The following is a 57,671-nucleotide window of genomic DNA, read 5'->3' as shown; positions in this document are numbered from 1 at the left end:
AGTATAAGAAACTGCTCTCAGAAGCGCTGTCGATTCGTATTTACTTCTAATTCCAACCATAACGAATCCAAGCTTTCTTTTTTCAAACAGGCTTATTTTCTGACTAGAGTCATCTTCAATAGAATCGTTATTATCATTATTTTGACCGATGTTCCCTTTTTAAAGAATCATGTATGATCGTTAAAGAATGCACTTTCAAAGGAGGGTATCGTATGAAACGAGTGTTGTTGCTTCTTGTCACTATATTGTTTATGAGTTTGTCTGCAGTCACTTCTACTGCCTCGGCTCAAACAGGTGGATCGTTTTTTGACCCTTATAACAGCTATAACTCCGGATTATGGCAAAAAGCAAATGGTTATTCTAATGGAAATATGTTTAACTGTACTTGGCGTGCGAATAACATATCAATGACGTCATTAGGTGAAATGCGTTTGGCGCTAACAAGTCCATCTTATAATAAGTTTGACTGCGGAGAAAACCGCTCTGTTCAAACATATCACTATGGACTTTATGAAGTCAGAATGAAACCAGCTAAAAACATAGGCATCGTTTCATCGTTCTTCACTTATACAGGTCCAACGGATGGAACTCCTTGGGATGAGATTGATATCGAATTTTTAGGAAAAGACACAACAAAGGTTCAATTTAACTATTATACAAATGGTGTAGGAAACCATGAGAAGATTGTGGATCTCGGATTTGATGCAGCCAATACCTATCATACGTATGCGTTCGATTGGCAGCCAAACTCTATTAAATGGTATGTCGATGGGCAATTAAAACATACTGCTACAAGCCAAATTCCGACAACACCAGGAAAAATCATGATGAACTTGTGGAATGGTACGGGTGTAGATGAATGGCTCGGTTCCTACAATGGTGTAACACCGCTATACACTCATTACGACTGGGTGCGTTATACAAAAAAATAATGTCAGATGTTAAGAGCCTGCTACCCCCGATATAGCCTGGCTCTTATGATTGTAATGTGAAGTTGTTGGCATTCCCTATAGTAAAACTGAAGAGCAAATTAAAGAAACAATTCTATTTTTAAATTTATTGAATTGGTTTCTTAACTAAATAATAACAAAAAACGATTATATTTTTAGTCGCTTTTTGTTATGACTTATTTTCACCAGTAAGGCCAGCTCTATATATTGCCGTCCCTGCAGGCGTATAAAAAGCAGCCCTTAATATCGCCTTTGAACCGTACTTATTTCTCATCCCGCCCATTACAAATCTAAGCTTTCTCTTTTTTTCATTGTCTTTTTCATACAGGCTTAACTGCTGATTAACATCCTCCTCAATATTGGATAAAGTAACTGAAATACTTCTCGCTGTTTTGTCTGTATAGAACTTATCAAACAGTATCAAGTAAAGTAATATTGATAAATATCCCAGATTCAGACACACCATCAAAGCCATTTAAAATAGGCATTATAAATCTTTCTATAGCCGAAGTTGATATTCTGTAATTCAGCCAAATGACGATGCATAATCACTTGACTCTAATAAGCAGGATGACGTTCACGCTGTTGTACTCAATATGAGCTCTAAAGATGTACCGTTTAATCCTAATCGGGCTGTTATTATTACAGATACAAAGGAACATCTAGTATCACAAATGTGAAACTAGGCCGGAGACTTTTTGGGAAAGGTTAATAGATTTTCTGGTTACTTAAATACAGCAAATATTAGTAGCATTCAGGTGATCATCCCCACCTTCTCGCTAAATTAAGGATTGAGAAAAGATTTGATCTAAAAATAATGAGTTTGAGTTTTAATAAAACTAAGAAAAAATACATGTACTAACCCAGGCTCTCTTCGGGCTTTCCTATTCACTAAAAACAGAACTTACATTGTATTTTCGTCATTTAAGATATCTCATCCAAATAAAAAAATCAGTAGTAGCAGTGTAAGGACAAAAGCTGTAACAGTAATTTGAAATCCCTTTGAAGCTTTCTTTTTATTTTTCAGATTGTTTGTCATATAGTAAATATATTAGCATCTCTTCAATTTCTTTCTCTAGATCATTGTTCTTTACATCAAATAATGTTCCCCTACCGGTTCCTTTAAATCCACCGTAGTAATACCATAAATCAATTGTAAAAGTGTCTAAATCTTCATCATAGGCTGTCACAGTTCCATAATTAATTGTTATTTGGGAACGGTATTCTTTTTCCAAGCACCTCTCAGCTGTTAAATCACTTAACACATCTCCATCTATGTCTCTACAAATTTTGATGCTTAGGTTACGTTTGCCCTGACTTCCAAAAACATCTGTGTATTTACGTTGCAGTTTTTCTGCTACTACTTCTCCTAAGCCTTCCAAGGCATATATGTTTTGTTTTAATTCTAGATTTATATCCTTCTCTAGAATATGCAAATAGCCATCAGCGATTGGTCTTTGATTTTTCTGTTTCTTGAATATAAGTCTTAAAGCTTTCCACACATGTTGTCCTCCTTACAGTTTAAAGCGAAACTAAACGCCAGAAAGAATGAACTCTCTGTCCTATGCTGGCTGTTATACCAACTATGTTATGTACAGGATATTTTATATTCGGGATGTATTCAAAACTGATTAGAAAGCGAGTTTTCAGGAATGCCAATACATAAAATCATTTTATGAAGATTAGGCTGGCATTGCTGACCAATCGATTGTTAAAATTGATTTTTTAACGAGTGTATTCCTGGTATCTCAGAGAAGGGCGACTTCTAAGATGCCTACATGGAAGCATCTTAGAACATTGCTACAAACATAAGTTTATTGTTGGAACAAAAGAGAATATTAGAAATTAATTCTGTATTAGTTTTTTCAATATGTTAATTTTACTTTGGTCTTTATGATTCTTCTTTGTTCTTCTATAGCCATCTAAAAAAGACTTATTATAAACCTTGAGGTAATCCTCAATAGTTAACAAATGATATTTCGCTCCACCATCTTCAAAAACCTCTAGGCTATTATAGTCTACATCTGCAAATGGTTTTAAATCCTCTATATAAGCTATGCCTAACTTAGTATTCGCTTTCCTAAATTCATGCTCGTGTAAATTAACCATTTTGTATCCTTGCAGTTCCATAAGTTTTTTTAGTTTTTCCCACTTTTCCCCTAAAAAGATTAAAGGAATAAGGATATCAATATCTTCTGGGGAAAAGTCCAAGCCAGTTACCTTTTCCAGACCTAAAGATCCATATAACAATGGAATAATGTCTAACTCTTTATTAAGAGTTTTAGCTATATTTATAAATTCATTATACAATTTCATTTTTGACATCCCCCATTATTGGTCAATAATGATTTAAGAATCAACTGCTCCTTGACGTTTCTTAATTTCTCAAATTCACCTTATAGTAAATATACCCCTACCCCTTTTTTCAATTATAATACGAATTGGAATTTAGAGGGTAGTTGTTTATTTAATAAGGGGAAGATGTTATGATGCTCATTTTACTTAAATTCAATTGCTGTCATTGCCTTGTCGAGAAAAACTGAGTCCCGGACCCAAAAGATTAAAGCAAACGAAATGCCAAATAAGTAAATTTCATATCCCATTACAAAGTTTAAGGTGTTCTTTGGAACAATAATTACAGCGAAGAATAGTCATACGAGTAACTGAACAGATGCAAAGGCCGTACTGATACGTTCATGTCACTATGACCAAGAAAGCTAGTTATATTTAAAACCCATCTATTTATATCTTCGTTCAATTTATACCTACTGGACTTTATCATCTATCTAACATTAATTCTTCCATTTAAATTTGTCTTCATTGTGTGTAAAATGGTTGTTTTTTAGATGACTAAGATGCCTCATCAAAAAAGCGCGCTGCTTTTTGCTACAGGTGCGCATTTTGGATGAGGGTATAGGTATTTATGACGAATTGAATGATTTATTAAACTATTTTCTATTTTCTTTGTCAGTTAAGCTTCTTAAGAATGGACAATTAGGTAGTTCAGTATCACTATCTCTTAGAAAATACTGTTTCCATTCGTGATTATCTACATTCCCGTAACTGTTTAAAGCAGGATGAATGGAAATGGTATCATATTTATTAATTCTTTTTCTTACTTGTTCTTTAATCTTTTTAGCGTATTTTTCGTTCTTATTAAATTCTTGAAGAACCCGACGTGAGGCTATCGTATGACAAACTTAATTAAAGGAATTGAAGCAGCTGCCCAAGCATGTCTTTTACCTTGGCAAAAGGATGCACTGAATGCTTTTAGTAACAAAATGAAAGATAAAGAACATCTTTTTCCATGTATTCCAGCTACTCAATCTTTTTCACTTGGGCACCTCAGGTATGGATTTGTAGATGTTAATCAGCAGTTGAGTTTATTTGAAGTGGATAATGAAAAGAGAAGGAAACTCGGATTTGTGATGGATGGGATTAGAAGTAAATATGGATCAAAAGCGATTCTGAGAGCAGTTTCTTATACATCTGCTGGTACTGCGCTTCACAGAAGTGTTACGGAACAGTGCCTAATTATTAACAGGACAAACACCTATACAACACTTTTGCGATAGTCTAATGATGCAAGTCCTCAATATTTGATAACGTGACTGAAATACTTCTCACAGTCTTACCCGAGTAATTAAAAAGCATCAAACAGCATCTATAAATATCCATCGTGATATTTGTAGGAAGATCAATTGTTTTGGATCGATAAAATCCGCCACCAAGCTCATCAACCAATTCCCAGGTTGATTGTCCGACCAAGTTGATATCCCCATTCGTTTCAGGTTTCTTTCCATCCTCCATCCTATCCCCCACATTTTAGACAAAGGGTAAATCTTCCAGAGTTTATTTGACACATCTTCATATCTCCAACGTGCAATACACTTTTCGTTATCTTACTCTCCAGGTCAAGTGCAAGCTTACTTAACAACATATTGTCTCCAATACCTACTGTGCACATCAAACCAAACTCTCTCCACATGCTGCTTTGAATTGCTTTGGACATTTCTTCAGGATTTTCTTTTCCTGCATCTAAAAAAGATTCATCAATTGAATACGTATGAATACATTTTCCAGGAACAAATCTGTAAAACAGCTTTGTAATCTCAGTTGAAACTCTGATGAAAAGTTTTGCGGATTTACAATGTGTATTCGTGGATCTTCAGGTATCTCGAATAGTCCCGACCCTGTTTTGATTCCAAAATCTTTTTTAAGTGCAGGAGATGCAGCTAACACTACACTTCCCTGTCTCTCCGTATTCCCTACAACAGCAAGATAGCATGTTAAAGGATTAAGCCCCATTGTTACAGCTGATACAGAAGCATAAAAGGATTTCATATCGACACAAAGTATATTCTTACGTGGAAATTGTGAGTAATCAATCATTGTATGTAACTTCTATTATGTTATTCATGTTGATATAAACTGTATTGTCATTCTGGTCTTTTACGTGAAGCTTTTGTTGTTCAAAATTAATGTAATGGACTCTGCCGGCGATATTTTTCACGAATTCATTGTTAAAGAGTTTGGATTGTTGCGGCCGAGAGGACTTGAATCTCACGTTATACACCCACTAAGCCCTCAACATTGTAGATGTGTATCATAATTATGAAAGACATTAATAAATAGGTACCATATGGTACCTATTTATTAACTTTATTTTGAATTTCTCGTGAATTTTGGCAGACCGAATATAATTGCTATGATGCCGCAGATCCCGATTAAAACAGGATAGTAAGAGTAATGGACGATGCTGACAGGTGATACTTGTCCAAACTTCCCTGCCGATAACATCTGCGCGCCATAAGGAATTAAGCCTTGTATTACGCAGGAAAAGATATCTAAGATACTTGCTGACTTTCTATTGTCGATTTTAAATTCATCAGAGATATTTTTGGCAATTGGCCCAGCTGCTATAATAGCAATTGTATTATTGGCAGTAGCTAGGTTAGTAACGCTGACCAATCCGGCAATACCAGCTTCAGCACCCTTTTTCGAATGGATTCTTTTGGAAATGAATCCCATTAAAAAGTCAATCCCTCCGTTATGTTTCATGACGCCGACCATTCCGCCAATTAACATTGAAAGGATGATAAGCTCAGACATTCCTGCAATCCCATCCGTAATTGCTTTAAAATAAGAATCAAGCGTCAAGCTGCCGCTTGCAAACCCTATTATTCCTGTTAAGATCAATCCGCAGAAAATGACAGCCACTACATTAAATCCAATTAACGCAAAGACTAACACGGCAACATAAGGAAGTACTTTAAACCAGCTATAAGATTCAGCTCCGGTATGTCCTACGTGTCCTGTCGGTATTAAAAATAATAAAATGACAGTTATGATAGCAGCGGGCAAAACAATCAAAAAATTTGTTTTAAATTTATCTATCATTTGTGTTTTTTGTGACCGTACTGCCGCGATGGTGGTGTCCGAAATAAAAGAAAGATTATCTCCAAACATAGCTCCGCCCACAACAGCTGCAATAGTAATTGCAGTGGGCAAGCCAATTTCTCCGCTCAAACTGGCGCTAATTGGAGTAACTGCCGCGATAGTTCCCGTTGATGTTCCCATCGAAACAGAAATAAAACAAGAAATGATAAAAAGCCCTGGCAGTATAAACTGATGCGGAATAATGCTCAAAGCAAGGTTGACGGTTGAATTTACCGCTCCCATCGCCTCAGCTGCAGAAGCAAAAGCCCCTGCTATTATAAAAATGATAACCATAATAATAATATCAGGTTGTCCCGCACCGGAAGCAAACCATTCTATTTTCTGATTGAGCGATTGCTTTTGGTTAAATAAAAGCGCGAAAGCTGATGCTATAATAGCCGCAATCAGTATCGGCAATTTATAGAAATCTCCAGTCATTACACCAGAGCCGACAAAAAGACCTACAAATAAAAATAGCGGCAATAGCGCCCAGGGATTTCCATTTTGTTTCATCTAAGTAGCCACCTCTAATTTCAGTATCAAAGTCGTTAAACATAGTCTAAGCAACATTCCATACTTTAAAAGGCTACAGTAAAAAAGTCAAGCGGAAAAAATAGTCTAGTAATTATTAAATTAATAACAGAAAAGAAAGAAGAATTTTTCAAGGAGAGAAAAAATACTCTCATTATTTGGAAGGTTACATATTCAAATAACACTTTCACAGTGAAATTTCAGAGAAATGAGAAGTATTTACAAAAAACACCTTTCAAATGCTAGTTTCACATTCTATCAAATCAAAAAATCCCTTGACACCAATAGTGACAAGGGATTGAAAGATTAATACTGAGACATATACTGTTCGCGTTCCCAAGGATGTACTTGCGTGCGGAACATATCCCATTCGATTTCTTTTGCTTCGATGAAGTGTTCGAATAGGTGCTCGCCTAGCGCTTTGACCATGACTTCGTTTGATTTGAATTCTTCTAGCGCTTCCGCAAGTGTTGCTGGAAGGTCAACGATTCCGTTTTCCATGCGCTCTTCTTTGCTCATGACGTAGATGTTGCGGTCGATTGGAGCTGGCGCTTCTAGTTTGTTTTTGATTCCGTCTAAGCCTGCAGCAAGCAATACGCTAAGTGCAAGGTACGGGTTAGCAGCTGGATCTACGCTCCGTACTTCAACACGTGTGCTGATGCCGCGGGAAGCCGGGATACGGATAAGCGGGCTTCTGTTTTGCGCACTCCATGCTACGTAGCAAGGTGCTTCATAGCCTGGAACAAGACGTTTGTAAGAGTTTACTGTCGGGTTTGTTACTGCTGTAAAGCTTGTTGCGTGTTTCACGATACCTGCAATGAAATGCTTCGCTGTTTCACTTAACTGAAGATCTGCGTTTTGGTCATAGAATGAGTTAACGCCATCTTTGAAGAGTGATAGATTGCAGTGCATACCGGAACCGTTCACACCGAACAACGGTTTTGGCATAAATGTCGCATGCAGACCGTGTTTGCGGGCAATTGTTTTGACAACCAGTTTAAACGTTTGGATGTCGTCACAAGAGCGGACCGCGCCAGCATATTTAAAGTCGATTTCGTGCTGGCCAGGCGCTACTTCGTGGTGAGACGCTTCGATTTCAAAGCCCATCTCTTCAAGCTCAAGAACGATATCACGGCGGCAGTTTTCTCCCAAGTCAGTTGGAGCTAAGTCGAAATATCCGCCTTTGTCGTTTAGTTCAAGCGTCGGCTCGCCTTTTTCGTCTAATTTGAATAAGAAGAATTCAGGCTCAGGCCCAAGGTTGAAATCACTGAAGCCGAGGTCTTCCATTTCTTTCAGAATCCGTTTTAAGTTGTTTCGCGGGTCACCTTCGAAAGGTGTGCCATCCGGATTGTAGATATCACAGATGAAACGTGCTACTTTACCTTTTTCAGCTGTCCATGGGAAGATAACAAATGTATTCAGATCTGGATACAGGTACATGTCTGACTCTTCGATGCGAACGAATCCTTCAATAGAAGAACCGTCAAACATGACTTTATTATCAAGCGCTTTTTCAAGCTGGCTTACAGGAATTTCAACATTCTTGATTGTTCCAAGAATGTCGGTAAATTGAAGACGGATATACTTCACGTTTTCTTCTTTTACTAATTTTACGATATCTTCTCTAGTGTACTTTGCCATTTCGTAAAACTCCTCCTCTAAAAGGTAAATGTATATAGCAAAACAGTTGCTAACGGATTAATGAAAGAAGCGGGACATATCGCCTTGACGGAATGTATTCCCTCTTTGAAAACGGCCGGCTTGCATGAGCTCGTTTTTCAGGAGCTGTCTCAGTTCGTCATCGGACAGATCATGTTTCATTGGTTTTTTCGTCTTCTCGTTTTGTTTTTGCTCCGGCTCGGCTTCCGCTTTCGCCAGAATTTGTTTAATTCCTGCCATGTTTACACCTTGTTCTATCAGGTGCTTGATTTCTAACAGTTTATCTACATCATGAAATGAAAATAATCGTCTATTCCCTTCGCTTCTGGCTGGAAATATCAGTCCATTCTCCTCATAATATCGAATTTGTCTTGCTGATAACTCAGTTAACTGCATGACAATTCCTATTGGAAATAAAGGCATTGAGCGGCGAATATTATCACTCATCTCAATTTCCTCCTTTTCTTAACTTAGTTTCATTATAGGTGATGTTATATTTTGTGTCAATACGATGTAAGGATTCTTAACATCAAATTCAGTGAAATTTTTAAAAAATTTAAATTAATTGCTTTTCCATTAGTAAATTCACCGCACTGCATATGGCATTCTTCACATGCGAATAGGTTAATCCACCTTGAACATACGCTACGTATGGTGGACGGATAGGGCCATCTGCTGATAATTCGATGCTTGCTCCTTGAATAAATGTGCCAGCCGCCATAATGACATCGTCTTCGTATCCCGGCATATAGGCCGGATAAGGCGTCACGTGCGCATTGATCGGCGATGCATATTGAATGGCCTGGCAAAAGGCAATCATCTTTTCCCTGTCAGAAAACTCAACGGATTGGATCAAATCTGTTCTTTTCGTATCCCATTTCGGGTTTGAAGTAAAGCCCAGTTTTTCAAGGAATCTTGCGGTAAACACCGCTCCTTTTAAGCTTTGTGACACAACGTGAGGCGCCAAAAAGAAGCCTTGATACATTTCTTGGAGCGAGTAAAGAGATGCTCCTGCTTCTCTGCCGATGCCAGGTGACGTCATACGATATGAGCAAGCTTCAATCCATTTCGCTTTTCCGACGAGATAGCCTCCTGTTTTCGCAAGACCGCCGCCGGGATTTTTAATGAGAGATCCCGCCATCAGATCGGCTCCGACATGGCAAGGTTCCAGCTCCTCCACAAATTCTCCGTAACAGTTGTCCACAAAGACGATCAGGTTTTCATTGATTTCTTTTACAAAACGGATCATTTCTTTTATTTCACTAATTAAGAAAGAAGGACGATTCGCATATCCTTTTGAGCGCTGAATGCCGATTACTTTCGTCTTCGGATTAATCGCAGCGGCGACTGCATCATAGTCTATTTTTCCGTCTTCCGTCAGATCAACGGCATTGTAGCCGATTTGAAAATCCTTTAATGATCCAGCGTTTTCTCCGCCTCTGACCCCTACAATTTCTTCTAGCGTATCGTATGGCTTGCCCGTTATATAAAGAAGCTCGTCCCCCGGTCTGAGTACACCGAACAAGGCAATCGAGATAGCATGCGTGCCCGAGATAATTTGCGGCCTTACAAGCCCTGCTTCTCCGCCAAACACATCCGCATAAATGCTTTCAAGCGTATCTCTTCCGATATCATCATAGCCGTATCCTGTAGACGGCGTGAAATGAGTGTCGCTTACTTTGTGTTTTCTATAGCTTTCAAGCACTCTCCATTCATTGCGTTCGCTGGTTACTTCTATTTTTTTATGAACGCCGGCAATATCCGCTTCCACTTCCATTGCCGTTTTTTTCAATAATTCTCCGTGTGTTAATGTGTCAAACATGCTTTATATTTCCTTCCTACATATACTTCTTTAATTCACCGATGATGCTTTGCTCTTCTTGTACATAACCTGATATGTCGTACCGTTCATTTTCTTCATTAAAATAGAAGCGGTCAACCATCGTTTCCGATTTGATTCTGGAAAGGAGCTTTCCTTCACTTGCCGGCACATGCGCTTCAAAAGACGTTAACAGCTCTTGGCGCAGATAGCGCTGAATCGCTTCTTTAAACGTATTAGCGTCTTCCTCAAATTTCGCACTGACCATGATGTGATCCCTTCCGGCGGACGGAATAAAATCAGGCAGCTTTTGATCACGCTTGTTGTAAGCCGTGAGCATCGGGATATCATCAGCTTCAAGCTCCTCTAGCAGCCGAAGCACCGTTTTTTCGTGTCCCGGGTAATCCTCATTTGAAGAATCAATCAAATGCAGGATCAAATCGGCTTCTTTGACTTCCTCAAGCGTTGACCGGAATGCAGCAATCAATGTCGTCGGAAGGTCCTGAATAAACCCTACTGTATCTGACAGGAGCACGCTGTAACCACTTGGCAGGACCATTTTTCTGGTCATTGGGTCCAGTGTGGCAAACAGGAGGTCTTCTTCATAGCTGTCAGCACTTGTAAGGCGATTGAACCATGTTGATTTCCCCGCGTTTGTATACCCGACAAGCGCAATTTGAAGCACACCATTTTTCTTTCTTCTTTCACGGTATCGGCTTCTATGGCGAATGACAGTCGAAAGCTGTGTGTTGATTTCATGAATGCGATTTCTGATATGGCGGCGGTCGGTTTCCAGTTTCGTTTCCCCGGGACCTCTCGCCCCAATTCCTCCGCCTTGCCGGGAAAGATTGATCCCTTGTCCAGTTAGACGCGGAAGTGCATATTGCAGCTGAGCCAGCTCAATCTGAAGTTTGCCTTCTCTCGTTCTCGCCCGCTTTGCGAAAATATCTAATATCAATTGCGTGCGGTCAATCATCTTTACTTCAATCGCTGTTGCCAATGACTTCAGCTGACTTGGCGACAGCTCATCATTAAAGATAAGGAGATCAGCTTCAAGTTCTTCCACCAGTGCCTTTAGCTCCTCTACCTTCCCTTTTCCTATATATGTAGCGGCGTCAGCCCTGTTCCTTTTTTGTGTGACGCTGGTCAATACTTTTCCGTCTGCTGTTTTTGTTAGAGATGCAAGCTCTTCCATAGAATTTTCAAAATGCTCATCCGTGATATGCGGCAGCTGACATCCGACTAAAATAGCTTTTTCTTGTCTTGTTTCTTGTTCGTTCAAATGGATGTTCCTTTCTTTTGCATATTGGGCAGTAGTATTATCATACCAAACCCTGCATGTGTATACCACAAATCGATTGCTTTGAAAAGTAAGAAATACAGCAAAAAACAGACCTCTCGAAAACTGAGAGGTCTATACAGAACCAGACGCTTCTTCTTTAATGGAAAGATCTTGGCTTTTAATGGTCATCAAATCGTTTTTTAAGTATTGATCGCCCATTAAAAGCCTCATGGCTTGCGCTCTGATCGATTTTTCGATCACATTCCTGACAAAACGGCCATTGCTGAATTTAATGGGACTTGTCGTGCTTTTGACTGTCATTAAGTAATCTTTCAATTTCCATTCCGCTTCTTGACTGAGCTGGTATTCCCTATCAGCGATCATGCGTTTCGCAATCTCCATGAGCTGGGTGACAGAATAATCCGGAAAATCAATGGAAATGGGAAATCTTGATTGGAGACCGGGATTTAATGAGAGAAAATGATCCATTTCCCGAGAATACCCGGCAAGGATCAAAATAAACTCATGCTGTTTGTCTTCCATATGCTTTACAAGTGTGTCGATCGCTTCTTTTCCAAAGTCCTTTTCGCCGCCTCTTGCCAGCGAGTAGGCTTCGTCTATAAACAAAATGCCGCCTAATGACTTTTTAATTAAATCTCTCGTCTTTTGGGCGGTGTGGCCGATATATTCGCCGACCAGATCAGCCCGCTCCGCTTCTATCAAGTGGCCTTTAGACAGGACATTCATTTCAAAGAACAGCCTGCCGATCAGCCGCGCAACCGTCGTTTTTCCTGTTCCCGGATTTCCTTTAAACATCATGTGCAGCGCTTGCTTTCCCACCTTCAAGCCTTGCTCCGCGCGTTTTTGGTTCACAAAAATCCAGGCGTATATTTCCTTGATGTTGCGTTTCATTTCCTCCATTCCAACCAGTGCGCTCATCTCTTTTTCGATTTCCTTCAAAATGCCGTGCTTTGCTTCGTTTTTTTGCAATGCAGCCTGATATTCCGCCTCTGCCTCAGCATTCGTCAGCACCTGCTTTTGCCCGTTAAGAATAATGTTGATCTGTCCGTTGTTTTTATATGTCACAGCGCGCTCCAACATTTTCACCTCTCTGTTCTCTCTATATGATATTCAAGCGGATGCCGTTTGTGACAAACGCCTATCATGTGTCGAAACAATTGCTAATTTCGGGAATGATAAGGAATCTTGCGCTTTCCCGAGAAATACTTTATTTCTAATTGTATTCAAGGACATGGGGTGGACAAACCAAGAGATTTTGTTTTTAACAATTTTGTAAGGAACACTGGAGCTATGCCTTTGACATATAAACCTCATTAATACTATTTTCTCAATATCAGAGGTCTATAATCCATTACCGACACTTCCTATATCGCTTTTAACAAATTAAACGAATCTCTCAGCGGAAGATCCCACCCGAAGCTGTGTTCTTTGCCCCCTGTTTGATATGATGCTTACGGCTTCGAACAGGAATCAGCGGACGGTCACTCCCGTCAGCATATTGACCACGGTCATTCGTTTAAAGATACATTTCTTTTTCTTCTATTATTAAAGAGATGTCTTCAACGACACGTTTCCCTTGCCTTTTATTTCTCAGCATATGAAAGGAGCTAAACGTATTAATTTACGTTCCAAATGCCTGACACAGAGCCGAAGACCTGACGGAATCAGTGGTGGAAATAGGGCCGAACCCGTAATATTCACATACAAATGACATATTCACATTTTTATTTCAGATAGAATCCGCTGTCGCTTTATGTTGAATTGTGCGCTTTCCCGAGAAATAATTTCCGTATATGAAAGGGTTATTTCCTCATTTTTCAGACGAATGATAATCGTACAAGCAGGAGCCGTGTTTTTTCATATCCTGTAATGAGGTGATGAAGAATGGTTAAGATTTTTATTGATCCTGGGCATGGCGGGTCTGATCCAGGCGCCGTAGGAAATGGACTTCAAGAAAAAACGTTAACCCTGCAAATCGCTTTAGCTTTGCGTACGATATTGACGAACGAGTATGAAGGGGTTTCTTTGCTGCTGAGCCGGACAAGCGACCAATATGTCAGCTTAAGCGACCGGACAAACGCGGCTAACAACTGGGGAGCAGATTTCTTTTTGTCCATTCACGTTAATTCCGGGGGTGGGACAGGTTTTGAAAGCTATATTTACCCGGGTGTGGGGGCCCCGACGACGACTTACCAATCGGCAATTCACTCTAATGTGATACAAGCTGTCGACTTTGCAGACCGCGGCAGAAAAACAGCAAACTTCCACGTCCTAAGGGAGTCGGCAATGCCTGCCTTATTGACCGAGAACGGCTTCATTGATACCGTTGCGGATGCAAATAAGCTGAAAACAAACAGCTTTATTCAAAGCTTAGCGAGAGGCCATGCAAACGGGCTGGAGCAAGCCTTTAGCCTTAAAAAGACATCCAACTCAGGGTTATATAAGGTTCAGATCGGCGCATTTAAAGTGAAAGCGAATGCGGACTCACTCGCAGGCAGCGCCGAAGCGAAAGGCTTTGACACGGTTGTCCTTTTAAAGGATGGATTATACAAAGTACAGATTGGCGCATTTTCATCCAAAGACAATGCAGACGCTCTTGCTGCCAGAGCGAGAAATGCCGGCTTTGACGCTATTGTGATTCTCGAATCATAGTCTAGACGTGGACGAGCGTCTTATAAAAAACCCGGCTCCTCATCACGAGAAACCGGGTTTTTTTATTCAAGAATATCAACAACAAATTGTGACCATGTTTCCAGACGGTTATAGATGTCGTCCTGTTTTAATTCAGAGACTTTCATCCATTTTCCAGCAATTTGTTCTTTCTCCTTCACTTCCACTTCTGAGCCTGGCTTTAATTGAAGTGCAGAAAGTATACCGATATGTACTTTACCGACACTGTTTTCATCATCATTGATGAGTCCCAGTGTGACAATCGCTTGTTTATCTTCTTCATTTATTTGCAGTTCTTCGTCAAGCTCACGGTCTGTGTTCAGCTTTAAGACTTCAGCAAATGAGGCTGCTCCTTCAATCGAGTTCATATGGCCTCCAAAGCCGAGAGAAAGCTTATTGTGCAGACGTGATTCTCCGCCGCCAGCCAGCCGCTCGTAAAGGAAAACTTCATCTTCGCGCTTAATGACGACATAAGGAATCGGCTGCTTGAAATTCGGATCTTCTTCTGCGTCCCCCCTTCTCATTTCATGATAGCCCGCTTCGATTTGAGCCATGATTTCTGTTACTCTGCTATCTTCGCTGCTCACACCCTGGAAGGTTAAGCTTTCTTTCTTAAACACGTCATCGCGCGGGGCGACCAAAATCATTTCGTCCATTTTTCCCATTGCTACTGCGTCCTCCTCATTTGAACCTTCAAGCCGAAAAGAGCAGATATTATATCTGCTCTTTTTCATCTCCAAAATAAAAGTCATCGTCTTTGAGTGGCTCAACTGTCGCCTTTTTATAACCGTTCCCCTTCATAGAGAAGAAGTCATGTGATTTTGTTTTTGTATTTAATCCATTTAAAACGATCGGATTAATATCTTCCTCTTCAAAGTATGGATCAAATCCAAGGTTCATCAGCGCTTTATTGGCATTGTAGCGGATGAATTTCTTTACATCGTGTGAGAGTCCGACTTGATCGTACAAGTCTTCTGTATACTCAAGCTCATTTTCATATAACTCATTCAGAAGGTCGATCGCAAATTCGCGAAGCTCTGCTTTTTTCTCTTCTGTCTGTTTATTGTAAATTTCCTGAGCAAGGAGACCCACATAAACGCCGTGAATCGCTTCATCACGAAGGATCAGGTTAATGATTTCACCGCTTTGCATCAGTTTTCCTTGTCCGTAGAAATATAACGGGTAATAGAAACCGCTGTAGAAAAGGAAGCTTTCCAGATAGACGGAAGCAACCATCGCCTTGAACAGTGAAATCTCGTCATCTTTTTGAATGGCTTTGTAAAGCCCGACGATGATTTGCGCTTTTTTCTGCAAATATTTATTTTGTTTCACCCATTCGAATACTTCATTAATCGTTTCAGTCGGTGCCAGGGTCATGAAAATATTAGAGTACGACTTCGCATGGACAGCGTTCTCCATCATCGCCATAAAGTTCAGCACCGCTTTCCGCTGGTGGCCTTCTACGTGTTCAGCCACGATCGGCATCCCCGTATTCCCTTGTTCTGTATCAAGAAGAGTCAGTCCGGCGAGTACCTTCATATAAGTGTCCTGCTCATTTTTTCCGAGATACTTCCATGTGAGGAGATCGCCGTTTAAAGCAATCTCTTCCGGAAGCCAGAACTGTTTCACATTTTGGTTATAGAACATTTGGGTAAAATCGTCTTCATGCTTTGACCAGTTTGCTGCGTCATAAATTTTTGTCACTATAAACTCTCCTTTAATCAAACAACACAAGAAAGGCAGCTGTCTTGCCCAGTATCTTTCGTTCTTGCATAGTAAATGGTTTTAATTCCTCTGTGATGTGCATACAGATCGATTCGGTTTAAATCACGAGTCGTCATTGTGTCTTTTAAGAACAATGTGAAGCTGATTCCCTGATCAATGTGCTGTTGGATAGTCGCGATCATATCTACAACCTTGAACATGTCCATATCGTAGGCTTCTTTATAGAAGAACCAGTTGTTAGATGCAAGCCCAGGCATTGGGTAGTACGTTTTTGAGTTGCCGTATGTTCTTTCTTCAATTCGTTCCATAATCGGCATAACAGACGCCGTGCTAGATTGAACGTATGAGATAGAGCCTGTCGGTGCAATGCATAATCTGTAGCTGTGATACATGCCGTGTTCAGCTACAAATGCTTTTAGCTTTTCCCAGTCCTCTGTCGTCGGGATATGCATGCCTTCAAACAAGTTAGCGATTTTTTCGTATTTCGGTGAGAAATCAGTTGAAACGTATTTGTCGAAGTATTCACCTGTCGCATAGGTTGATCCTTCATATTGATCAAATGTTTCGCCCTTCTCCTTTGCGATTTCCGCAGAACGCTGGATGGAGTAGAAGTTCACCATCATAAAGAACGTGTTTGCAAAGTCACGGGCTTCCGGACTTTCATACGCAATGCCGTTTTGCGCAAGGTAGCCGTGAAGGTTCATAGCGCCGAGACCGATTGATTTCATCGCTTTGTTTGCCCGTCTTACAGCAGGCGCATTGCGGATATCAGTCGTTTCAGACACGTGTGTTAAAGAGTCTGTCGCAAGCTTAACTGTCTTTTCGATTGATTTATGTTCCATGACGTTGAGAATGTTAAGCGAGCCTAGGTTGCAGGAAATATCCAAACCGATTTCATCTGCTTCATCATAGTCCGTGTATGAAGAAACCTGAGATGCCTGCAGGACTTCAGAGCAAAGGTTAGAAAATTTCACCTTGGAAATATGGTTATTCGCATGCACTTTATTGACGTTATCTTGGAACATGATGTATGGATAGCCTGATTCAGAACGAAGCATCGCCAGTTTTTCAAGCAATTTCCGAGGGTTGATTTTTTCCTTTTTCACCCGAGGGTTGTCTACAAACTTGTCGTACATTTCGTTCATGTCCATCTCATCCATGTGCTGGCCGTACTCTTTATAAATCGTGTGCGGATAAAATACGTAAGCCGCTTTGTCCTCACGCGCAAGCTCAACGAACTTATCCGGAATGACAACACCGATAGACAGCGTTTTGACGCGCACATCTTCATCGGCAGAAATCTTTTTCGTATCGAGAAAATCATTGATATCGCGGTGGAAAATGTTTAAGTACGCCGCGCCAGATCCTTGTCTTTGTCCCATTTGGTCAGCGTAACGGAACGCGTTATCAAGAAGCTTCATCACGCCTACTACGCCTTTTGTGGCATTTTCAACATCTTTAATGGCTTCACCTTTCGCGCGAAGCTTGGACAGGTTAAGAGAAACCCCGCCGCCCAGTTTAGAAAGCTGCATGGAAATATCGATCGCTCTTGAAATATCGTTTAAAGAATCATTGACTTCGAGCAAGAAGCAGCTTACAAGCTCACCGCGGCGTTTTCTGCCAGCGTTCAAAAATGTAGGTGTGCTCGGCTGATATTCCTGATTGATCATCAGGCGCACATATTCTTTTGCTTTTTCAGTGTCGCCGTTTGCGAAGAACAGCGCAACAATTGAGATCCGGTCCTCATAACGCTCGAGGATTTTTTTCTTGTCATTCGTTTTCAAAGCATAGTCATTATAGAATTTAAACGCACTCATGAAGGAAGGAAAACGAAACTTCTTAGCGTAAGCTGTCTTAAACACTTCTTTAATGTCTTCAAAAGAATAAAGGCTTAAGAATTCCTCTTCGTAGTATTGGTTTTCTATCAAATAATCCAGCTTCTCTTTTAAATCGTGAAAGAAAACTGTGTTTTGATTGATATAATCTACAAAATAGCTATGTACAGCCTCTTTATCCTTATCAAACTGGAATTTTCCATCTTTTTGGATCATGATTTCGTTATTTAACTGGATCCATTTTGGCACTTGATTTTGTGACAACTCTTTCTACCTCCTGAGTAAACAATTCAACGTCTTTAGATGTGCCGCTGAGTTCAAATTTGTGCAAGATCGGCACCTGATATTGTCTTGAAATGGTATCGGCGCTTTTTGCAAAGTTATCGCCCCATACTTTATTGCCGCTCGCAGCGACTCCTAATAAAAGATGGGCGTATTTTTCGAGAAATGATTGTGTTGATGCCGGTACCTGACCGAAGTTTGTCGTGTAGGTGACCAAAACAAACGGAGTGTCCAGGTGGTCAATTTCGTCCACCTTGCGTATCTGCTGAAAGCCTATTTTATTCACAAACCGCTGAACATTCCCTGTTTTCGAATCAAATATGATTTGTACCACGTTTTATCACGACCTATCAAAAAATATGAATCTCTCATCACTAACACTATATATAGTATACTATCCTCTGACAAAAACACAATATATAGATTTGTTTTTGTGAAAAATTCATATTTTGATCAAATCAGGCATACGGGCAGACTCATAAGGGCCCAAAAAAGAGAGCAGAACGAGAATCATCTCTCGTCCTACTCAGGGTGTCGTTTTTAAGCCGATGTATATCATAACATGAAAAAAAACTGCTTAGTAGTCTAGATTTTTTTTTCTTAAGCTATCACAGCATTTTTCGCTCTCTACTGTTTCTTCTATTTCAACATCCGCACCGATCTCTTCTAAAACCGCCTTCAAAGCGCTGATAATTGACGCTTCTCTGATTAATTCTTTTCCGTTCACAATGATGCTTGTTCCGTATTCATAGCAAGAATCATCTTCACAAATTTCTTCCCAATGATTCACGATCACTTTATGCTTCATTTTATTTCACCCTCTGTTTGATCTGTGTCTGTATTTAGTTTAGCGGGTAGCATCCGCTTTGTAAATTCGGATGCTTGTGAATTTTATTCAAGCTCATCATCCGAGTATTCTGTCTTCAGCTTTACCTCATTGCGGGACTCATTATACTCATAAATTTTGATATAGCCGTCCTCTACAACGCCAAAATGATTATGTTCAAGCGGGAACGAGGCTGGCTGTGGCGTTTCATAGCCTGAATTGCCGCTGTCTGTTTCAATGATGGTATCTTGATTCCCGCACGCTCCGAACAGCAAAAATACGGCTATCCACACAAGCGCAATCCTAATTCGTCTCAGTTCTTCACTTTCAAACAAGGTCGCGTCACTCCCAAATTCAGATTTTTACATGATATTCGAGTTAGTTTTGCATATGTTGATCTCATAAAAAAAGACCGTGCCTTGGCATGGTCAGCTTACTAAAATACAAAGCTTGGAATGAAAGTAGCTCAAGCTTAAAAAATGGCTGCCGGGATTCCCCCGACAGCCTCCCCATGCCTTGACATGGTATTTTTTGATCTATTCGAGTTCAAGCTGGACGTTTTTTTGCGGCGCAAACGTTGAGATCGCATGTTTATAGATAAGCTGCTGCTTACCTTCCGATTCCAGCAATACGGTAAAGTTATCAAAGCCTTTCACCTGGCCACGCAGCTGAAAGCCATTCAGCAAAAAAACAGTGACATACGTATTTTCTTTCCGGATTTGATTCAAAAACTGATCCTGAATATTAATCGGTTTCATGTTTCGTCCTCCTTGATTCTCTATATCATACAGTTTCGATTAAAGTTCGAGTTTTCCTGCTATATGTGTGAAAATTTCCTTTTTTTTCAGCTCCATATCAACGGGCGGTGTCATATCGAACCAGGTAACCTGCATTTTGTTGCGAAACCACGTCAGCTGCCGTTTCGCATACCGTCTTGAGTTCTGCTTTAGCTGATCGACGGCATCAGAAAGTGTCACAAAACCGTCAAAATATGCATATAACTCCTTATAGCCTATCGCCTGTATCGACTGACAGTCTCTCACGTTTTTGTCGTAGAGGCGTTTCACTTCGGGAAGAAGACCGGCCTCCATCATCATATCAACCCGCTGATTAATTCTTGCGTAAAGCGTGTCTCTATCCATTGTCAGTCCGATTAACACTGCATTGTACAGAAGTTCTCGTTTTTGCTCCTTCAAATGCTGTGACATCGTTTTTCCAGACGTGTGTAATATTTCCAGCGCACGAATAACTCTTCTCGTATTATTGGGATGAATCGCAGCTGCTGCCTCTGGATCTGCCGCAGCAAGTTTGGCATGAAGAAAGTCAGCGCCTTCCCGTTCAGCAGCCATTTGCAGGCTCTGTCGAAACACAGGATCGTTCGCCTCTTCCGTAAATGTATAATCGTAAAGCACAGATTGTATATAAAGCCCTGTACCGCCGACAATCATTGGAAGCTTTCCTCTTTTTGCAATCTCGCTGATTTTGTTTCTCACTAAGCCTTGATAATCGGCGGTGGAGAAGGAATCTTGGGGATCTAAAATATCAATCAGATGATGGGGTACTCCCTCCATCTCCTGTTCAGTGATTTTAGCTGTTCCAATATCCATTCCTTTATAAACCTGCATCGAATCTCCGCTGATAATTTCCGCATTCAAGGATTTAGCTAGCTGAATACTTAAATTTGTTTTCCCCACTGCCGTCGGTCCGACTAAAATGACAACGGGCTGCTTCGTATTATTCAATATGTATCACTCTCTTTTATAAATCTCCCCCCATTATAGCATTCATCATGTGCAACCACCTATCCATTTTGCCCTTTTTTTGCACCGGTAAACATCCTTCTACCACCCGAGCGGCTCATTGCCGACGATTTCTCTCGTCTTTCCTTTCAGGCCATGGCGATGCGTTTTTCTTCCGTCATCTTTCGGATCATACACAACGCCTCCGTACCGGATCTTAATCGGCTCGTTATAGGCCAGATACGTCGTTTCTTCGATTTCGTGATAATGGGTGCCGTCTGCTAAGGGAATCGCAGGCCCTGAGATTCCGTAATACCGGTGAAAGTGGCCGTTTTCAAAAGAAGTGATCCCTGTAAAGTGATGTGTATGCTGATCGGTATTCGATCCATTAGCTGGCTGAGTAAATCCTTCAATGAGATGATAATGTCCCTGTTCTCTCGTTGTTTTGACGTGATAAGCATGTGCATGAGGCGGCGCTTTTGACCAGTCAGACGGATACAGGCCCAATGTGATCACATCCCTTCTTTTTCATCAAACGCCCAATCAAATCTAGGTAGGCTGAATACACTGCATCATCTACAATTTATTACAGGAGGAAAGAAAAAATGAACGAGATAGAACATTTCACTGCTGAAGACACAAGGATATTTGGAAGACCTTTCGGATTCGGAAGACCTGGATTCGGCTACGGGTTTGGAAGACCTGGATTTGGGTTTGGCCGGCCATTCGGTTTTTACGGGGGACCTTTTTTCGGCGGACTAGTTGGCGGGCTTGTAGGAAGCGCTTTATTTAACCCTTATTTTTATGGCGGATACCCCTATCCGTACGCCCCATTCCCTTACTACTATTAAACACACAAGGCCTCTTCAAAAGGGGTCTTTTTAAGTGACTGAAAATGAATCGCTTGACTCATACATAGCCATACACTAATATTTTTCTAGCTGAAGAACTTTTCTAATCTAAAATTACAGTTCAAGTGAGGAGAATGTACGATGTTGGTAGGATATATATTCCTCACGATTGCCATATGCTCGGAATCGATAGGAGCGGCCATGCTGAAAGTGTCTGACGGCTTCAAAAAGTGGAAGCCAAGCGCTTTGGTCGTGATTGGCTATTCCCTCGCCTTTTATATGCTGTCGCTGACCTTAAACCATATCCCCCTCAGCCTCTCGTATGCGACTTGGAGCGGTGTGGGCACGGTGCTGACGGCAGTGATCGGAGTGAAATGGTTTAAGGAAGAATTGAATGGCAAAGGGCTTATCGGGATTCTTTTATTAATATCAGGGGTCGTGTTACTTAACTGGCAGTAAAGGAGTGATAATGATGAAAGGATTGCTTTATTTGGCTCTTGCCATTGTATCTGAGGTTTTCGGGAGCACAATGCTGAAGCTTTCAGAAGGATTTACACAAGCCTGGCCCATTGTTGGAGTCATTGCCGGATTTCTTTCTGCTTTTACCTTTCTAAGCTTTTCTTTAAAAACAATTGACTTATCAAGCGCGTATGCGACATGGTCTGGCGTTGGAACGGCGCTTACAGCCATTGTCGGGTTTTTGCTTTTTGGCGAAACCATCAGTTTAAAGGGCGTGTTCGGGCTCACGCTAGTCATTGCAGGCGTAGTCGTGTTAAATCAGTCGAAAGCCCCTGCTAAAGATAAAAAACAGACGGTCTGTGAGTGACCGTCTGTTTCATTATTCGCCAGCCAGTTTTACGGAGGCTTCAAGCTTTAGCTCGACATTTCCTTGAATGGCGCGTGAAATCATGCATGACGACTCCGCCTTTTCACAAAGCTTGTGCGCCAGTGCGACATCTTCTTGTGAGGCGTCATGTTTGAGCACAACGGAGGGACGGTGGATGATCTTTTTGTATGTAAAGACTCCTTTGGTGACGTCGACAATGCCTTCTGACTCCATCTGCAAGTCGTCCTTTTCCAGCCCGCTTCTTTCCATCATCGCAGCAAGTGTAATAATGTAACAGGTTGCTGCCGCCCCGAGAAGCATCTCATCCGGGTTGGTCCCCTCTCCTGGTCCATCCATTTCTTTAGGAATTGAAATAGAGGTGATTAAGTTACCGCTTTCGATCGTACCGACATCATTGCGGTTGCCCGGCCAGTTCGCTTTTAAATAAAAATGATGATCTGCCATCGTAAGTTTTGCCTCCTTTTATGATTCTATTTCAGTCTACTGATCTTCTCTTATCTTGTCTTCTGATCTGCTTGTTACGAATACTCTTTTTCAAGGACACTTTTGATTGCACTCACATAAGCATAAAATTCACTGTTCTTTGTATATTTTCTATTTTTATAATAAAAATCATCGAAAAATGCTTCTCTCTGCTCGCGGCTGATTTCCAGCTGGATACTCAGCCCCGTTTCCCCTTGGTTGTTAATATTTTCGGCACTTAACCCAGCAAGACCGCTTTTAGACGACGCTAACTCAGCGGAAAATCCCCTTCTCTCAAGGGCTCTTACGATCATTTTCGCCCGCTTTCGGTCTGTGCCCCCAACAAGTGTATTCTTGTTCTCCCCTTTATATCCGTGAAAAGCCACAACATATTGATGCTCCTTGATTTTCTTTTCAGCCAATGGCTCATCAAAGTTGGTGCTTGTAATGTGAAGCGTTTGGTTATCGTGTGACTTCAACCCTTCAAACAGGTATGTAGAGAATTCACTATTGAAATACCGCACAAGCTCGCTTACTCCGCCTTCAATTCTTCCGCCGTGCGGAGACATAATTAACACTTTGCTTCCTTTTTTCTCACTATAAGAAATATCATAATCGGCTGGGCTCTCATTCTCTGCCAAGCTGCTGAAATTTGAATATGTATCTGGCTGATTAGATGGTTCGGGTTCTAATGAGTAATGAACATATCTCAGGAATAAGACAATGGCTAAGACTAATATGACATTTAGTATAAATCTTCTCATGTTTAACTCCTTTCATAAGAATGGCACGGTTCATTATATGAGGTTTAGCCAATAGGTTTTATCTTACCATTGTATACGCTATATCATCAGTGAAAAAGTTCCCGGTTTCAAAAAATCAATTGATTGTCACGGTTAATAGCGGTTCATTTGAAATATGAGTGAAAAAAGATTGAGAGGAAAGATAAAAAAGGTAGGAATAACCTCACTTGGCAATTACATGTATAGAGGTTTAAGGAGGGTTTTATTAGCAGCTGTCCGGTTGCTGGACGGACAGCCTATTATCGGCCTGCCAAATAGAGGTTTTGTTTATTTGTTCTCACAAAGTCACAGGAGAGGATTGAATCCAACAAAAACGTTCTGATCTGTTGTTTCGAAAAACAAAACGCTTTGATTTGCGTTTTGCTTTTCTGTCTTACAATAATCGTTCTTTTACTAATCGTTCCGTCTTTCTTCATATATATAATGCTGATTGGTATTTGGCTTTCCAAAGACCGATGTAAGAAGAAATTCATATAGCTGCTCTCCCCTTGCCAGTTTGATATGACAACATTATAATACGAACAAACGTTCCTTTTCAATCCCCAATGATTGCCACGACTCCTGAATCTGATTCAAAAGATTCATAAAAACCAACTCTTGTCCGTCTCTTATAAAGGACAAACAAACTTACCAAACCTACCATCTGTTCATAGAGTATACAGAGAACCTTATAATAGGAGGAAAATACATGTTTGGGTACTCTATGGTACAAATGGTGAGAGCAAATGCTCATAAGCTAGATTGGCCGTTACGTGAAAGCGTCTTACAGCTTTACAAGCCCTTCAAATGGACTCCTTGCTTCTTGCATCAGTTTTTCGAAACCAAATTGAAAAACAGAAAAAAAATGTCAGTCATTATTGAATTTGAGGAAGGCTGTCACGAGACAGGCTTTCAAATGGCTGGAGAGGTGCTGCAAAAAGAAAAACGCAGCAAGCTAAAAAGCCGCTTCAATAAAATCAATTGCTGCAGCGCGGAGGTTACCCCTTCAGCGTTACATTCCCTTCTTTCTGAATGCAGCGATATTCGCAAAGTATATTTAAACCGCGAAGTCAAAGCGCTTCTAGACACGGCAACCGAAGCAAGCCACGCGAAGGAAGTCATCAGAAACGGGCAAACCCTGACAGGAAAAGGTGTTACTGTCGCTGTTGTCGATACAGGAATCTACCCGCATCCTGATTTAGAAGGCAGAATCATCGGATTTGCGGACATGGTCAATCAAAAAACAGAACCGTATGATGATAATGGTCATGGCACACACTGTGCAGGTGATGTCGCAAGCAGCGGCGCATCCTCCTCCGGCCAATACCGCGGACCTGCACCGGAAGCTAATCTAATCGGCGTGAAGGTACTGAATAAGCAAGGTTCAGGAACATTAGCGGATATTATTGAAGGTGTGGAGTGGTGTATTCAATACAATGAGGACAACCCGAACGAACCGATTGATATTATCAGTATGTCGCTCGGGGGCGATGCGCTTAGATATGATAATGAACAGGAAGACCCGTTAGTCAGAGCAGTTGAAGAAGCGTGGAACGCAGGGATTGTCGTCTGTGTTGCTGCCGGAAACTCAGGGCCTGATCCACAGACCATTTCAAGCCCGGGCGTGAGCGAAAAGGTGATTACAGTAGGTGCGCTTGACGATAACAATACCCCAAGCAGCGAAGATGATACGGTCGCTTCCTTCTCAAGCCGCGGACCGACAGTCTACGGAAAAGAAAAGCCCGATATTTTAGCGCCGGGTGTTAATATTATTTCCCTTCGCTCTCCGAATTCTTATATCGATAAGCTTCAAAAGTCAAGCCGTGTAGGGTCTCAGTACTTTACAATGTCTGGAACATCAATGGCAACTCCAATCTGCGCAGGAATCGCAGCTTTAATCCTTCAGCAAAACCCGGATCTTACACCTGATGAAGTGAAAGAGCTTTTGAAAAACGGCACGGACAAATGGAAAAATGAAGATCCGAATGTTTACGGAGCGGGCGCTGTCAACGCGGAAAATTCAGTTCCCGGCCAATAAACAGCACCATATAGCCGGCAATTCTCTCTGTGGAACTGCCGGTTTTATATTTTTAATTTTCATAATAATGGGATAAAATAATAGAAAATGGATGAAGGAAGTGACAAAAGTGCCTTATTATATCTGCAAAACATGCGGAGTACAACATGCGCAGACTGTACATCCGCCGAATTCATGTCTGATTTGCGATGACGAAAGGCAGTATATTCCTCCGGATGGACAATCTTGGACTACCCTTGAAGACATGCGTGAGAAAAAAAACCTTCAAAACATCCTCAAAAAGGAAGAAGAGCATCTTTACAGCATCAAAACTAAGCCAGAGTTTGCGATCGGACAAACAGCACATTTGATCCAGCATGAGGGCTTCAACGTGCTGTGGGATTGCATTTCATATCTTGACCAAAAGACAATTGACCACATCAAAGAATTAGGCGGCATTCAAGCAATCGCTTTGTCTCATCCGCATTATTACTCTGCTCAGGTTGAGTGGGCTGAAGCGTTTCAGGCCCCGATTTATATTCATGCGGATGACAAAGAGTGGGTGACAAGGCCAAGCAATCACATTCATTTCTGGTCAGGGGAAACTCTCAACATGAAGCCGGGACTGGACCTTTACCGTCTGGGCGGACATTTTAAAGGCGGTGCCGTTCTCCATTGGAGCAACGGCAATGATGGGAAAGGCTGTCTATTGACCGGGGATATCATTGCAGTTGCGGCCGATCGGAACTGGGTCAGCTTTATGTACAGCTATCCAAATCTCATTCCCCTTCCCGCTTCCAAAGTTGTAGAAATAGCAGCCAAAGTGAAACCGCTTCAATTTAATCGGATTTATAATGCTTTTTCAAAAGTTGTCAAAGAGAATGCCGACGAAGCTGTCCAGCGTTCTGCCTTACGATATATCAAAGCTCTGAACAGCGAATTGTTTCATACATAGAGGGTGAGGCGGCTCTTTTTCGTGTAAAAGATGCAGCAATTGGGAATAGTATCGTGTAGATCAAAAGGAGGAATATTGATGGCACACACGAATACACAGCTTTCTCAATGGCTGGAATCAAAAGTCGGCCAAACACTTGATATTAGAAAAGGTGAATTGACCCATGATGAAGAGATTTCAGACTTGGACCAGATTGTTCTCCACCTTCAAAAAGTGGGTATACGTAGCACGAATCATCCTGATGACTATGTTGCAAATGAAGAACTTGTATTAGAAGGCGAAGGAACAACATACACTGAGGACGGCGACGTACCGCTTCCGCAAAATGCCTATGAGATTCCTTTATTAGGTGATATTCATATTCACCAAGAAAACGAAGGATTGAAGGTTGTAACAGATCGTGCAGTATATACAATTGATGTCCAGCACAGCTGACAGTCACTTTCATCAAAATAATACAGCTTAGCGCCTTTGAGCATTCATTCAAAGGCGCTGCTTTAGATAGAACCACTTTTTCATTTTTTTCGTTCTTCCCCCTATTGAATGACGCCTAAAATAGATATATAGTTTTAGAGACAGGATTAAGTTTCAAATAATTCTGTTTTTTGCAAGCTGGTTCTGCAACTTGTTTAACAGAATGAAATCATCTATTTACCCTATTAGGCGAGGAGAATGCACATGGAAAAATTGATGTTTCATCCGCACGGAAAAGAATTTCATCAAAATCCCTTTTCAGTTTTGGGCCGATTTAGAGAAGAAGATCCCATTCACCGATTTGAATTAAAACGGTTCGGAGGCACATATCCAGCTTGGTTAATCACCCGATATGATGATTGTATGGCCTTTTTAAAAGACAATCGGATTACAAGAGATGTTAAAAACGTGATGAGCCAAGAACAAATCAAAATGCTCAATGTCAGCGAAGATATCGATTTCGTTTCTGATCATATGCTGGCAAAAGACACACCTGACCATACCCGCTTGAGATCACTTGTTCATCAAGCATTTACTCCACGCACCATTGAAAATCTGCGCGGCAGCATCGAACAAATTTCTGAACAGCTCTTAGATGAAATGGAAGAAGAAAATAAAGCGGATATTATGAAATCCTTCGCTTCCCCTTTGCCTTTTATTGTTATATCTGAATTGATGGGAATTCCTAAAGAGGATCGGACACAGTTTCAAATCTGGACCAATGCAATGGTTGATACCTCTGAAAGTAACAGAGAGCTAACAAATCAAGCCCTTCGTGAATTTAAAGACTATATCGCCAAGCTGATCCACGACAGAAGGGTACAGCCAAAAGACGATATAATCAGCAAACTCGTACATGCTGAAGAAAACGGCAGCAAGTTAAGCGAAAAAGAGCTTTATTCGATGCTGTTCCTGCTGGTCGTAGCGGGCCTTGAAACAACCGTTAACTTACTCGGATCGGGCACCCTCGCATTGCTTCAACACAAGGAGGAATGTGAGAAGCTGAAGCAGCATCCTGAAATGATTGCTACAGCTGTTGAAGAATTGCTGCGATACACCTCGCCTGTCGTTATGATGGCAAATCGGTGGGCCGTCGAGGACTTTACATACAAGGGGCATTCAATCAAAAAAGGAGACATGATCTTTATAGGCATCGGATCTGCCAATCGCGATCCAAACTTTTTTGAGAACCCGGAAACGTTAAATATCAATCGGTCGCCTAACAGACATATTTCTTTCGGCTTTGGCATTCATTTCTGCTTAGGAGCGCCGCTTGCCAGACTGGAAGGCCACATTGCATTCAACTCGCTTCTAAAGAGATTTCCGGATATTGAACTCGCGGCAGCGCCTGATGATATCCATTGGAGAAAAAATGTCTTTTTAAGAGGGTTAGAAAGTCTCCCTGTGTTACTTTCAAAATAACATATTCAAAACGCCCCCTTCAAAAGGGGGCGTTTGTGTTTCTCAGCGCTTCACCAATTCATCTTCTTTTTCTTCTTTCGCTTCATGTTTTTTCCGGAAAGCCTTAAGGAAATTCGCGTTTACTACTCCCCTGTTTGAATAGAGCTTTTCGCAAAATTCTAACATGGCTTTAGATGCTGTAGGTTCCGTTAATATCATGAAGTGGTTGCTTGATTCGACATCTATCAGGTTGAAATGGGGAATTTGCCGCTCCCATTCCTCCCAGTAGGCAGCTTGATCGAACGATGCTCTTTCATTTGAGAAAGTGAAATAAATGTCTAAATCCCCAAAGAAAGACCTGCTTTTATTGCGGAAGTAATAACATTTTACAGCCTCAGGGTCAGGCAGAGGCTGTACAGTGTACGATTCAACATCATAGGCACGCTGCGTTTTCATCATTTGCTTCGTCTGCGCACGTATTTGCTTTTCCGGTTTGTTTAATCCCCGTTTTTTTGCCAAGTCAATCAGCTCAGACAGGAATTCTTCATCATCTCTGCTTGTGTCTACCTCTTCACGGCTGATAAGAACGTCAGTAAGTTTATCCGGATTCGCAATCGATGCCAGCAACGTATTGATTGTTTGCAGCATTGACGTTTTCATAGAAGCCTCATTTTCTTTCGTCTCAGGATTGTATGGAGAGTCAATCATCACCATGCTTTTGACAGATAGGCCTTGGCTTTGCAACTGGCGTGTGACTTCATATGCAATCATTCCGCCTAAGGAATATCCGCCTACATCATAAGGGCCTTCCGGCTGTATGGCTCGAATGATCTCTATATAATAGGAAGCCATTTGTTCAATTCCTTGTAAAGGAGCATGATCAGTCATAAATCCTCTAGCTTGAATGCCATAAAAAGGGCGCTGGCTTTTTTGTGCAAATTGCTGATAGATTTCAACGCCTCCTACCCCGCCATGAAACCAAAATACAGGGCGTCCCCGCTTGCCGTCATTTAACGGTATCAATTCCGGAAACGTGCGAGCGTGATCATTTTGTAAGGATGTATCCTCCTGTTTCTTTGCGATCAAGTCCGTCATGTCCTGCACAGTTTGGCATGCTTGCAGCTCCGCCAAGGTGATGAGAGGGTCAACCTTTGATTGCAATTGCTGTAATAACTGTATGCAAGAAATCGAATCAAATCCGTAATGTTGTAGTGGCTTATGAGGATGCAGTTCTTCTGGAGCCATCCCTAATACATCAGCTAAGATATGATGATCGTTGCTGTGCATCTGCTCATCATGTGAAACGGAAGGCGTATACTCTATTGCTTGAAAGCCATTCCAGCAGCATCTCTTTTCAAATGGATAGGTTGGCAGCGGTATTCTTCGGGCATCTTTTCCTTGATATAGCCGCTCCCACGGGATTTGCACCCCTTTTGTCCAGCAAAATGCAATCTTTTCAAGGTTGTTTTCAGACAACAGAGTCTCTATCACCATTTCTCTTAATGGACCATCGAGCAAAGCTTCGATATCTGACGAGCCCTCTTCCGCATTTCCGCTAAAGACAGGTACAGAGATTTTCGGCTTTTCGCCTTTTTCAGCAGCTGTTAAGCAGTCTTGCAAGCCGGTCACCAGCTCTTCTTTATTGCGGACAACCAGCGCCAGCCGGTCACCCATCGCCTCTCGCCCGGTTTGAAGTGTAAAAGCATAATGTTGTAATGACAGTTCTTGTTGTTTGTTCACATAATCGAGCTGCTGTTGAATAACTGCTTTTAGCCTGTCTTGATTCTTTGCAGAAAGAACCACAATGTGAGCTTCATTCTTATTCACCGCTGCTTTTGGTGAAGGAATATATTCTTCTATAATGACGTGTGCATTTACGCCTCCAAAGCTATAGCTATTGATACTTGCTCTGCGCGGGATTTTTCTTCCTGATCCGTCCTTCATATCCTCCCACTGCTGGTTCTCCGCAGTCATCTGGAAACGGGTTCCACTGATTGACACTTGATCATTTAATGAAGAGAATCCTGATATGCCTGGTATTGTTTGATGCTTCATCGCCATGCTGACCTTCATGAGAGCAGCCATGCCGGAAACCAGTTCACCGTGTCCGATGCTCGGCTTTAAGCTGCTGATATAACATGGCGCCTCCTCCTCTACTTCCTGTGGAAGTTCCAATTCAAACTGGTTTAAGCCTGACTTTAACGCCTCTATTTCTATCGCGTCTGCCAATGGAGAGGCGATCCCATGCGCTTCTATATAGGCCACCGTTTTTGGATCAATTTGTGCTCCTTGATAAGCCTTCAGCATTGCATCCTTCATACCGGCCGGATTTGGTGCATGGAGTGACATTCCCCTGCCGCCATGCGATACACCTGTACCTTTAATGACCGAATAAATATGATCGGAATCCTCAATGGCTTTTTGCAAAGGTTTAATAATGAGAACCCCTGCCCCTTCACTTCTGACAAAGCCATTCGCATCTGCTTGAAAGGATTTCGCCTGTCCTTCTGCACTCAAATATCCCATTGAGTCGAAGCCAATAAAGCCTTTTGGTGAAAGCAGCAAGTTCACAGCCCCGACAATTGCTTGCTCACATTCGCCGTTTCGGATAGATTGTATGGCTCTATGCAAAGCCACAAGAGCTGAGGAACAGGCAGCTTCGTAATATTCGCTTGGCCCTTTTACATCCAGAGCATAGGAGATACGGTTTGGAATTAAGGAAGGAATTACGGCTGTATCCGTATTGCCGGCTGCGACGAACACTCCAGTCGGCCGGCTGGATAAGGCCTGTCCTGTTAAGCCTGCATCTTCCATCGCCTTCCATGCATGTATCAAGAGCAGAAACTCCTGCGGATCCATATGTGCCGCTTCTTTAGGTGATATGCCAAAAAATAGCGGATCAAACTCACCTATCCCTTCTATAAATCCGCCCCATTGAAGGCTTGATTGTTCCTCTTTGTCAGCTGAAGCGTATTTACGCCAGTCCCAGCGTTCTTTCGGCACTTCAGAGATACAGTTCTTTCCGTGAATGATGTTATCCCAAAATTCCGTTACACTGTTTGCTTTTGGAAACTGTCCCGACATGCCTATAATGGCTATGCCATCGGCTGCATGTTCGATTGCTTTATCCGTCTTCATCTCATGTACCGGAATCTGTTTCATTTTGTTTTCGATTTGAGCTGGGCGTTCCTGCAGTTGATCGGCTTCACCAAACAGCTGGACAAATGATGCTTCATGTTTGTCCGCAAAAAATTCGATAAGCTCTTGAACAGTCGGATACTCAAAAAACAACGTCGGATTTAATTCGATTTTTGTTTCTGATTCTATCTCCTTTGTCAGCGCAACCAATTGAGAAGAATCGATCCCCAAATCCATAATATGCGCTTTTGAAAGAGACAGTTTTGACGGGTTGGCCATGTTTACTGCCAGTTTATCTGTTACATAGCTTCTGATACGGTCTTTTAGCTCGCTTACTTTGATGGCCTGATTTTCATTTCTTCTTTGATTTGAATTACGCAGTTGCTTTAGCGAGTAGCCCGAATAGTGCAGCACTGTTTCTGACGATTCATTGATCACATCAACATCGAACAGCAGCATGTCACCTGTATTTTTAACCAATGTAATCAGAAGCCAGCAATCCTCTTGTATCGCATGTTTTGTAAATTGGATATCATTGATTCCAAATGGCAGGAAGCTGCCCTCAATGTCAAATTGCTCTAAGAAACTGAGGATAGCCAAGTAGGCGCTGTTTGTCATCAATGGGCTTACAGTGTAATGATGGTTTGCCAGACCGCTTTGAGGCAGGCGAATTTTTGCCAGTATCGATCTATTGTCTCTGTAAAGATGAGTAATTGTCTTAAATAACGCTCCCCACTGAGGGCCGTTTCCGGCTTTATACATCTGATCGATGTGTTGAAGCTCGGTTAATGAATGCTTTAAGCTCTCAATATTGACTTTTTTTGTTTCAAATAAACTATTTTGGCATTGCCCGATGGCAGCAGGCTTCCATGTATCAGAAGCCAGTTCGCGATACATGATTTGTAATTCTATGACATGATCTTTTCGAAGTGGCTTTGCCTGCAGTTCAATAGTCTCGCCTTGTTTGATGACAACTGGATTGATATAGCTTAATTTGCTGATGCGGCCGCTGGTTTCCTCAGGAAACATGTTAAAAAATGCATCAATGGACAGACTGCTGTATGTTGCACCGACAAGCACCCGTTCATTGTTGAAGACGTGGCCTTGTACATAAGGCTCATCATATGTGAATTGATCTTTGACCGGATGATTGATATTTCCATCACCTGCAGGAACATCGAAATGAAATGCCGTATGATGATCAAATGCATAGTGTGGCAGGTGAACCCAGCCGGATCGGTTCCCTTGAGCTGCTTCTTTAAAATTAACGGATGCCCCTTGTGCCCATTGCTTTGATGGGTTTGTTTCTCTATCCTTTTGGGCTGATCCAGCACATGGCTGTAAATCGAATGATGTATAAATACCTTGCTGGAGTGAGCTTTCTTTTGATGTACGGAACATCTTCAGTTTTTCGACCAGATCCTGAGTCGATGTTACTGTAAAAGCAGCCCTATGCTCTAAATTGTGATTTCTCCTGTGTAAAGCCTGTACTATTGGTTCAATATCCAGAGCAGCTTCCTTCTCTAAAAACAATTGCATGTTTTCAAGATAGCTGAGCAGGCTCCATTTTGTTTTTGCTGAAAAAACGGCTGTAAATTCCTGCTGGCGGTTCGCGATATGTCTCTCTGGAGCCGTCTCTATAAATTCTTCTATAATGAGATTGGCGTAGGCTCCCCCCGCTCCAAAGGAATTGATCATGCTTCTGCGGGGCAATTGCTTTCCAGTTTGAGGATCATTCAAGCGATGCCATGGCTCCGTTTGTTCCTGAAGATAAAAAGCCGTGTTTTCCAGTTTAATATTTGGATTGACAGGTGTTGCGTTAATTGTCGGCACAAGCGTGCCCTTCTTCATTTGCAGCAGCACTTTTGTCAGCTGAGAAATGCCGGAAGCCGCCTCCAAATGCCCCAGATTGGATTTGACAGAGCCTATCGCACAAAACTGTTTCTTATTTGTATATTGCTGAAACGCGTTTGTCAGTGCAATCACTTCAATAGGATCGCCAAGTGCTGAGCCATTTGCCGCTGATTCAATATAGCCGATAGTCTCCGGATCAATGCCCGACTGTTGTATCGACTTGGCGATTAATTTTGCTTGCTGCTTAGGATCTGGAGCTGTATACATCTGTCTTCCGCCGCTATGATTGGCGAAACTGCTTTTGATGACAGCATAAATATGATCCTGATCCTCAATTGCCTTCGATAGCGGTTTTAACAAAACAGCTCCGACGCCTTCCCCAGGAACAAGCCCTGTTCCTGTGCCAAAACTTTTGCTTTGATTTCCGCTTTCCAGCAGATTAGCTCGCTCCAAAGAATCATACTTTGAGAGATCGAGTGTTAAATTGACCCCTCCGGCAATTGCCATAGAGCAGCTTTTCAATTTCAGGCTTTCACAGGCAAGGTGAATGGCGTTTAATGAACTGGAGCATGCTGAGCTGACAGCGATACTCGGTCCGGTCAGGTTGAAAAAATGGGAAACGCGGTTTGCGATATGCCAGTCTCCCCCATTTGAGCTGAGGACCGCCTGCTCTAATGATGGGATATTCCAAAAATACTGGTTATACATATTCCCGATAAAGACGCCCACTCCGGTGTCACCATCCCGCAGTTCATCCAGCCGGGTACGGGTATAGCCGCCATCCTCAAATGTTTCCCAGACGGTTTCTAAAGATAAGCGGAGTTCCGGCTTCATTTCCATCACTCGGCTCTGCTCCACCTCAAAAAGCTGATGGTCAAATGCTTCAATATCTTGTAAAAATCCGCCATAACGCTTCTTATCTGCCGGCTGTATTGCATCTATTGATAATGTTTTCAATAACGATGTGCGCCATCTGGGTTCCGGTGCCTCTGTAATACAATTGTCTCCAGCAATTAAATGCGCCCATAGCTCTTCTAAACTGTCAGACATCGGATAGCGTCCGCTGATTCCGATAATTGCGATATCTTCTGTACTCGGATCATTCGACTGCGCCACTTGGAAATTGCTTATCGTTTCCTTTTTTAACTCGCCTTGCTGAGTTTCTTTGACCTGCTGCTCTCTAGCAAAACGGCGTGTGGCAAAAGAAAACGGCTTACTAGCAGCTCCACGCTCCGTTTGAACAGGAACTTCGTTTTTGGCAGGCTGGGGTGTTTCTTTTAACAGTGCTGTCCGGAGCTTGCTTTCGTGCTCCTTTACTAAATAATCAACGAGTTCTTTTGTATTGTTATGTTCAAATAAAATGGTTTTTGGAAGATCCCCTGTCATTTTTTCTAATTCACGAATGAAATTCACCTGCAAAATCGAATCAATTCCATACTTCTCGAATGTCGTATCTTCATGAATACGCTCTGGTGATAGTTTGATTGATTTTGCCAGCGTATGCTTCACAAATTGTGCCGTTTGCTCAAAGATAGAATCGCTTTCTTGTGAATGATCTTTTTCAGCATCTATTTGTAAATAGCCTGTATCTTCTTCTGTCTCAGTTTTCCTTTGACGGACGACTCCGTTACTTTCAGCAGCAATGATCTGCTGGCCGAGCTTATGTGATTGTTCAGCCATAAAGGATACATAGCGATATCCCTCACTCTCAAGCACCATCTTCCAAGTGTCCGGATACAGGCCCGGGCAGCCCGGTATACGGAGGTCAGGATCCTCATACAGCCACCAGCCCTCTAAAAGGCCGAACGTCAAATGCGAATATATATTATGATCACTTATTTCATTTAAGAGGAGCAGCCCGTTCTTTTTCAGAACTGCTTTTGCATTTCGCAGCGTCTGCCGGATATTTTTCGTGGCATGCAGCACATTCGCTGCGATGACCGCGTCATAGCCTCCCGCATCAATATGCTGTTCAGACGCCGGCTCCTCCACATTAAATCGTTTATATGTCAAATACGGATTGTCCGGACCGTACTTGTTTTCTGCATGCATTAAAAATGCTTTCGACAAATCTGTATAGCAATATTCTTTTATATGTGTCTGCCAGGCTTTCAATTTTTGAAAAACAGTCGCGCTTGTACCGCCGGTTCCTGCTCCGATTTCTAATATTCGAATCTTCGCCTCAGGCTCTTGCTTCAAACGTTCTTGCAGGTAGGCCGCTAACGTGTCCGCCAGTACATCATTAAAATAGTCTGCGACTTGATTGTTTTTATAGACCCCTTCTACTAAATCCATAGATGAATTCGGAAACAGGATATCGGTGGCAGACGCCTTGCCGGTCAATATCTCCGGCAAGGCTTTAATTGCTGTCTCCACCAATGTCACCATGGCTTTCATATTATTGTCTTGAAGCAGGTCTGATTTTTGTTCATTCCATTCCTTCCACAACTCACCTAGAGTCCCTATTGAGCGCGTTGGAACAAGTCCGTTCTCCGTTCTCTTGAGAAATTGATGCCGTTCCAAAATCGATTGGCTTTCTTCAAACCATCTGCCATAGAAATTCTCCAATACCGGCTGGGATTTACTTTCTGTGAAAAACCCTATGGACTGCAATTGTGCGAAAAGCATTTTACAGAGAATGTCTTCTGTATTCAGCATTGGCGCTTCCCTCCTATAACAGTTGTTGAATCTTTGTGCTATCACCCGGGTGATAGCTTCGCAGCTTTTGAATGGCGGAGCCGTGAGTTTCCGGATAAACTTCAATTGTTTCTTCTGTCTGTTCCGCTTCATCATTCGTTTCGTTTGCCATTTTCATCATCACTAGCTGCTTCAGCGGTCCCCCGAGCAGCAATTCCAATGCTTCCATCGCTTCAGGGGCTTCAATAGAGCCAATGCCTGCCTGAGCCATTCTCTTCTGATATTCCGGTGAGGAAACCACACCTACACTTCCCCAATAACTCCAATTCATCACGGCTACTGTACAAGGCCATACTTGAGAAAGCCGCTGTGCAAAAGCATCCTTAAAGCTGCAGCCGGCAGCGTAATTGCTTTGTCCGGAAGCTCTCGCAAACGATTGTACGGAAGAGAAAAACAAAACAAAGTCCAGTGGTTCATGCCGGAAAACTTGAGTCATTCGCACACTTACATCAACTTTTGCAGAAAGAACGTTTCTGAAACATTCCTCATTCATATTCATCAGGCTTCGGTCTTGTAAGACAATGGCCGAATGTATGATGCCGTTGATTTCTCGATGCATTTGTTTCGTTGTTTCATAAGCGCGCTCTAATTCCTCTCGGTTAGCCGCATCAGCTTGAATGTAAAACGGTGCAGGCCCCAGACGCCCAAGTCTGTCCAGCTTACTTTGTATAGCTGCATCCATTTTTCTTCTGCCAATCCAAACGATCTGCGCCTGGTATGTTCTGATCATATATTCGCTCCAAGCTTCGCCTATTCCGCCTGCTCCGCCTATCACGACATAAACGCCTCCGTGTTTATACTTCGTGTGCACCGGTTGATTGTTGTGCACCGGAATCAAGCGCAGTTTATGCCAGAGCTGATCTCGATAGGCCCAAGTGTTCCCTTCTTGATCAATTGGCAAGGAAAAGATCTCAGACACCGGCAAGTCCTCATGTTTCCTGACATCGATCAGCTTTGTCTGCCAATTTGGATATTCTTTTGCCATCGAACCGATCAGGCCGTGTACACCTGCATCGACCGGGTCGACAATATCATGCTGATCGACACATTGCGTGTCCTCCGTCACGACCGTCCAGCTCATTTCCTTCTCTCCATAGCCTAAAGAGAGCATTGCCTTAATGAGCCTGAACATTTGAATCATGCCTTGTTCTTGGGCTTCAATCATTTCATCGCCAACTTCACACTCTATCACGCGAGATGGAGACAGCCACACAATATGGTCAAACGATCCGAGAGTTTCAAGCTGGCTGGCAATCTCATAAATCGATGTGTTCGGCTCAATGTATAGCTCCTTGGCAAACGGGAACTGCCTCTGAACAGCTTTTCTGCTGTTGACGTCCCCTAAAATGACAACACGTTCATCAGCAGGCGGAATGCTACTCTTCTCCAGTTGCACTTGATCCCATACCGGAGCCATAAGAAGCGCTCCATCAAGAGATGCCTTGATATCCGGTGATATCGGCTCATCTTGCGGATGTATGTCTTTTTCCAGCACCCTTGAGGAAATACCCTTGATTCGTACACACACTCGGCCTTGTTCATCACACAGATCCATATCCAGTCTCTGTATTCTGTCCTCATTTGGACGAGATGTAACAGACACCCACATTTTATTTGTACACGGACTGAATATTTTTAGCTCTTGCAGCGCAAAAGGCAGGGAAAGCTGTTCGTCGCCAGAATTTAGCTTCAGCCCGATCGATGCTTGCAAAGCAGAGTCTGCCATACTTGGATGAAGAACGAATTCGTTCACCGTGTGAGATACACCAAGAGGCAGGGAAAGCTCTGCCAGGGCTTGATTGTGGCCGATATAAAGCCGATCAATTCCTTGAAAACCAGGTCCGTAGTCAATGCCGATCGCCTTAAATAATTCATAACATTGCTCGTGTGAGAGTGTGCTTAGGCAGCATTGATCTTGAAGCTCGCTGATATCCTGAACTGGAATGTCTCCTGCCTCGCTGATTGCAGCACTGCCTTGACAGTGTATTTTCCGCCCATTGTACGCATCCTCTGTAAAGATGTTAAAAGCAATCTCACCGTCCTGCTGGGGATCCAGACTGATATCGACTTGAACAGGCTGGCCATCCGCCACAATCGGCTGAACCCACACAACATTTTTGATGTGAATAACAGATTGTGTATCTTTGATTCCTCTCACTGCTCTCGTAACGGCAGCATGAACCATCTCAAGATATGCCACACCCGGCATGACCGGGCTTCCCTTCACCTTATGATCGGTGAAAAAGAACTCAGCGCCTGTAAAGGTCGAGCTGAAACGCTGCTCTGATAAGTCGGATGTGTTGGACTGTACTAATGGGTGCAAAGCTGCTGTTTCGACAATAGTTGCTGCATGATGTGTGACTGCTTCCTCTTTCATATCCGTTATCCAGTAGCGTTCTTTCGCAAATGGATAGGTTGGGAGGCTGATGCGTTTCGGCTGTTTGCCGCCATACAGTTTACTCCAATCTATTTCCATGCCTTTTATCCATAATTCAAGCAGTCTTTCATATATTCCGGGCTCCCAGCTGCTTTTGAGCGTTTTCTGCACTTCATCATCTGATCTCAATGTCTGTACGATCCCTCTGTTTGCTCTGCCTGACATGTACTTCGCACTTGCATGTCCGGCTATAAAGAGGTTCAGTTTTTCCAGCAAGTCCTCTGCCGAAACAGCGAGGATCCCTAATCTCTCCTCCATTGCATCACGCCCTTCTTGGAGTGTATAAGCAATATCAGTGAGATCACGAGATGTGATAGATTGGCTGGTGACAAAGTCTGCTAATTGCTGGGCCTGGTCTTTCAGGCGATCTTCATCCTTTGCCGACAAGATAAAGATCCCCGGGTGTTGTGCTGTCACGGCTGGCGCTTGTTCAGGATGAGTTGTTTCTTTTGGAATATATTCCTCAATGACCACGTGGGCATTGACGCCGCCTATGCCAAATGAACTAACGCCGGCGCGCCTCGGCAGCTCTCGGCCGGCTTCATCCTGCAGCGCCTTCCACTCTCTGGATTCCTGCACAATATAAAACGGGCTGTCTTCCAGTCTGATATATGGATTGATGGTTTCACTGTACAGGCTTTTTACAAGCGTCTTATGTTTTAGCTGCAATAATACTTTAATGACACCCGCCACACCGGCCGCCAGCGATAAGTGACCGATGTTTGTCTTTGCAGATCCAAGTCCACAATGACTGCTATGAACATCCGTGTCTCCCGTTTTTTCATACAGCTCTTTAAATGCTGCTTTCAGGCCGTTGATTTCTACTGGATCACCAAGCTCTGTCCCGGTTCCATGTGCTTCAATATAGGTCACGGTTCTTGGATCGATCCCCGCTTTTTCATATGCTGTTTTTACAACATCCGCCTGAGCCTTCGGATTGGGCGTCGTCAGAGAATTTGCGCGTCCTCCGTGATTTACGGCACTTCCTTTGATGACACCGTAAATATGATCACCGTCCCGTTCAGCCGCTGTCAGCTTTTTCAGGAAGAGAATGCCGGCACCTTCACTGACTGCGAATCCATCAGCTCTATCAGAAAATGTTTTGCATCTTCCTTCTTTGCTCAAAGCCCCGGCCTTATCATAGGCGATATGGCCTTGCGGTGTTACGACTGTGTTGACACCTCCTGCAATCGCCATTTCACAGTTTCCGTTTTCAATTGCGCAAACCGCATGATGAATGGCGACCAAAGAGCTTGAGCATGCCGTGTCAATTGGTTCGCTCGGTCCATGAATGTTCAGAAAATAACTGACTCTATTCGGTCCCGCAGAAGGGCTCATGTTCGCAGCTGCTGCGCCTTCGATGTCTACATTTGACAAAAGCGAACTGTACCCCGTGTTTCCAGTCCCGATGTAGATGCCCGTTTTGGTTCCTGACAGGCTTCGCGCTGAGTATCCCGCCTCTTCTATCGCCTTCCACGCATAGGTCATTAAGAGGCGCTGCTGAGGCTCCATCTGCTCAGCCTCAAGCGGCGATATGCCGAAGAACAATGGATCAAAGTCCGCTACTTCATCAATAAAACCGCCCCATTTGACGTTTGTTTTATTCGCTTCTTTTAGAGGGTCTCCGTAATACTCCTGCCAATCCCAGCGGTCTTTTGGAACTTCTGTAATACAATCCGCGTCCGCTTTCAGGTTCTTCCAGTATTCCTCGATGTCCTTTGCCTTCGGAAAAACGCCGCTCATCCCAACAATCGCAATAGGCTCAGGTCCGTGATCATCTGCCTGTTGCACTGGCGTTACCGATGTCTTTGCAAAGCGGTTTTCAGCTGAAAATGTCATGTTTTTTATGTTTTTTTCTACAGGCTGTAAAGGTTGCTCAGCTTCGACAGGCGTTTGAACTGTAAAGGCATTTGGATATTCTTCTGACAGATACGCTGCAAATGCATAAACAGTTGCGTGCTCGAAGAAGATCGTAGGCGTGAGATCCAACTTGTACTGCTCATTCAGTGTATTTGCAAATTCAGTCAACGTTATCGAATCAAATCCATATTGATTAAATTCCATATCCGGGTCAATCTCTTCAGGTTTGATTTTGAGCAATTGAGAGATTGCTTGCTTTAAAGCTTCTTGAATATGGTCAAACAAACTGTCTTGATCCATTCTTGCTTCAGATGTCACCGGTACCTGCACTGTTTTCACTGGAACATCATCAGAAGACGGCTTTTGAGTCAGCTTTTCCCTCATCATGTCTCTGATCCCTTCGATGACGATGACGTGATCTTTGCCAAATGCCAAACCTTTATACAGCGCCTGAATGCCGGTCTCGGTCCGCATTGGAGTCACACCTGTGTTTTTCAAAGTCATGTTTTCAATTCCTTTATTCGCCCGCATGCCGCCTTCTTTCCAGAGCGGCCAATTGATCGACAACGTTTGCCCGTGCCTGTACATGGCGGTCACAAGCGCATTTCGATAAGCTGCATAGCTGTCCATAAACGCGTTGGCCATCGCATAATCCGCCTGCCCCGCGCTGCCGGCAACACTTGATATTGAAGAAAAGAGGATAAAGAAATCTAACGCGAGATGCTCGGTTGCCTCATCAACATTCACAAGCCCTTTTACCTTAGGAGCGAAAACTTGTGTCAGCTCTTCATTGGTTTTGTTTATAAGATAGTTATCTTTAATCAGCCCTGCGCAGTGAATGACGCCATTTAAGTCTCCGTAATCAGACGTGATGCTTGTGATGAGCTCGGAGACTTCCTCTGCTTGTGTCACATTAACCCGCCTGTATTCTGCGTGAGCCCCCAAGCGCTGAAGCTCATTAAGCTGCGCCTGCTGATCCGCATTCAGCGCAGATCTGCCTGTCAGAATGAGCACAGGCTGTTCGGCTTGACGAGCAACCTCTTTTGCAAAAATAAACCCGAGTCCTCCTGCACCGCCCGTGATGAGGTATACACCCTTATCTCTCCACGGCAGGTCTACGTCCTGATCAGCCATTTGTATTTCACGCAAATCATTGATGTACCGTTTGCCAGTTTCATATTTAATGTGCTGATCTCCTGCATGTCTTTTATTCTCATTCAGTTTTTCTATCATACTTTCAATGTTTTCGTTTGAATCGATCTCAATGGTCTGGCCGATTAATTTTTTGTTCTCAAGGCTGGCGGTTTTAAGGAGCGCCGATAGCCCCGAGAATGAGTACTGTTTTCTTTGGGCAGAAGTTAGCAGTTGGACCAGGATATTGCCCTGCGGCTTGCTTTCGAGAAGGCTCTGTACCGTTTCAAGCGCTTGTTCGGCATAATCTTGGAACCTCTCTGCAAGTCCTTCGCGAAAAGACTCCAAAACGATGCATTCCGCTCCTATCATTCCTGATTCAATGCTGTCTTTTGAGAGGCCATTCATGTCACAAAGCATGACAATGTGCCGTTCGTAATGAGGCTCAGGATTTTCTTTTTCACAAGCCTTAGGCACCCATTGTTCTTCAAACATCAGGGTTTCCAGCGTTTTACCTGGTTTTGACGACACAGAGCCGCCTTCCGCTGCCCTGAAAGACAATCCTTTCATCCGTACGCAAACATTGCCATTCTCATCTAACATATCAATATCCCGCTTTTGCACCTTATCAGTTGCCTTGCTGCCTTGACTGTATCTTGCGTATACCCACATTTCTGAAGAACATGCTCCGAAGACTTCAAGCTCTTGGACCGCAAAAGGCAGAGTCAGCTGGTTATCCCCCGCGCCTGTCAAAATGCTTGACGCCTGCAAAGCAGAGTCCATCAGCCCCGGGTGCATGTTGTATTGGCTGAGCGTATCTAAAGCAGACGGATGCAATGACAATCTTGCTAAAACAAAATGTTCGGCTGTATAGATTTTTTCCATCCCGCGGTAAGCAGGACCGTATTCAAAACCGATCATTTGATAGGTGTCATATACTTCATTGACGCTGAAATGGCTTTCTTGACACTGCTCCCGCAAGGATTGCAGGTCAACCACCGGCAGGTTTTCAGCAGGACTCAATACAGCGCTGCCTTGGCTGTAGACGATTGGCTGTTCGCCCCCGGCTTCTGGATTACCGTAAATTTCATAAGAAATCTCACCATTTTCTTCCGGTAAAAGCCTGATGTGTACTTGCTTCGGCTGGTCTTCTACGACAATAGGCCGCACCCACACCGCGTTCTTTAGCTTCATGGTGTACGGAACACCTTGTACCTCTGCCGCCTGCTCAACGGCTGCCCGCGCCAATTCAAGATGCGCCACTCCCGGCAAGATCCGTCGGCCTTTGACAACATGATCAGCAAGGAAAAACTCTTCTCCCGTATAGATTGAGCTAAACCTTTGTTCCGAGAGGTTCGATGTGTTTTGATGCATTAACGGATGCAGCACGGCTGCGCCAGGGCGGGAGGTTTCTTTGTTTGCTTCAGGGCTGCCGCTTTTTTCGATATGATCAGAGACCCAATAACGGTCTTTTGCGAAAGGATATGTCGGCAAGCTGATGCGCTTAGGCACATTCTCGCCATACAGTTTCGTCCAGTCTACATCAAGCCCCTTTACCCATAATTCAAGCAGTTTTGCGTACTTTCCCCGTTCCATCCATTTTTCGACGGCTTCTTGAATCTCTTCGTCCTCTGTCAGCATTTGAAGTGTGCCTTTATCAATCCTGCCTCTAAATAAATCCTCGACATCGCTTTTGCCTGCTGCAAAGTCTTTTAACTTTTGCTGTAAATCCTCAATGGAACCCGAAATGATCCCAAGACGTTCTTCCATCGCGTCCCGGCCGGCTTGCAGTGTATAAGCGATGCGGGTGAGATTTACGTCACTATATGTTTCCTTATCAAGCGCATTTGCCAGCTGCTGTGCATGTTCTTTTAGCCTCGCTTCGTTTTTGGCTGATAAAACGAAGATACCCGGATGTTCAGGCGTGATGGACGGTATATTTTCATCGGCTGCTTCCGGAATATATTCTTCTATCACCACGTGGGCGTTTACGCCGCCGATACCAAATGAACTGACACCCGCCCGGCGAGGCAGCTCTTCTCCCCGTTCATTTTTCAGCGGTTTCCATTCTTCCGTTTCCCTTACGATATAAAACGGACTGTTTTTAAGCTGAATATACGGATTCACAGTTTCGCAGTGAAGACTTTTCACTAAGGTTTTGTGCTTTAGCTGCATTAAAATTTTAATGATCCCTGCTGCACCGGCTGCCAGCGATAAGTGGCCGATATTTGTCTTCACAGACCCCAGGCCGCAATAAGGATTGGCTAATGCATCTCCTTCATTCACACCCAGTGCTTTAAAAGCTGATTTCAATCCGTTAATTTCAACCGGATCTCCAAGCTCCGTCCCGGTTCCGTGCGCTTCAATGTAGGTCACGGTTTTCGGATCGATTCCCGCTTTTTCATATGCCGACTGAATGACATCCGCCTGCGCCTTCGGATTAGGCGTCGTTAAAGATGCTGCACGGCCGCCGTGATTGATTGCGCTGCCTTTTATGACACCGTAAATATGGTCTCCCGCTTCTTCAGCCGCCTTTAATTTTTTCAAGAACAGGATGCCGGCCCCTTCTCCATGGGCAAAACCATCGGCTTGATTTGAAAACGTCTTGCATTTTCCATCTTTACTCAGTGCCCCCGCTTTATCAAAGCTGATATACACCTCAGGAAGGATAATCGTATTCACGCCTCCGGCTAATGCCATGTCACAAGTACCTTCCTCAATTGATGAGATGGCGTGGTGGATAGCCACCAATGAGCTGGAACACGCGGTATCAATCGGTTCGCTCGGCCCATGCAGATTCAGAAAATAACTGACTCGGTTCGGACCAACTGAAGGGCTTGTATTGGCCGCCGCTGAGCCTTCTATTGCCGAGTTGGCTTTGGACAAAAGGGAGCTGTACCCTGTATTTCCCGTTCCGATGAAGACGCCTGTTTTTGTGCCTGACAGACGTTTCGCGGAATATCCTGCATCTTCGATCGCTTTCCAGGCATAAGTCAACAGTAAGCGCTGCTGTGGTTCCATTTGTTCAGCTTCGCGTGGGGAAATGCCAAAGAATAATGGATCAAAATCTGCAATTCCGTCAATAAAACCTCCCCATTTCACGTTCGTTTTATTGACTTCCTTCGCCGGATCACCTTCATATTCCCGCCAATCCCAACGGTCTTTCGGAATTTCCGTCATGCAGTCTTTGCCCTCTTTTAAGATCTTCCAGTACGCATCAACATCTTTCGCCATAGGGAAAATCCCGCTTATTCCTACAATGGCAATTGGCTCATGCCCCGCATCACTCTGTGTGGCGTTTGGCAGCATGACGTGCTGCTTTCTGCGTCTTTTAGTTTTGACACGCAAGGTTTGCTCCGGTTTGGCAGCAGGTTGTATCTGGGCCGATGCAGCGCGCACAGCAAATGTCTTCGCGAACACTGCTTGATATTCTTCTGACAAATGCTTGCCAAACGCATGAATCGTCGGGTGGTCAAAAAAGACGGTTGGTGTCAGCTCTAGCTTATAGGCGCGATTGATATGGTTGGTGAATTCCGTCATTGAGATAGAATCAAATCCATACACCGCCATCTCGGCATGATCATCAATCGTTTCAAGCTTAACCTTTAACAGCTTGGCGACCTCCCGCTTTAACATCGCCTTTACTTTATCCAGCAAACTGTCTTTATCAATGTTCTGTACTTGTTCAGTCATGCTCTCTGTTTTCTTCTTTTCCATAGGTGCTAAGGCGGTTTTTGCGGTCATGTTTTGTTTTATTTTCTGCACATCGCCTTCAATCACCATTACTTGGTTTGCTTCGGAATGAAACGCTTGATATAATGCCTGAATTCCTTTTTCTGCTCTCATAGGAACAATCCCGTCCATTTGCACAAGTCTTTTCTCTGTTTCTTGATCGACCTTCATGCCGCCCTCTTTCCATAACGGCCAGTTGACAGAAATCGTCTTCCCATGCCGCTGGCTGAGATCGGCAAGCCTATTTCGATAGCCTGCATACATATCCATAAATACATTGGCTGCTGCATAGTCAGACTGACCGATGCTTCCTAAACTCCCTGAGAGAGATGAAAAGAGAATAAAGAAGTCCAATGGCAAATCCTTGCTCGCTTCGTCTAGGTAAACAAGCCCTTTTACTTTAGGCGCCAGTACATCGTGCAGGTCTTCGGCTGATTTATTGACCATGTAGTTATCTTTGATGATTCCCGCGCTATGAAGAATGCCGTCCAGACGGCCGTATGTTTTCTGGATTCCGTCTATGAGCTGGTAGACTTCAATCTTATCGGTAACATCCGTTTGCTGATAGGTGACCTCGGCCCCTTTGCCGTGAAGCTCTTTCAGCTTTTTGCTTTTGTTTTCGCTAAGAGGTGAGCGGCCCGTCAGAATGACTGTCGCATTCGTCGTTTGTTCCGCAATTTCGTTTGCAAAAATAAAGCCTAAGCCTCCGGCACCTCCTGTAATGAGATAAACGCCATCGTCTTTCCACGGCTTGCTGATGTCACGGTTTGCCGGTTTGATGTCGCGCCAATCAGCAATGTATCGTTTACCGTTGTGATATTTGATATATGAGACGGTGCTCATTTGATTTTCTTTCAGTTTGCCAGCAATGCTTTCTCCACTTTCTTCACTGCTGACTTCAATCATTTGGCCGGTTAGTTTAGCATTTTCCTGCTCGGCCGTCTTCAACAGTCCAGTCAACCCTGAAAACAATTGCTGTTCTCCTTCGGCAGAGGTTACGATCTGAATGAGAATGCCGTCTTTCGGTTTCATGCGAATGATCTCTTGTACCTTCTTAAACACTTGTTCCGTATAAGAATGGAAACGCCCATCTACTGATGAAGGCCTTGCCTCCAAGCTATATACATGAACATCTTCGATGGCTGCTTCAATCTGCTTTCTGGTCTCATTGTCATATTCACATAGAAATACGAGATGCTCTGCATATTTCTTTGCAGCCTCACCTTCAGCTGCCTTTTGTTCTTGCCAAACAGGCTGAAGCAATAAAGTTTCAGCGTTTATTTTTGATGGTTCGGTTTGTATATCGGCCTCCATCACTCTCGTCGAAAATCCTTTCATCCGGACGTAAACCGTGCCTTGATCATCGCATAGATCAATATCGACTTTCTGTATCAGATCCCCCGGTTTGTTTTTCGCGTTGAATTGAACATAAACCCACATGTCAGTCACGCATTGATGCAAGACCTCAAGCTCCTCCAAGGCAAATGGCAGTGCCGCCTTAAAGTCTTCACTGTCTGAAAGCTCCGCCCTAACGACGTTTTGTAAATATTCAGCCGCCTGTAACGCCCCATCCATTACACTTGGATGAAGAACATAATCATCTGACGTATGCATGACAGATTCCGGCAGTGATAATTTGGCAAGCAGCTGGCTGTCACCTTTATATACGGCCTCTACACTCTTGTAACCGGGACCGTAATCGGCTCCGATCATTCCTTCATAAAACAAGGAAGCGTCCATTCTGCTTTGATCACATCGGGTTTTGATCTCAGAAAGATCCAGCGATTTTTCTTGCTTTACCTGAATCAATTCAGCTACACCCTGGTTATATACAACGGGTTCTGCATCAACGGATTCCGGCTCCCCATACATCCGATAAAGAATGTGTCCGCCGTCTTCATCATAAAGTCCGATGTTTACTTTAACCGGCTCATTTCCTGCTACAACCGGACGAACCCACACGACATTTTTCAGTCTGATTCCGGTTTCATGATCCTCCAATCCGCCAATTCCTTGTTCTATAGCGGCTCTTGCCATTTCAAGCGTGACCGCCGCCGGCAAAATCGCCATGCCTTTAATGATATGCTCTGAAATAAAATACTCTTGTCCTGTGAAGATGGAGCTAAACCGCTGCTCAGACAGAACCGATGTATTATGGTGCACCAAAGGATGCAAACGCGGTGCTTCAATTGTTGTGATATCGCTGGTGCTGCTTTCAGGCCAGTACCGTTCTTCAGCGAAAGGGTATGTCGGCAAACTGATGCGGCGCGGCTTCGTATTTTGATAAAGTCTTCTCCATTCAACGTGAAAGCCTTTTGCCCACATCTCGGCAAGCTTTTTCAATTCTCCTTTTGATATCTGTGATGCAGCCAATTCTTCTGCTTCAGCGTTTCCAAGCAACTGTTCGGCAGATGTCATTCTCGTTTTTTCTCCTTGAATACATCCTTCTGCGAGCGGCTTTCCATCAACAAAATCTTCCACCTGCTGTTTCCATTCTTCCAGATCGTTCGCCATAAAAATGACCCTGCTGTCCATTGCTTCCCGGCCGATCTGGAAGGTGTATGCAATATCTCTTAAAGAGATATGTGCTTGCTCGTTATGACTGATATAGACCAGCAGTTCCTTCACATATGCTTGGAGCCGCTCTCTGTTTTTTGCTGAGACAGGAATGAGGCAGGGCAGATTGCCCTCGTTCTCGGCCCTCCCATCAGAGTGGTTTTCATATTGCTCAAAAATAGCATGGGCGTTAGTGCCGCCAAGACCGAATGAGCTCAGAGCCGCCCGATGGACACCTTCACTTTTCTCTAACGGCTTTCGTTCCCGGACAACATAAAAGGGAGAGCTTTCAAAGTTAATATTCGGATTCGGCTCCGTGCAGTTGATGGTCGGTGCAAGTTCATTATGGTACAAGCTCATCGCAACTTTAATGCAACCGGCTAACCCAGCAGCTGTATCTAAATGGCCGATATTCGTTTTCACCGAACCAATTCCACAAAATTGTGTTTTGTCAGTGTATTGCCTAAACACTTTATTTAAAGCAGACATTTCAATAGGATCGCCTAATTTTGTTCCCGTTCCGTGCGCTTCAATATAACTGACCGTTTCGGGATGAATGTTGGTTTTATCCAATACTTGCTGTATCACTTCTGTTTGGCCTTTTACACTTGGCGCATAGAAGCCGGCCTTATCTGCACCATCATTATTAATGTCTATTCCGCGCATAATGGCATAAATATGGTCTCCGTCTTTTACGGCATCCACAGCTTTTTTCAGCAGGATGACCGCTACGCCTTCACCTCCGGCCATTCCATCTGCTGAAGCATCGAACGCCTTAACATGTCCGTCGCTTGAAAAATTCAACCCGTTTTGGTGAACGTAGCCGATCGCTGATTGCGCGTGTAATGTTGCGCCTCCGACAAGTGCGTATTGAGATTCACCTGATGTCAAGCTTTTGTATGCCTGATACAAGCCGACTAGTGATGAAGAGCAGTTAGAATGAACAAAATAGCTTGGCCCCTTTAATCCGAGCTTATGCGAAATCATCGTCGGAATGGTTCCGCTTTGGGCTAAAACCCATGAGACATAGCCGTCTGGTGATTCATGCCCTTCTGTTGCCTCCTTCGGCAATAACGTTCTGTATGAATTGTTGCTTGCAGACATATATACACTTGTGCCCGGAATCTCCTTTGCCACATATCCTGCATCCTCAATCGCTCTCCAGGAATGCAGCAATAAGAGGCGGAGCTGAGGGTCCATATACTCAGCATCTTTCGGAGAGATTTGAAAGAAACCGGGATCGAATAAATCTTTCCCTTCGATCGCCGATTGCACAGGCACATAGTCAGGATGTTGAATCAATTCTTCCGGAACTCCGCTTTCGCGAAGCTCTTCTTCAGAGAAGAACTGAATGCTTTCTTTGCCTTCTTTGATGTGATTCCAAAAATCATGATGATGTTTCGCACCCGGAAACTGGCAGGATATCCCCACAATCGCAACACTTTCGTCAAAATAAGGCGGAATCGTCTGCTGCGGGTATTTTTCATCTCTTTTGACCTCATGATTGCCTTCATTTTGAGTCGCAGCTTGATCTGAGTTTTTCATCTCCAAAATGTATTGGCTGATCGCACGGATCGTGGAATACTCGAACAGCTCAGTGACACTAAACTCACAGTCCAGTTCTTTTTTGATTCGTTCAGCCACAGCTACAGCCAGAAGCGAATCGCCGCCAGCATCGAAAAATCCGTCTTCCGGCCCAAAGCCGCTGACCTTAAGCGTTTCCTCCCAAATACGAAGCACCTGATCCTCTATTTTCGTTAACTGCAAGTGATTTGGATTCTTTTTATTGAAAACGATGTCTCTTTTTTCCAGTTCTTTACGGTTCACTTTCCCGCTAGGCGATAACGGTAGCTCATCTAAGCGGATAAAGTGTGAAGGTATCATATATTCAGGCAGACTGGATTTTAGATGACGGCGCAACTCTTTTGGATCTGCAGGGGAATGTCCGCTTTCCTCTGTATAATAAGCAGCGAGCTGTTGATGGCCTTCCAGCTGCTTTACCACGACCGCCTGATCTAAAATGCCCGGATATTCACTTAGCTTTGTTTCTATTGCACCCAGCTCGACGCGAAAACCGCGTATTTTGACTTGGCTGTCAATCCGTCCTAAATATTCGATGTTACCGTCAGGAAGCCATCTTGCTAAATCACCCGATTTATAAAGCTTCGTCCCTGGTTCAAACGGATTGTCAATAAATTTTTCAGCCGTAAGCCTTGGCTTATTATAGTATCCTCTTGCCAAACCGGCGCCTGCGATGCAAAGCTCACCAGGCTGTCCGATCGGGGCAGGCTTCAAATACTGGTCCACAATATAAATTTTCACGTTGGAGACAGGCTTTCCAATCGGAGTATGGTGACTAGCGATATCTCCTTTTCCGCACCCAAAATACGCAGCGTAAATGGAGGCTTCGGTAGGTCCGTAAATATTGTCAACACGGCAGTTTTTAAAGATCGATACCGCCTTTTTCACTAATTCTTTAGGGAAAGCTTCACCTGCAACCATCATATACTTGAGAGGTCCATTATCAGTTAACTGCTTGTTGTCTTTCGCCGTTTCTAAAAAAACATGGAGCATAGCCGGCACAAAATTAATGTGGGTCACTTTGTACTTTTCAATACAATTCATGCACTGCTGCGGTGATTTCTCTCCGTTTGGCGGAAGAATCACAAGGCGGCCATTTCCGATAAACCATCCGAATAATTCCGAGACCGATACATCGAACACATAGTTCGTCTTCAGTAAATATGCATCCTCAGCAGTCACGGGATAGTTGGATTCAAGAAAATTCAGGGTATTCATAATGCTTCGATGCTCTACCATAACCCCTTTAGGCTGTCCGGTGCTTCCCGATGTGTAAATGATATAAGCGAGATGCTCCGGGTTTACTTCTCGCTTTAAACCGCTGCTTTGCTGATTTGCATAACCATTTCGGCAAGCCAACTCGATATTGATTGCTTTTACATAGCTGCCGTTTAATCCGCTGATCGTATGATGAACGTTAGGTTGGGTCAGGACGATGGACGCCTGACTGTCTTTGAGCATATACTCTAACCGTTCTTGCGGGAAGCTTGGATCTAACGGCACATACGCTCCGCCGGCTTTCAGTATTCCTAAAATCCCGATGATCATATCAAATGAACGCTCTGCACAAATTCCAACAGGGTGTTCAGGCCCAACCCCCTGATGTTGAAGGTAGATTGCCACAGACGTGCTTTTTTCATCTACTTCTTTATATGTAAGAGACCTGTCTTCGAAAATCACGGCAACCGCATCTGGGGTTTGTTTCGCCTTTTCCTCAAACACTTCATGTATACACTTGTCATTTGGCGTGTTTGTCCCTGTCGCATTCCACTGTTCCAGTAAACTATTCTGTTCTTGATTTAACTGCAAAGAGTAGGTTTCAAGCGGCAAAGACGGGTCCTCCATCATATGTTGCGCGAGCTTCATATAGTTCTCCATGATACTTTCAATGAAGGACAATTCATATAGATCAGGGTTGTATAAAAGATGAAGCACTGTTTCATTTTCCTGCTCGTATATTTCGAGTGCCAGCTCAAACTCTCCCTCTTGCCGAATATCCTCCATATATTCAATGCCAAGTGTTTGATATGATTCAAGCACTTTCTGCAAGCTTGTTGCCTGAAAGAAGTTTTGATACAGAAAGGCTGTTTGAAAAACCGGGGAAGCCGCAGCCGGTCGGTCTACATTGAGCTCTCTTACCAATGCAGGGAACGGATATGCCGCATGGTCCAGACCGTCAGCCATTGTCAGCTGAAGCTCCCGAATAAACGCTGTAAATGGCTGGGATCCGATATTCTTGCTCCGAACAGCCATCATATTGATAAAGTATCCGATAATAGATTCAAAGCTATCTTCAGGCCGTCCCATTGTCGGAACGCCGACAATGATATCCTTTTGTTTTGTATAGTGATGCAGCAGTACCTTGTAAATGCAGAGAAACACAGCCGATTCATTCACATGATAGGTGCGGGCAAACGATTTGATTTGATTTCTCAGGTGATGAGGGAGCAAGCTTTTATAAGCTTGCCCCTTAAATTTTCGTGCTGAAGATCGCGGACGGTCAGCAGGAAGATCAAGAACTGGCAGATTCCCAGACAACTGTTCTTTCCAGTAAGCGAGATGCTCTTCCCCTTCTCTGCTGTTCAGCATCCGGGTTTCCCAATCGACAAAATCGTAATAATCAGCTGTTAATGGCTGCAGCACAGGCTCAATCCCATTCAGCAATTGCTGATACGCCTCGAAAAGCGCCGATATCAATGTCAGCATCGACACACCGTCAAATATGATATGGTGAATCGTTATGAGCACAATGCATTCTTCTTTTGACCGATGAAAAAGATGTGTGCGGAATAACGGGCCAGCTTCCAAACGAAAAGGTTCTTTTGCTTTGTCTTTTAGAAAAGGCAATACCTCTGCTGATTTCATCGCTGATATATCCTCTTCCTCAAAATAAAGAGCCCCAGATGACTGAACCGTTTGAAATGGAATGCCATTCTCCTCTTGAATCACACTAGTTAAAACAGGATATTGTTTCTGTACAAACAGAAGGGCTTTCTTGAACGTCACTGCATGTATTGGTTTGCTGATGCGAAAGCATAAAGGAATATTATATGCACTCATGTCAGGAGACATTTTCTGAAGCATCCACAGCCCTTTTTGCCCTTCTGAAAGCGGACTTTTCAACTGCCGCTTCTTGCCTTGAAGATGTTCTTCTACTTCAGAAATGGTTAATTCTCCTGATCTGAAGGCATCGAGAATTTCTTTATGATTCATACGATTTACTCCCTTCTATGATGTTTTGCACACTCTTAAAATCCAATTTTCCTTGCGCCACCTCTTGCATCAATCCGATGATTTGCTCGTCTGAATACGTGCCCTTTGTTTGATGTGCTGCCGCGCTTTGATTGTGTCTTTCCGCTTTCAATGCCAAATGAGCAGATAGAGATTGAACCGTCTGACATTCAAGGATTTCCCGGCCGGCCATTTTCATCTGGGTGGTTTTTTCGATATGACGCATCAGTTTTCGGCCAAGAATTGAATCCATCCCATAATCCAAAAAGTTTCTTTTGAAATTGATGCGATCCTCAGATATGCCCAACTCTCGTGCTAAAAATTGAACAATGATCCTTTGTATGTGTTTTTCTCCATTAGGCTCGTCAACCTCTTTTTTCATGTCTTGTTTATGGGGATTAGCGGCCTCTTGATGATTGCCTGACGAAACCCAATACCGCTCCCTTGCAAACGGATAACCAGGTAAAGGAACCATCCGAACGTCATCGCCTTCATGAAGGAGTTCCCAAGGAATCTGATATCCTTTCACCCAACATTCCGCAATGTTTTCCAAATTTCTTTCTTTTGCGAGTGCTTGCAGTAACGCTTCATCTTGTTCTTCTAACATCCCTTCCGTATATCCTGTATAAAGGGATGCCTGTTGGCCTGATACCCCACCATTCTTCATCGCTTCCGCATATTCCTTCAATTTTCGCACCAATTGCTCCTGATTGTTCACAACAATCGCGAGCCTTGCTTCCATGGCTTTTCTTCCCGCCTGAAGTGTATATGCAACATCAGATAAAGAAAGGTTTTGATTCTGCTCAAGATACATAATCATGCGGTTGACAGCATCCTGTAGCCGGTCGTCATTTTGGGCTGAAAGCACGATGGCCTGCTGGATTTCATCTGATTCTTTATGCCGTTGCGTGATCGGCTGCTCATCCGGGATGTATTCTTCAATGACTGCATGCGCATTGGTGCCGCTGATCCCTGTCGTACTGATGGTTCCCATCCTCGGCTTCTGATTTTTCCTGAGCCATGGACGGTTCTCTTTGCATAGCACAAACGGGCTTTCTTTAAACTGAATATACGGGTTATCCGATTCACAATGATGAGTAGCCGGAATGGTCTGGTTTTTCATTGCCATCAGCATACTGATTAAAGCAACCACCCCTGATGCTGCAAATGTGTGTCCGATTAAAGGTTTAATCGAGCTCATCATGCAGAATTGCTTCTGCTTCGTATATTTGCTGAATACGCTCGTTAATGCTTGGACCTCAAGCGGATCTCCAAGATTTGAGCCGGTACTGTGTGCCATCACATATTGAATATCGAGCGGGTTGATTTCATTTTTTTCATAAATGTTTTCGATCAATTCCGCCTGGCTGAAAGGATTTGGTGCAGTAATGCCATTGGTTTTGCCATCGTAATTCACACCGCTGGCCTTTATGCAGCCATAAATATGGTCTTTATCTTCAATTGCCTTTGATAATGGTTTCAGGAGAACAGCAGCTACTGCTTCACCTGGCACCAGACCATTGGCATCCTGGTCAAACACTTTGCATTGTCCATTCGGAGAAAGCATTTCGGCTCTTGTCAGCGCCTCAAAAGACATTTGAGAAATATTCAGGCTAACGCCGCCGGCTAAAGCCATTTCACAATCTCCTTGACGCAGGGCTGAACACGCTTGATGAATCGCCACAAGTCCAGATGAACATGCTGCTGTCAACGCCATATTAGGCCCTTTTAAATCTAATGCGTATGCGATTCGCGCAGCTAATGTGGCGTTTTGTGTTCCGTTAATGTAATCCGTATCTCCGGTTAAATGCGCATATTCCCCTTCTTCCACACCTACGTAAACACCACAGGATTTTCCTTTTATCCGATGTCCCATATAGCCAGCGTCTTCAAATGTATGCCATGCTTCCTCTAGAAAGATGCGCTGGCGCGGGTCCATGCTTTCAGCTTCTTTAGGCGATATTTGAAAAAACAGCGGATCGAACCGGTCTATTTCCTTCAAAAATGCACCCCATCTCGGCACTGCTTTTTCTGGATCTCTGTTAGCTCTCCCCCAGTCCGATCGTTCTTTCGGAATCTCAGAGATACAATCTTTCCCGTTTTTCAGATTTTCCCATAGCTCATGAACCGAATCAGCTTGAGGAAACCTGCCGCTCATGCCGATAATGGCGATTGGCTCAGCGTGAGACGGCCGGACGCTTTTTTTATTGGTTTCTGGTTCTACAGAAACCGGAGCATCAGCTTCAGAAGGCTTTTGTGCCTCAGATGCATCATCCCGGTAAAATGCTTCGATCAGCTCTTTGTGATCCGTTAAGAAGAAGCGGATCAATTCTTGTAAAGTTGAATAGCCAAAAAATAAAGCCGGTGTCACTTCAATGTTGAAATGCTTTGATAATACATTCGAGAATTTAGCCAAATAGATCGAATCAAATCCGAAGTCGGCCCAATTTTTATTCAAATTCAGCTTGTCCTTCGAGATTTTAAGCAATGCGTGAATATGCTCTTTCAGATCATGTTCTAAACGTTTTTCTACGCTTAACGTTTTTATCTCTTCCCTTTTTTCTTGCGCCGCAGGAGCTTGAATGACCGGTTCCGGAATAGCTGGTTTAGTCATTCTTAAAAAGCGGCTGACCCGGCTGGATTGACCGGCAATCACGAGATGCTGAGCATCCTGCTGAGACAGAATGTGTTCAAACATACGGATGCCTTCATCGGCTTCTAAGAAACGCTGGCCGCTTGATTTCAGGTACATATCGGTTGTTTCTTCATCACCGATCTTCATTCCGCCATCCTTCCATACAGGCCAGTTGATGACAAACGTTTTGCCGCTATCAAGCTCGTTTCTATATTGTGCATAAGCCATTTGGAACCGATTCCCGATCGCATAATCACAACAGCCAAAATCTCCTAAAATCGCGGAAGATGAAGAAAAATAACAAATAAAATCAAGAGTTTCATTTTTAAGCCATTCATCAAGCGCTATCGTACCGTTGATTTTTGGTTCAATGATGCGCTGGAAGCTTTCGATCTCTTTGTCAAAAATTGCAGAATCGCTTTCGATTCCGGCTGCATGAATAACACCATTGATGGTACCGAATCGATCTTTCCCTCTTTTTACGCAGTCTCCCATCGCGATAGGATCTGAAACATCTGCCTCTGCATACATGGCTTCGCCGCCTAGATCCTTTAATTCTTTTATTTTCTTTTGCTTTTCGTCATTGAAAGGCGACCGCCCTGTCAAAATCAGGTTTGCGGCATAGTGTCCAGCCAAATGCTTGGCGAATAAATAACCAAGCCCTCCTAAACCGCCTGTAATCAGGTAGGTACCGCCAGACTTCAATTTACTGTTGTTCGGTTGTATCGTTGTCTGTTCAATGTGGCATACACATCGTTTCCCATTCTGATACAAAACGGTTTGTTCCGTTGAAGCCTGTAATTCCGTCCAGATTTTACTCGCCCAATCATCCATCGATTCTTGATCTGCCGGCTGAAAGATCCCAGTCACTTTTGTGTGTGGAAGGACAAGCCCGAGTGAACGTTCAAAGCCAATCCATGATTCCAGATAGCTCCGGTCAAGACCATTTTCAAAACGTCCTGCCAGCAGCAGCCGCGAAGGATGAAGCCTTGCTGCGGTCATCCCTTGTAATAGATAGACAATACAGGGATGTTCCTTTATACAGCTCGGGTCTTCTGCAGGCCACATATAGAGGATTGCATCTGGCTCTCCATGTTCCTCCTGAATGCTCTGGAAGGCTTTTTCAAAAGTGACGGGTTCCTCCCGTACAATCTGATAGCTGAACTGGGACTGTTTGCTGTACAACTCGCCCTGCGAAATAAAAATGACCTTGGTGTCTTGATCAACATTTTTCACAGATGCAGCGAAAGCGTTTTGCTTTTCTCTATCCGTCAGAAAACAAATGAGCGTTTTGAAGCGTTTCGATGTGAGAGTTGCCGGTTCTTCTTTCCACACCTCTTGAAAAGTCATAACCTCAAAATGTTCTTCTGTTTGCTGTTCATGATGCTGTTCTATAGGCGCTGGGACCTTTGTCTGGCCTGGTGCCCAATAACGTTCTTTTGCAAATGGATATGCCGGAAGACTGATCCGGACAGGCGTAATGGTTCCGTACAGCTTACACCAGTCAAAAGACAAGCCTTTCACCCAAAGATCCAGCAGTTTCGTGTATTTCCCTTTGCTCATCCATGCCTTTATGATTTTTTCTGTATCTTCATCTGCCGATAAGACCGCTAATGCTTTTTTGTTATCATCGATGCGATCCAAGTACAGGCTGTCTGCTTTGTTTTCGATAAAATCGTTCAGCTTTCTCCTAAGATCCTCTAATGATTCCGCTATAAAGCCCAGCCGTTCCTCCATTGCTTCACGGCCTGTTTGCAAGGTATAGGCGATCCTGATCAAATCTGTTTCGCTGTACCTTTTTTCGTGAATGGCTGTAAGCAGCTGCTCCGCTCTTTCTTGAAGACGTTCCCTGTTTTTCGCTGACAGCACAATCAGCGCAGGGGGATAAGATTCAGGAGTTTGCGCTTCTGTTCTCGGAATATATTCTTCCAGGATCATATGGGCATTGGATCCTCCGGCGCCAAAACTGCTCAATCCGGCACGTCTCGGCACCTCCTGCCCGTCAATCACCGGGCGTTTCCATTCACCAAGATGCTGCTGAACGACAAACGGAGTATGGCTGAATTCAATGTTTGGATTCAATCGCTCAGAATGCAAAGATGGGGCAATTTGGCCGTATTTAAACTGAAAAAGTATTTTTGTCAGTCCTGCAATTCCGGCTGCACTTTCACAATGGCCGATATTTGATTTGCTGGAGCCGATCGCGCAAAACTGTTTCTCTTGCGTATCTTCCTCAAATGCTTTTGTTAATC

Annotated in this window: 33 protein-coding genes and 6 pseudogenes (2 of these 39 running past the window's edge); 11 read left to right on the top strand and 28 right to left on the bottom strand. The window is 43.4% G+C overall.

Going from position 1 to position 57,671, the window contains the following annotated elements:
* Positions 1–123: pseudogene (locus M0696_RS09465) on the bottom strand (DNA polymerase); its annotated part reaches 54 nt to the left of the window's first position; the annotation flags it as partial.
* Between the two features lie 89 nt (positions 124–212).
* On the opposite strand from M0696_RS09465, the gene bglS reads away from it, so the two are divergent.
* Entirely contained in the window at positions 213–932 is a 720-nt protein-coding gene (gene bglS, locus M0696_RS09460) for a beta-glucanase (protein ID WP_222142882.1), read from the top strand.
* Positions 933–1,119: 187 nt separating this feature from the next.
* Here the strand turns inward: bglS and M0696_RS09455 are convergent.
* Together M0696_RS09455 and M0696_RS09450 are read right to left on the bottom strand one after the other, a co-directional pair.
* A pseudogene (locus M0696_RS09455) lies at positions 1,120–1,374 on the bottom strand (DNA polymerase); the annotation flags it as partial.
* Between the two features lie 592 nt (positions 1,375–1,966).
* Positions 1,967–2,452, bottom strand: coding sequence for a hypothetical protein (locus M0696_RS09450; RefSeq protein WP_222142881.1), 486 nt, complete (start codon positions 2,450–2,452; stop codon positions 1,967–1,969).
* Positions 2,453–2,612: 160 nt separating this feature from the next.
* Here M0696_RS09450 and M0696_RS21130 point away from each other — a divergent pair.
* Positions 2,613–2,687 (top strand): annotated as a pseudogene (locus M0696_RS21130) (hypothetical protein); the annotation flags it as partial.
* Between the two features lie 108 nt (positions 2,688–2,795).
* On the opposite strand, the gene M0696_RS09445 reads toward M0696_RS21130, so the two are convergent.
* Positions 2,796–3,266 (bottom strand): hypothetical protein, encoded by a 471-nt coding sequence (locus tag M0696_RS09445; protein ID WP_166852578.1) that lies wholly within the window; start codon positions 3,264–3,266, stop codon positions 2,796–2,798.
* A gap of 632 nt (positions 3,267–3,898) precedes the next feature.
* A complete protein-coding gene (locus tag M0696_RS09440) occupies positions 3,899–4,138 on the bottom strand; it encodes a YqcI/YcgG family protein (RefSeq protein WP_282707832.1) in 240 nt (79 codons plus the stop codon).
* A gap of 174 nt (positions 4,139–4,312) precedes the next feature.
* On the opposite strand from M0696_RS09440, the pseudogene M0696_RS09435 reads away from it, so the two are divergent.
* Positions 4,313–4,525: pseudogene (locus M0696_RS09435) on the top strand (hypothetical protein); the annotation flags it as partial.
* A gap of 13 nt (positions 4,526–4,538) precedes the next feature.
* Here the strand turns inward: M0696_RS09435 and M0696_RS09430 are convergent.
* The 8 genes and pseudogenes from M0696_RS09430 to spoVK form a co-directional block, all read right to left on the bottom strand.
* A pseudogene (locus M0696_RS09430) lies at positions 4,539–5,342 on the bottom strand (Y-family DNA polymerase); the annotation flags it as partial.
* Positions 5,335–5,490 (bottom strand): annotated as a pseudogene (locus M0696_RS09425) (YolD-like family protein); the annotation flags it as partial. The pseudogenes M0696_RS09425 and M0696_RS09430, both read right to left, overlap by 8 nt.
* A 122-nt stretch (positions 5,491–5,612) precedes the next feature.
* Positions 5,613–6,902, bottom strand: a complete 1,290-nt coding sequence (locus M0696_RS09420) for a Na+/H+ antiporter NhaC family protein (protein WP_222142880.1) — start codon at positions 6,900–6,902, stop codon at positions 5,613–5,615.
* A 324-nt stretch (positions 6,903–7,226) separates the two neighbouring features.
* Complete coding sequence (gene glnA, locus M0696_RS09415; protein ID WP_166852585.1) at positions 7,227–8,561, bottom strand: type I glutamate--ammonia ligase; 1,335 nt, start codon at positions 8,559–8,561, stop codon at positions 7,227–7,229.
* A gap of 57 nt (positions 8,562–8,618) precedes the next feature.
* The gene (glnR, locus tag M0696_RS09410) at positions 8,619–9,026 is read right to left on the bottom strand and encodes a transcriptional repressor GlnR (RefSeq protein ID WP_003238341.1); all 408 of its coding nucleotides are present in this window, start codon (positions 9,024–9,026) and stop codon (positions 8,619–8,621) included.
* A 109-nt stretch (positions 9,027–9,135) separates the two neighbouring features.
* Positions 9,136–10,401 (bottom strand): methionine gamma-lyase family protein, encoded by a 1,266-nt coding sequence (locus M0696_RS09405; protein ID WP_222142879.1) that lies wholly within the window; start codon positions 10,399–10,401, stop codon positions 9,136–9,138.
* A 16-nt stretch (positions 10,402–10,417) separates the two neighbouring features.
* The gene (gene hflX / locus M0696_RS09400; RefSeq protein WP_166852668.1) at positions 10,418–11,680 is read right to left on the bottom strand and encodes a GTPase HflX; all 1,263 of its coding nucleotides are present in this window, start codon (positions 11,678–11,680) and stop codon (positions 10,418–10,420) included.
* A gap of 132 nt (positions 11,681–11,812) precedes the next feature.
* A complete protein-coding gene (spoVK, locus tag M0696_RS09395) occupies positions 11,813–12,781 on the bottom strand; it encodes a stage V sporulation protein K (protein ID WP_166852671.1) in 969 nt (322 codons plus the stop codon).
* An 804-nt stretch (positions 12,782–13,585) separates the two neighbouring features.
* Here spoVK and M0696_RS09390 point away from each other — a divergent pair.
* Complete coding sequence (locus tag M0696_RS09390; protein WP_222142878.1) at positions 13,586–14,353, top strand: N-acetylmuramoyl-L-alanine amidase; 768 nt, start codon at positions 13,586–13,588, stop codon at positions 14,351–14,353.
* Positions 14,354–14,415: 62 nt separating this feature from the next.
* On the opposite strand, the gene M0696_RS09385 is transcribed toward M0696_RS09390, so the two are convergent.
* From M0696_RS09385 to M0696_RS09345, 9 genes are all read right to left on the bottom strand, one after another.
* Entirely contained in the window at positions 14,416–15,036 is a 621-nt protein-coding gene (locus M0696_RS09385; RefSeq protein ID WP_222142877.1) for a hypothetical protein, read from the bottom strand.
* A 49-nt stretch (positions 15,037–15,085) separates the two neighbouring features.
* A complete protein-coding gene (nrdF, locus tag M0696_RS09380) occupies positions 15,086–16,075 on the bottom strand; it encodes a class 1b ribonucleoside-diphosphate reductase subunit beta (RefSeq protein WP_166852679.1) in 990 nt (329 codons plus the stop codon).
* Between the two features lie 17 nt (positions 16,076–16,092).
* Positions 16,093–18,195 carry a class 1b ribonucleoside-diphosphate reductase subunit alpha gene (gene nrdE, locus M0696_RS09375; protein ID WP_166852682.1) on the bottom strand — a complete coding sequence of 701 codons (2,103 nt, stop codon included), beginning with the start codon at positions 18,193–18,195 and terminating at the stop codon, positions 16,093–16,095.
* Positions 18,155–18,547 (bottom strand): class Ib ribonucleoside-diphosphate reductase assembly flavoprotein NrdI, encoded by a 393-nt coding sequence (gene nrdI, locus M0696_RS09370; protein WP_003221104.1) that lies wholly within the window; start codon positions 18,545–18,547, stop codon positions 18,155–18,157. The genes nrdE and nrdI overlap by 41 nt, the downstream gene beginning before the upstream one ends.
* Positions 18,548–18,790: 243 nt before the next feature.
* Positions 18,791–19,021, bottom strand: a complete 231-nt coding sequence (locus M0696_RS09365) for a hypothetical protein (protein ID WP_003238362.1) — start codon at positions 19,019–19,021, stop codon at positions 18,791–18,793.
* 83 nt (positions 19,022–19,104) lie between these two features.
* Positions 19,105–19,374: a YmzC family protein gene (locus M0696_RS09360; RefSeq protein ID WP_166852685.1), complete on the bottom strand. Its 270-nt coding sequence runs from the start codon at positions 19,372–19,374 to the stop codon at positions 19,105–19,107.
* 201 nt (positions 19,375–19,575) lie between these two features.
* Positions 19,576–19,797, bottom strand: a complete 222-nt coding sequence (gene hfq, locus M0696_RS09355; RefSeq protein ID WP_003221097.1) for an RNA chaperone Hfq — start codon at positions 19,795–19,797, stop codon at positions 19,576–19,578.
* A 39-nt stretch (positions 19,798–19,836) separates the two neighbouring features.
* Complete coding sequence (gene miaA, locus M0696_RS09350) at positions 19,837–20,781, bottom strand: tRNA (adenosine(37)-N6)-dimethylallyltransferase MiaA (RefSeq protein WP_166852688.1); 945 nt, start codon at positions 20,779–20,781, stop codon at positions 19,837–19,839.
* Between the two features lie 99 nt (positions 20,782–20,880).
* A complete protein-coding gene (locus M0696_RS09345) occupies positions 20,881–21,294 on the bottom strand; it encodes a YmaF family protein (RefSeq protein WP_248602713.1) in 414 nt (137 codons plus the stop codon).
* An 89-nt stretch (positions 21,295–21,383) separates the two neighbouring features.
* Here M0696_RS09345 and M0696_RS09340 point away from each other — a divergent pair, with 89 nt between their 5' ends.
* The 3 genes from M0696_RS09340 to ebrB all read left to right on the top strand — a co-directional run bounded on the left by M0696_RS09340 (position 21,384) and on the right by ebrB (position 22,455).
* On the top strand, positions 21,384–21,629 hold the full coding sequence (locus tag M0696_RS09340; protein ID WP_248602712.1) for a hypothetical protein: 246 nt from the start codon (positions 21,384–21,386) through the stop codon (positions 21,627–21,629).
* Positions 21,630–21,770: 141 nt separating this feature from the next.
* Complete coding sequence (gene ebrA / locus M0696_RS09335) at positions 21,771–22,088, top strand: multidrug efflux SMR transporter subunit EbrA (protein WP_166852696.1); 318 nt, start codon at positions 21,771–21,773, stop codon at positions 22,086–22,088.
* Positions 22,089–22,101: 13 nt separating this feature from the next.
* Positions 22,102–22,455 (top strand): multidrug efflux SMR transporter subunit EbrB, encoded by a 354-nt coding sequence (gene ebrB, locus M0696_RS09330; RefSeq protein WP_061187512.1) that lies wholly within the window; start codon positions 22,102–22,104, stop codon positions 22,453–22,455.
* 12 nt (positions 22,456–22,467) lie between these two features.
* On the opposite strand, the gene M0696_RS09325 is transcribed toward ebrB, so the two are convergent.
* The 3 genes from M0696_RS09325 to M0696_RS09315 all read right to left on the bottom strand — a co-directional run bounded on the left by M0696_RS09325 (position 22,468) and on the right by M0696_RS09315 (position 24,214).
* Positions 22,468–22,920 (bottom strand): OsmC family protein, encoded by a 453-nt coding sequence (locus M0696_RS09325; RefSeq protein ID WP_248602711.1) that lies wholly within the window; start codon positions 22,918–22,920, stop codon positions 22,468–22,470.
* Between the two features lie 74 nt (positions 22,921–22,994).
* Complete coding sequence (locus M0696_RS09320; protein ID WP_166852702.1) at positions 22,995–23,702, bottom strand: poly-gamma-glutamate hydrolase family protein; 708 nt, start codon at positions 23,700–23,702, stop codon at positions 22,995–22,997.
* A gap of 278 nt (positions 23,703–23,980) precedes the next feature.
* The gene (locus M0696_RS09315; protein WP_166852705.1) at positions 23,981–24,214 is read right to left on the bottom strand and encodes a WYL domain-containing protein; all 234 of its coding nucleotides are present in this window, start codon (positions 24,212–24,214) and stop codon (positions 23,981–23,983) included.
* Between the two features lie 215 nt (positions 24,215–24,429).
* On the opposite strand from M0696_RS09315, the gene aprX reads away from it, so the two are divergent.
* From aprX to M0696_RS09295, 4 genes are all read left to right on the top strand, one after another.
* On the top strand, positions 24,430–25,758 hold the full coding sequence (aprX, locus tag M0696_RS09310) for a serine protease AprX (protein WP_166852708.1): 1,329 nt from the start codon (positions 24,430–24,432) through the stop codon (positions 25,756–25,758).
* A 109-nt stretch (positions 25,759–25,867) separates the two neighbouring features.
* The gene (locus M0696_RS09305; RefSeq protein WP_248602766.1) at positions 25,868–26,692 is read left to right on the top strand and encodes an MBL fold metallo-hydrolase; all 825 of its coding nucleotides are present in this window, start codon (positions 25,868–25,870) and stop codon (positions 26,690–26,692) included.
* Between the two features lie 78 nt (positions 26,693–26,770).
* Positions 26,771–27,127 (top strand): protein YmzB, encoded by a 357-nt coding sequence (gene ymzB, locus M0696_RS09300; protein ID WP_222142872.1) that lies wholly within the window; start codon positions 26,771–26,773, stop codon positions 27,125–27,127.
* Positions 27,128–27,370: 243 nt separating this feature from the next.
* Positions 27,371–28,588, top strand: coding sequence for a cytochrome P450 family protein (locus M0696_RS09295; protein WP_222142871.1), 1,218 nt, complete (start codon positions 27,371–27,373; stop codon positions 28,586–28,588).
* 42 nt (positions 28,589–28,630) lie between these two features.
* Here the strand turns inward: M0696_RS09295 and M0696_RS09290 are convergent, their stop codons facing one another.
* From M0696_RS09290 to M0696_RS09280, 3 genes are all read right to left on the bottom strand, one after another.
* On the bottom strand, positions 28,631–36,217 hold the full coding sequence (locus M0696_RS09290) for a beta-ketoacyl synthase N-terminal-like domain-containing protein (protein WP_248602710.1): 7,587 nt from the start codon (positions 36,215–36,217) through the stop codon (positions 28,631–28,633).
* Positions 36,218–36,230: 13 nt separating this feature from the next.
* Positions 36,231–52,637 (bottom strand): non-ribosomal peptide synthetase, encoded by a 16,407-nt coding sequence (locus M0696_RS09285; RefSeq protein ID WP_248602765.1) that lies wholly within the window; start codon positions 52,635–52,637, stop codon positions 36,231–36,233.
* Positions 52,638–52,755: 118 nt separating this feature from the next.
* Positions 52,756–57,671 carry the 3' portion of a type I polyketide synthase gene (locus M0696_RS09280; RefSeq protein ID WP_248602709.1) on the bottom strand. Its footprint extends 7,861 nt past the window's final position, so the window shows 4,916 of its 12,777 coding nt (coding positions 7,862–12,777); the start codon falls outside the window, past its right edge — the gene reads right to left on this strand; it ends in the stop codon at positions 52,756–52,758.

The organism is Bacillus rugosus, from assembly GCF_023238245.1.
In the GTDB taxonomy this organism is placed as follows: Bacteria; Bacillota; Bacilli; order Bacillales; family Bacillaceae; genus Bacillus; species Bacillus rugosus.
This window is presented reverse-complemented; position numbering and strand designations above follow the sequence as displayed.

Excerpts from the sequence above, each read along its gene's own strand:
- bglS (WP_222142882.1), top strand. The coding sequence starts at position 213 with ATGAAACGAGTGTTGTTGCTTCTTGTCACTATATTGTTTATGAGTTTG.
- M0696_RS09445 (WP_166852578.1), bottom strand. The coding sequence starts at position 3,266 with ATGAAATTGTATAATGAATTTATAAATATAGCTAAAACTCTTAATAAA.
- M0696_RS09420 (WP_222142880.1), bottom strand. The coding sequence starts at position 6,902 with ATGAAACAAAATGGAAATCCCTGGGCGCTATTGCCGCTATTTTTATTT.
- glnA (WP_166852585.1), bottom strand. The coding sequence starts at position 8,561 with ATGGCAAAGTACACTAGAGAAGATATCGTAAAATTAGTAAAAGAAGAA.
- glnR (WP_003238341.1), bottom strand. The coding sequence starts at position 9,026 with ATGAGTGATAATATTCGCCGCTCAATGCCTTTATTTCCAATAGGAATT.
- M0696_RS09405 (WP_222142879.1), bottom strand. The coding sequence starts at position 10,401 with ATGTTTGACACATTAACACACGGAGAATTATTGAAAAAAACGGCAATG.
- spoVK (WP_166852671.1), bottom strand. The coding sequence starts at position 12,781 with ATGTTGGAGCGCGCTGTGACATATAAAAACAACGGACAGATCAACATT.
- M0696_RS09390 (WP_222142878.1), top strand. The coding sequence starts at position 13,586 with ATGGTTAAGATTTTTATTGATCCTGGGCATGGCGGGTCTGATCCAGGC.
- M0696_RS09385 (WP_222142877.1), bottom strand. The coding sequence starts at position 15,036 with ATGGGAAAAATGGACGAAATGATTTTGGTCGCCCCGCGCGATGACGTG.
- M0696_RS09365 (WP_003238362.1), bottom strand. The coding sequence starts at position 19,021 with ATGAAGCATAAAGTGATCGTGAATCATTGGGAAGAAATTTGTGAAGAT.
- hfq (WP_003221097.1), bottom strand. The coding sequence starts at position 19,797 with ATGAAACCGATTAATATTCAGGATCAGTTTTTGAATCAAATCCGGAAA.
- M0696_RS09340 (WP_248602712.1), top strand. The coding sequence starts at position 21,384 with ATGAACGAGATAGAACATTTCACTGCTGAAGACACAAGGATATTTGGA.
- ebrA (WP_166852696.1), top strand. The coding sequence starts at position 21,771 with ATGTTGGTAGGATATATATTCCTCACGATTGCCATATGCTCGGAATCG.
- ebrB (WP_061187512.1), top strand. The coding sequence starts at position 22,102 with ATGAAAGGATTGCTTTATTTGGCTCTTGCCATTGTATCTGAGGTTTTC.
- M0696_RS09325 (WP_248602711.1), bottom strand. The coding sequence starts at position 22,920 with ATGGCAGATCATCATTTTTATTTAAAAGCGAACTGGCCGGGCAACCGC.
- M0696_RS09320 (WP_166852702.1), bottom strand. The coding sequence starts at position 23,702 with ATGAGAAGATTTATACTAAATGTCATATTAGTCTTAGCCATTGTCTTA.
- M0696_RS09315 (WP_166852705.1), bottom strand. The coding sequence starts at position 24,214 with ATGAATTTCTTCTTACATCGGTCTTTGGAAAGCCAAATACCAATCAGC.
- aprX (WP_166852708.1), top strand. The coding sequence starts at position 24,430 with ATGTTTGGGTACTCTATGGTACAAATGGTGAGAGCAAATGCTCATAAG.
- ymzB (WP_222142872.1), top strand. The coding sequence starts at position 26,771 with ATGGCACACACGAATACACAGCTTTCTCAATGGCTGGAATCAAAAGTC.
- M0696_RS09295 (WP_222142871.1), top strand. The coding sequence starts at position 27,371 with ATGGAAAAATTGATGTTTCATCCGCACGGAAAAGAATTTCATCAAAAT.
- M0696_RS09290 (WP_248602710.1), bottom strand. The coding sequence starts at position 36,217 with ATGCTGAATACAGAAGACATTCTCTGTAAAATGCTTTTCGCACAATTG.
- M0696_RS09285 (WP_248602765.1), bottom strand. The coding sequence starts at position 52,637 with ATGCTTCAGAAAATGTCTCCTGACATGAGTGCATATAATATTCCTTTA.